A 57671-nucleotide genomic window follows, 5' to 3' on the forward strand; every position below is an offset into this window, starting at 1 on the left:
CAATGAGAAACTCCAATGGTTTCCAGGAGAATAAAAACCGGCCGACCGAAGCAATGGGGGACCTCGTTGAGTGGGACTACGGGCAGTTTTGGCATGGAATCCTCTTCTTCAGCGTCGAATTCCGATCCCTGAATGAATGGAAATTTTGCCTTCGCGAACCGGTTGTTTTCTTGGCCAGTGATTCGGTGAGGGGCGAATAGGGCAATACGCCATGAGTGTATCCTGATACCTGAAAATTACCAGGTATCTGGCAACCCCCGAACGCCCGATTCTTCGGTTCAACCGGTTCTGACATTCCCAAGAGGCATGGAAGAGGAGAGACGTTTTTCTAAGATTAGTGAAAATTAATGGCCCCTTAATCTCCCTTTTATCCCGGGGGGCTAGGATGTGCATGCAACATCATATTGAGGGGGTCTTCTTAACTATCAAGGAGGAATGTCCATGGTCACAAAAAATCACTTTCTATCTTTGACCCGTATGAACGCCAATAAGGCAGGTCTGGCTGGCATCGGGTTTCTGGCTGGCATTCTGATGTTCGGGTCTTGGAATATGCCGTTTTATTCCCACGCGGCAAATTCCCAGCCAGTAGCTTCAGCATCTATGGGATCTCCACCAAATATGGAGAAAGGAGGATTTGCTGACATTGCCCAGGCGGTGACACCCGCGGTGGTCAATATTACGGTTCGAAAAAAAGCACCGGTTCCTATGTCGGGAGTGCCGTCTGATCGGATGAGAGAATTTTTCGGTATACCAGGAATGCCGGAGATGCCAGGAATGCCGAAAAGGCGAGGCGGACCTCCTGTTCCGGAAGCGCAGGGAGCCGGTTCCGGTGTCATTATTTCCAGTGATGGGTATGTACTAACCAACGACCATGTGGTCGATGGTGCCAATGAAATTACGGTGACTCTTCCGGACAAACGAGAGTTTACCGGAAAAGTTGTGGGCCTTGACCCTCAGACAGATCTAGCTGTGGTGAAAGTTGATGCCACGGATCTTCCATTTGTTCCTTGGGGAAATTCCTCAAGTCTTCGTGTAGGTGAATATGTTCTGGCGGTCGGCAATCCCTTTGGATTGAACTCCACTGTCACCATGGGGATTATCAGTGCGTTGGGTCGAGGGGGAATGGGGATTACACAATATGAGGATTTTATCCAAACCGATGCCGCCATCAATCCGGGTAATTCCGGCGGAGCGTTGGTGAATACGCGAGGAGAACTTGTCGGAATAAATACGGCAATCTTTTCACAGTCCGGCGGCTATCAGGGCGTGGGATTTGCCGTTCCCACCAATCTTGCCAGGCCGGTTTACGAGAGTTTAATCAGCACCGGCACGGTTGTCAGGGGTTTTCTGGGAGTCGGGATTCAAGAAATAAATGCAGATCTTGCCCAATCCTTTCAATTGGATCAAACCAAAGGGGCTTTGGTTACGAATGTCGTCCCGGGGAGTCCAGCAGATGAAGCCGGTCTCCAGCGCGGAGATGTGGTTGTTGAATTTCAGGGTAAACCGGTATTGGATCCACGCAGCCTGCAGCATCATGTCATCCGGACCACAGTGGGGTCTGAGGTGAGCATGGTGGTGATGCGAAATGGTCAGAAGAAATCCGTGAAGACGGTGATTCGTGAACAAGATAATCCCACTCAGGTGGCACAGGCTAGCCCTGTGGAGAAAGAAGGCCCCTTGGCCGGGGTGGCTGTTCAAGATCTGGATAGTGGCATCGCACAACAATTGGGATTGGAAAAAAATGTCAATGGCGTGGTCGTCATGGATGTCGCTCAGGGAAGTTATGCTGCACGGGCCGGACTAGTGCAGGGAGATGTGATCAGTGAAATCAATCGTAAGCCAGTCCGTTCTGAAGAGGATTTCCTGAAGGCGGTGTCCCACTTGAATGAGAATTCATCCGCGTTGATCTTTATTCATCGCGGAAAAGGGGCGTTGTTTTTGAATATTAAAGTGTAACCGTGAATGTAGTGAAAAAAAGGATTGAAAGGGGGCTTCTTCTACTGAAGAAGCCCCCTTTGGTTTGTTGGAGTTTTTTAATCCATTTCGGCGAAAAAAACTTCACGATACACATACCTATCATGCAGGATTCTTCCCGCCAGTTTTTGGTATCACATCCTTGAAAAATTTTCCACAAAGTTTGTAGTGTGCTTCCTCTCTAAATGGTAGAGGATAGAAGAGGTCAGGAGTCGTTTTCCTTGTTAAAGTTATGAACTAGAAATCTGCGCCCCTGTCTTCCGTTTTTTAAGTAATGGAAAAGTGAAAATTGTCCGCATTGGGTTGAGCCTACTTTTGTTTGGGGGTCCTGATTGCTTTCCACTTCTGCGTCTTGGCGTGACTGAGGCCATACGGGGACGAACCTAATTTCTTTTTCACTTCCGGCAAGGGCAGGGTTTTCTGATTATCCTTCACATCTGCCTGGCCGGTGTTTGGTTTCATAATGAAACTTCTCCTGTCTTTGCGATGCGAGGCTGTTAAGGTGCGGCTAAGCTTTCGCCAACCACTTCTTTGCCTCAGCGGCGTCGGCGTGTTTGCAGTGCCGGACCGTCGCATTTGTGAATGGTTTGCAGAACGTCGCCATGCCATGCTGCCATTTCTTTTTACCGACCATCGCGATTCGCTCTATATTAGCATAGTGATGGATGCGAACTTGGTGTCCTCCCACAGCGCGCCGGCGTTCCAACCGTAAAAGCTGCTCATGTCGAACCGCACGCACAACTTTCCCTGATGCCGGACGAGACGCTCAAACGCTGAAGAAAATTGCTCGTAATCCGCCCTGACCAGATTCCCACTGACATGTACGGCGAGTAATCTCCCCCCGTTTTCTTTATTGAGTTGAATGGCCATTGTAAATTCCTTTAGTTCATTTCTGGATTGTTGTCTTTCCAAGTTCAATCCGGTGGTTTTATCGACGTGAGCTTGTTTTTCGTGTTCAGAAAACTCGAGTCTCTTTCTAGGTATTGGTCGGGATTGCCGCTGCCCTGATCCATCGCAGGGCTTCGTCATAGGCGGAATCCGGGAAGTGCTTGACCTCCAACATGGATAAGATGAGCGATGAACTGTTGACGGATGAATCGGGGGAATGAAATGATGAGATTCACGTGATTCTCATCGTGTAAGCTGGGGGTACCTGATCCTAAAAGTCTTTAAACTCTCCTCACGCCCGGCGGGCCTAGGAACGAACGTTTTGGGAGGTTAGCGCATTGTTCCGCAAAGAGATTTGTCCGACCGGCAGAGAGGTGAGGGGCTGAGGCATCTCTTTTGTGAAGGACTTATCGAGAACGCGCAGGTGTGTTTATCGTTGAACCCCAGGCATCGAGGGGAGGGTCCCGAGTCTTTGGGTGAGGAGTAAATTCTCCGAAGCATCCACCGGGCAGTCGATGATGGAAAGTGTATTGGAGCTCAATGCCTTACGCAGCACGGGTACCAATTCCTCCGCCGATGCGATGCGATAGCCCTTTGCGCCAAAGCTTTCCGCATATTTCACGATATCTATTTTGTTAAATTCCACGTATGACGACCTGCCGAATTGCTGCATTTGTTTCCAACGAATCAGGCCGAGGTCGCCATCGTTGAAAATGAGCACCACAAAGGGGGTACTCATGCGTATGGCGGTCTCCAATTCCTGCGAGTTCATCAGGAACCCACCGTCACCGGTCACCGCCACCACACGGCGATCCGGGTGCGCCAGTTTGGCAGCCACCGCGCCGGGCAGGGCAATGCCCATGGCGGCGAACCCGTTTGAAATGATGCAGGTGTTGGGAAGAAAGCACGGGAAGAGTCGCCCCAGCCAGACTTTGTGCGCGCCAACATCCGAGATCACGATATCATCGTGGGCTAGCGACGAACGCAGGTCGGCGAGGATTCTTTGCGGCTTGAGGGGAAAGGACGTGTCCTGACCGCCCTGTGCCAATTCACCGCGAAGCATTTGGCGGAATCGTGAGCTACTCGTCGCGGCATGCGCGTCACCCTGCTCCGTCAGCGCTTCGAGTGACGAGGTGATATTGCCCACTACCCCGACGTTGACGATGTACGATGCGTCAACCTCAGCGGGTGACATGTCCACGTGCACAATTTTCTTGTCGCGCTTGGGGTTCCAGGTATGGGGCGCATATTCCACGATGTCGTATCCAATCGCGATGACGACGTCGGCTTCCAGGAACTCGCAGTTCACATAGTCAATCGGTGCCAGTCCGATGGCGCCGAGCGAGAGGGGGTGGGTATCGGGAATGACGCCCTTGGCCATGAAGGTGGTGGCGACCGGAATGTTCAGCTTTTCGGCGAATCGCATCAACGCTTCTGAAGCATGTCCGCGAATGACGCCGTTGCCCGCGAGTACGATCGGGTGCCTGGCCTCGGCAATGATATGTCCGGCCTTGTCGAGTTGTTCGGGGGCGGCTCCGCCGGGGTGGACCCATTGCACGAGCAGCGGCTGTCCATCGGTTTCCATGCAGGCAATATCTTCGGGAATTTCGATGTGTGTGGCGCCGGGCTTTTCGGACTGAGCCAACTTGAATGCCTTGCGAAAGACTTCCGGTATGATGTCGGGTATGGGCAAGGTGGTGTTCCACTTGGTTACGGGGCGAAACAGGGAAACGATATCAAGATGCTGATGCGATTCCTTATGGAGCCGGTCCTGGTCGGCCTGGCCCGTCAGGGCGACGACTGGCGCACGGTCCATGTTGGCATCGGCCACCCCGCTAATAAGATTTGTGGCGCCAGGCCCCAGCGTAGAGAGACACACACCGGCTTTGCCGGTCAACCGGCCATACACGTCCGCCATGAAGGCCGCGCCTTGCTCATGCCGGGTCATGACGAAGCAGATGGAAGAGCCGATCAGGGCGTCGAGGAGATCCATGTTCTCCTCGCCCGGCACACCGAAGATGTATGCCACACCTTCGTTCTCCAGACATTGTACGATGAGTTTGGCAGCTTTCATGTTTGCCTTCCGGATTCAATGTTCTTAGAACAGGGAGTGTTGAATAATAATTTCCATGGGCAGATTGACCCACAGGCACGTTGCCTATCAGAGGCCTCGGGGCGGTTCAAAAAAGTTCGTCCAGCAAGGCCGCAGTCATTTTTGCGCGCAGAGCGTACTTCCAGTACGTGAGCACGGAAAAATGGCGAGAACGCCGCTGGCGGCTTTTTTCAACAGCCCCTTAGAACAATTTAATCAACGCTGCCAAAGGATGTGAGCCTCCTCCAGGGGAATCGCCATCCCGTCGCAGTGCGGAATCACCCGTGCCGTATAGTCCGTTGCCGGGCGGGCCGCCGACACGGCCGCGTGGTAGACATGCCCGCCGACCGATCCGGCCAGTTGCCGAATGTTATTCATCTCCTGCCGGTGCGGAATGTTACCGCCGACCCCGTCAGCATAGAGCTCGACTCGTACGGCCTCAGGATCGAGATCGTCGAGATAGACCTGAACTTCAAAAATATGTTCTGCCCCGTGGGTCTCCACCTTCACGTTGCCGAAGCGTAGCGCGGCCCAATGTTGATCCAGCGTGTGCCGCCAATTCAGTATCTGGGGGCCGCCGGCGCCTTTATCGGCGGCGCGTGTTCGATAGGCCGCTGCCGCCGGGAGGTACCGTTGCTCGGTGTATTCGCGCACGGTGCGATTGGCGGAGAAACGCGGAGTCAATTGCGCCATGCTTTCCCGCATCCGTTTGATCCATGCGGCGGGAATGCCATTCCTGTCCCTGGTGTAAAACTCCGGGATCACCTCCCGCTCGAGCAAATCATACAGTGCGTCGGCTTCAACCGCATCCCAAGCGGGATCGTCGCCGTGTTCCTGGCCATCGCCCAATGCCCATCCCACTTCAGGCGTGTAGGCTTCCGCCCACCACCCGTCCAACACCGAGAGATTGAGTCCGCCGTTGACGAGTACTTTCATGCCGCTGGTTCCGCTCGCCTCCCAGGGTCGTCGGGGCGTGTTAATCCACACGTCGACTCCCTGTACCAGCCGCTCCGTTAACAGCATGTCATAGTCGCTCAAAAAAATAATGTGGGGGCGGATCTCCGGCTGGCGGATGAACGTGATCCATTCATGGATCAAGGCCTGTCCAGCCCGGTCCTCAGGATGGGCCTTGCCGGCCATGATGAGCTGGACGGGGCGTTCCGGATTGGTCAGCAGGCCGCGCAATCGTTGCGGATTGTGCAGGAGCAGGTTCGGTCTCTTGTAGGTGGCGAACCGCCGCGCAAAACCCAATGTCAACGAGTTGGGGTCAAAAAGATACTTCGCCGCATCAATGGATTCAGGCGATGCGCCGGAAGCAGCCAGTTGCCTGGACAATCGCTCACGAGCATATGTGACAAACGCCTGGCTGGCGGCGATCCGAAATTGCCAAAGCGTGGCGTCAGAGATACGGCGCATGTCCTGCTCCAGCCTGTCCATCGTCCCCACCCACCGCTCCTTTCCACAGACTTTCGTCCACAGATCATCAGACGGGGCTGAGTCCCACGTCGGCATGTGAACTCCGTTCGTCACATATCCGACCGGTACTTCGTCTTCCGGCCAATGCGGAAAGAGCGGCGCAAAGAGATGCCGACTCACTTTTCCATGCAAACGACTGACGCCATTCACCCCGCCGCTGCCCCGAATAGCCAAATAGGCCATGTTGAACGATTCAGAAGAATCGTGCGGGTTCTGACGGCCCAAGGCCAGCAAATCATGAAGCGGAATTCCGAGCTTCTCCTTGGCATACCCACCGAGATATTGTCCAATGAGTATTGGACTGAATCGGTCGAAGCCCGCGGCCACCGCGGTATGGGTGGTGAACAGGTTTCCCGCCCGGGTCAAGGCCAGGGCAACGTCGAAGGGCTGTCCGGTTTCCTGCATAAAACTGCGGGCACGTTCCAAGACCGCAAACGCGGCATGCCCTTCATTCAGATGACAGACTTCGGGTTGAATGCCCAGCGCCACCAACAGGCGCCATCCGCCGATTCCGAGCAGCAATTCCTGCTGGAGGCGCAGCTCGGGACCGCCCCCATATAGCTCACTGGTAATTCCTCGATGAGCAGGAAAGTTGGCCGCATCGTTGCTGTCCAGCAGATAGAGTTTTACCCGGCCGACCTGGACCTGCCAGGCGCGCAGCCAGACCGAGTACGCCGGTAAGGCGATCTCCAACCGCAACCATTCTCCATTTGATTGCCGCAGGGGTCTGATCGGCAATTGTCCCGGATCGTTATAGGGGAAAAGGGCCAGTTGCGTTCCGCTCTTATCGATCACCTGACGAAAATAACCTTGCTGGTAGAGGAGTCCCACGCCGACCACCGGCACGCCTAGATCGCTGGCGGCTTTGAGTTGATCGCCGGCGACATTGCCGAGTCCGCCCGAATAGATGGGCAACGCTTCGCTCAACATGAATTCCATGCTGAAATAAGCGGCGCAGGTCAGGGACGTCTGCGAATGATTCTGCTGAAACCAGGCGGGGCGCTCTACTGCCTGTTGCCTGGTTTGCACCAGGCTATCAATGTGTGTGCGAAAACCGGGATCCGCCAGCACATGCTTGATCCGGTCGTGCGAGACCGTCTGCAGGACAACCCAGGGATTGTGTGTGATATCCCATAGTTCGGCATCAAGCTGCCGCCATACTTCGTCGGTCGCATGATTCCAGCATGAACGCATATCGAGGGCCAGCTCGGCCAGGGAATCGAACCCCTCGATTTCGCGCGAGAGAAGATTATAGAAAGGGTAGTTGGCCGGGGTCGGTTTGCTCATGACGTTTCCTTCAGTCTTGGCTCGGAAGGTTTTCATGCCAACGAATGAAATTTCGTCATTTTATTTATTGTAGGATTCATTTTATGCTTTCAGGTGAAAAGGTGAAAGATCAGTTGTCTCGCAAGACTCCGAGCGAGATCTTGCCGTTGTCCGGTTATCCACATGATGCTATCTAAATCCCGATCGATGGATCTTGCGCGGCTGGAACACTACGTCGCCATCTGCCAGGATCACCGTTTGGCCTCAAGGTCGTCGATGGGCGATGACCTCGATGGTGCCAGGATATAGGCGAACCGCAAACGGATAGTCCACCGGAAATGAAGTCATCAACAGCGATCGCGGGTCATTCATGGTTTCAACTCGGTAGCGTTGTAAGGCTCCCAGATAGTCCGCATAGCCGAGGTCATGGCGTAGCGCTTCAAAAATTCCCCAATAGCGATTCCGGCTCGCCTCGCCAAACTCCTGAACAAGATGATGGTCGAGGTCAATGCCAATGCGATTGTTATCGAGCAGGCAGAGTGTTTTCGACATCCAGCAGGAAGACGGAGTTGTCCGGCGCGGTCATGCTCATGTTTCCTCGGATAAGGGATTGTGCCAGCCTCCGTCTGTTGCGATGAGGGCATCCGCCTCTTTCGGCCCCCAGGTGCCGCGCTTGTAAGGCCGGACCGGGTGGTGTATCCTCAGAACCGGATCGACCACCCTCCAGGCGGCTTCCACCGCGTCCTCACGGGTAAAGAGCGCTCCGTCGCCGGCCATGGCATTTCCTATCAGTCGCTCGTAGGGTTTTTCCTTTCCGGATTGCTCTTCCAGCAGATAGAGTTCTTGCTGGTCGCCGATGAACTCCTTCCCTGGCCGCTTGACGCGGGCAGCGAGGGCGACGGCCGAACTGGGGGAGAGTCGAAAACGCAGATAATTGCCTCGTCCGGCTGCCGGCCTTGAATCGTCAAACAGTCGTTGCGGTGGAGGCTTGAGTTCCACGAGGACCTCGGCTGCCGTTGTTGTCAAACACTTTCCTGCACGCAGGTACCACGGCACTCCTTCCCAGCGCCACGAGTCGATGAAGAGTCGCAGGGCACAGAATGTTTCCACGTCGGAGGCTTTCGCGACGCCCGGTTCCTTTCGGTAACCGGTGTACTGGCCGCGCACCACGTCGTCCGGCTGCAGGGGACGCATGGCTTGAAACACCTTCGCTTTTTCGCTGTGGACGGCTCCATAGCCCTGATAGGCGGGCGGCTCCATTGCCAGCAGTGAGACGATCTGGAAGAGGTGGTTCTGTATGACATCGCGGAGGCATCCGGTACTTTCGTAAAATGCCCCGCGAGCCTTCACGCCAAAATCTTCGCAGAGGGTAATCTGCACGCTCTCTACGCAGTCACGGTTCCAGATCGGCTCCAGGAACGAATTAGCGAAGCGAAAATAGAGAATATTCATGATGGCTTCTTTCCCGAGGTAGTGGTCGATACGAAAGATCGAGTCCTCTGGAAACACCGACTGTGCCATTCGGTTAAGATTTTGTGCTGAGGCCAGGTCGCGTCCGAAGGGCTTTTCGACGATGAGGCGCGCATCTTTGGCCAAGTCTGAGCCGCCGAGTCCCTGGATGACCGCCGTGAAGAGGGAGGGAGGGATGGCCAGGTAATGCGCTGGACGCTTGGCATTGCCCAGAGTCTGCTTGAGTGCCTTGAACGTCCCGGGGTCGTTGTAATCTCCGCCTACATACTTGAAAAGGGAAAGCAGGTGGTCTAAAGCCTCCCGGTCATCGATCTTGCCGGCCTGTTTAATACTGTCCGTTACATGTTTGCGCAATTGCGCCAGGCTCCACTTTGGAGCGGCGATACCAACCACGGGAACGTTGAGAAGCCCGCGTTTGGTCATGGCATAGAGCGCCGGTATGATCATCTTGTGGGCGAGGTCGCCGGTGACCCCGAAGAGGACCAGGGCGTCGGACCGCTTTGGTCGGCTGTTCGTCCTGCCCATTTCAGATTTCTTCCTTTTTCTCATCATGTCCGCCAAACTGCTTCCGCATAGCGGAGAGGACCCGATTGGCGTAATCGGCCTCACCCCTGGATTCAAACCGCCCGAAGAGCGCTGCGTTGATCACGGGTGACGGCACGCCCTCGTCAATCGCAGCCAAGGCCGTCCAGCGTCCTTCGCCGGAATCCGACACGCGGCCGGAAAAACTTGTCAGATTTGAATCCTCGACCAGAGCCTCGGCGGTGAGATCAAGCAACCAGGATGCCACCACACTGCCCCGGCGCCATACCTCGGCGACCTGACCCACGTCGATCTGGTACTGATAGGCCTCCGGGTCACGCAGGGGGGTCGTCTCAGCGTCCTGGTCCCGGGAGCGCAGACCGACGTCGGCGTGCTTAAGGATGTTGAGGCCTTCGGCATAGGCCGCCATCAGGCCATACTCTATTCCGTTGTGGACCATTTTCACAAAGTGTCCGGCACCAGTCGGGCCGCAATGCAGGTAGCCCTGCTCGTCCTGACCGGGGTCACCTGTCCGGCCAGGGGTGCGGGGTGCTACCTTGATTCCCGGCGCGATGCTGCTGAATATCGGGTCCAGATGTTTGACGATTTGTTCCTCTCCGCCGATCATCAAGCAGTAGCCGCGTTCAAGTCCGAAAATTCCGCCGCTGGTGCCGCAGTCGACATAGTGAATGCCACGGACTTTGAGAGCCTTCGCCCGCTCAAGATCGTCGCGGTAGTAGGTGTTGCCGCCGTCGATGATGATATCGCCCGTCTCCATGCGCGCGGCCAGTTCCTTGACTGTCTCGCCGGCCACGCCGGCTGGCACCATCACCCAGGCCGCGCGCGGCTTGGACAGTTTCGCGATGAACTCGTCAAGCGAGGCGGCGCCCTGGACATCCCGGCCCGCGAGTTTCTCGACCTCAGCGCTGTTCCTATCGTAGACCACGCATGTGTGGCCGGCTTTTGTCAGGCGGCGTACCAGGTTCGCGCCCATTCGTCCAAGACCGATCATGCCAAGTTGCATTTTGTCTCTCCTTTTTTTTAATGGTTATCCGTGTGTTATCCCTTCATCGCGGGGTTTCCAGAAGAGCCAGAGCCCGGCTGCATACGTTGGTGACAGTGAAGCCATACTCTTGCATAACAATCTTCCCTGGGGCCGATGTGCCAAAACGATCTACGGCGAGCACATCACCATTGTTGCCGACATAGCGATACCAACCTTGTGATACTCCGGCTTCGACAGCGAGCCTCGCGCCGACCACAGGGGGAAGCACCGTGTTACGGTACTCCCCTGACTGGGCTTCGAATAGTTCCCAACTGGGCATTGAAACGATGCGCACCTGGAGTTTTTGTTCCAGCAGTTTCTCCCGTGCCTCCACAATCAATGCGACTTCAGAGCCGCTGGCAATCAGAATCAGATCGGGACGCCCATTCGGGGCCTCGGCCAGGATGTAGCCGCCGCGCTTCAGGCCATCGGCGGCGGAGAGCTGTGTACGGTCGAGCGTTGGCACAGCTTGTCGTGTCAGGATTAGTGCCACGGGCTGATCCCGCGTTTCGATTGCCACCCGCCAGGCCATGGCTGTCTCGTTGGCATCGGCAGGACGGATCACGATGAGGTTGGGAAGCGCTCGCAGACAGGCGATCTGCTCCACGGATTGATGGGTTGGGCCGTCCTCACCCAGTGCGAGGCTGTCATGGGTGAATACATACACCACTTGTATCCCCATCAGGGCAGCGAGCCGGATCGGCGGGCGCATGTAATCGGAGAAGGTCAAAAACGTTGCCCCGAATGGGATGATCCCTCCGTGCGTAGCGAGGCCGTTCAGGATCGCCCCCATTGCATGCTCCCGAACCCCGAACTGGAGATTCCGGCCGGCATAGCTCCAACCGCCGCCGGCGGAACCTTGCAGATCCCCGACCGCCATGTCGGAGGATTCAAAATTGCCTGCATCCTTCAATTCAGTAAACGTGGAGGTATTCAAGTCGGCCGAGCCGCCGATCAAGGCGGGGAGTGTCCGGTTCATCGCGTCCATAATTTTTCCCGACGCCTCGCGGGTGGCCAGGCCTTTGCTATCGGCGGGGAATTGCGGGATGTTTGCGTCCCAATCTGGCGGTAATTCCCCTTTGATGAGCAGGCGAAGTTCGCCGGCAAGCTCAGGGTATTGGGTCTCGTACGCCTTAAAGGTGGCATTCCATTCCGCCTCCGCTTGACGGCCACGGTCAACGGCCTGGCGACAATGCTGCTCGACTTCTTCCGGCACAAAAAATGGGGGGTCAACAGGCCAGCCCAGGTTCTCTTTCGTCAGCTTCACTTCTTCCTCGCCGAGGGGGGAACCATGGGCCGCAAATGTGCCTTGTTTGTGGGGAGAACCGTAGCCAATATGAGTCCGTATGAGGATCAGTGAGGGCCGCTCCGTCTCCTGACGCGCCGCATGGATAGCGCGATCAATGGCGTTTACGTCGTTACCGTCGTCGATCGATTGGGTATGCCAGCCATAAGCGGCAAATCGTTGGGCCCGGTCCTCGGTAAATGTAAGCTGCGTGGATGCGGCGAGCGTGATCCGATTATCGTCGTACAAATAGATTAGTTTGCCGAGTTTCAAGTGCCCGGCGAGCGAGGCCGTTTCGGCCGCCACGCCTTCCATCAAATCGCCGTCACTGACCAGGGCATAAGTGAAATGACGAACAATCTCAAATCCTGGCCGATTATACCGGGTGGCCAGATAGGCTTCGGCGATGGCCATGCCCGCTGCATTGCCGAAACCCTGGCCGAGGGGGCCAGTGGTGGTTTCCACGCCGGGGGTTATTCCTCTTTCGGGATGTCCGGGCGTGCGGCTGCCCCATTGGCGAAACTGTTTGAGTTGATCGAGCGGCAGATCATAACCCGTGAGATATAGCAAGCTGTAGAGTAGCATCGATCCGTGGCCCGCCGACAGAACAAATCTGTCCCGATTGAACCAGTCCGGATTGGAGGGGCTATGTTGAAGAAATCGTGTCCACAGGACATAGGCCATCGGGGCGGCACCTAGCGGGAGGCCTGGGTGGCCGCTCTTGGCTTTTTGCACCGCATCTACCGACAAAAAACGGATCGTATTGATCGACAATTGATCCAACTGCTCGGAACTGGAAACGGATGTGTGTGCTTTATTCATGGTAGGTATTCCTTATTTCGTTGAGTGAATACAACATGGCCTTTCCTCTATATTTCCCCCGGCCGCACGGTTTATCTGGTGCCAGTAAGCTCGAATGCAATTGGAGGAAAGGCCTTTCCGAAGTCTCGTTAGCGGTTTTACTTAATTTTTCGTGCTGAAATTCTTTGTTCTCCTCCTTGCTGAATTATCAGATGCGTCAGGACCTGCACCTTGAGGTTGGCCCCAAGGCCGGTCTTGTCTTTTTCATTTTCAATGATGCATAGAGGTTCGTTTTTCGTGGCATGCTGTCTCTCTTCGACGCAGAAGTCTGCCATGATTCTTGACGATGACGTCACGACCACCTCAGGCTTCCCATGTCCATACACCATGATCTCCGCGTGTACGCCTTTTGGTCATAAACCTCTTTGTTGTTTCTCTGTCCGTATGTTTTCTCATATGACAGCGATCTTGTCATAATAACGAAATCTGGATATCCTCCCAACCCTATTCCGATCTTGTCAAAGCTGTCCACCATTTCAATTACGCAATCATACCTCACCATCCGGTAGCCGGCTTTGATTTCCATGTGAAGAGGAAGGGGCGCTACATTGGAGAGTGGCAGAGAATTCCGGTTTGTCTCATAGCCGAGCATGGTTGGCGAACCGACATTCCTTCCTGGGTCAAGACTTCGCTATAGGGGTCTGGCGCATACTCCGCCTGAGGATATGCGTTGAAGACGACATATCGGGTCTGTGGCAGCGGACGACATTTGTTCAGGATCGCGGTCATGGGAACGCCTCTTAGTTCCCCCTGGAGGGTCGGGTAAAGGAAAAATTTATATGCTGCTGCGCATCAGGAAGAACATGCAGAACAGATTCATGACAGGGTTGATTCAAAGCCGGAGTAGAAATCATCAGGTGTCCTGATCCATTCCTCTCCCTATCCCATCTGGCTTTCACGGGTTTCTTGCGATTTCATTTCCTTGTCAAAAGAGAGTTGGATCGACAGGGATCCGGTTTCGTCGTTTTCTAATAAATGATGGGGGGGCGCTTTTCATTGATGACTAATTTCAATCGGCTTAATTGAAGGGGGCGCTCGGGATCGCGCGTATAGTGCGAGAAATCCTCTGACAACTCAACCTTGCTGAGGGGGATGGAAAGGTGTTGTTTCATATGTGATACTTGAGTTTCAATCGAGAGATCAACCAATTGCTCGGTGCAGCCCGTGACTTCGGTGTTCAGATCCTGAGCATCCAAGAACTGGACTGTCACTCGCTCTTCCGGATTAAGCCACCGACTGATCTCGTTCTTTTTTTCATCGTTCGTCATGTTGATCCTTTTCACGTGTTAACGGTTGTAATAGGACTATTCCTCATCAATCCCTAAATCCACTCCAAGATACCCTCGTAGAAGGTCGTGCCGGGTATAGGTTTTCGTGACCACTCCATTTTCTTCGACACAGAGATTCAGGAGTTTCTTCTCCTTCATGTTCCTGATTGCCTCTTTAATGGTCGTATCATTGTGGATGAGATAGGGCTCTGTTGACATCACCTGTTGAACGATGACGGTCCTGAGATCCTGCGAATGATCCAGGGCTTTCAATAGATCAAATTCACTGACAAAACCCAGATAGGCTCCGGTCTCATCTAAGACCGGCCCACCAGACAGTTGGGACGACAACAGGGCAATGGCCACTTCCATACATGTCGTTGTCGCGCCAAACCGTAAGGGATTTGTATGGATGAGCTGACCAACAGTCGTGAAATGGGGTTGTGACTGATCCATGGTTCCTCCTTAAGCCCGTTAGAAATAAACACGAAAATTCTGGTGGTAGCCTAATGACCTGTGACCCCAGCCCCAAAGACCAAGATGAAATGGGGCATTCGTCTCTCGTAGGAAAAGCCAAAACCTTATGGATATCCTACGACTTCCCGTAGAGGAATCACAATAAACCAGTCAACACAATCGACCTGGGAATTTTCTAATCCTCCTCCTGATTATCAAGCATTCGGTGCCGTTTCGTGGATCATTGGGCCAGGGTCCTGTAGCAACATCTCTTCATTTTCGAACGTGGCATCAATCAGCATATTGTCCATATTGAAATGAAAAACGGCGGGCATTCTCACTGGAATATTCATGACGGTATGTCGCGTATTTTCATCCACCTCGTAGGTTTGGTTAATCCCACTCTCTGTTTGAATCACGACCCACTTACAATTACCCATGAGGGGTTGCAGTAAATGGCCCTTAAGTGCCCTGCTTCCCTCTGGATAATCAGCTTTATGGAAATCAACATATTGGTTCTTGTCACTGATCACGATTGTGAGTTTGTCGCCTCGTTGCATCGACTGAAATCCTTTCTCCGCCTCAGCTCTTAAAGAGAGAAACAATGGCTCCGGGTGTCCAATAGTGACTTGGATGACATTCGACATGGCCTGTTGGACGGTACCCAGGATGATCTGCTCACGCGGTACCAACAGCTCCCGACCTATCTGTGCCTGTTGGCCAGTTTCGCCCAATGCCAGCGATGGTGGCATTATGCTCAAAGCTAAGGCCAAAAATGCCATCAAGCTTAAGGCTAATGCTAAAAATGCAATGGGAAGAAATATACCAAGGGAAGTCCAGTCGATTTCACCCATGTTCATTCCTTTCCTAACGTTTATCCCTACGAACACGATCGGGGAAGAATACCTGTTTTTTGAATGTGGTCCCCCCTACCAGGACATAAGGAAATTTTCATAAGCTTTGCTCTTGAGTGAGAGCTGATGGCATACCCTCGTGGCATCTCTTCTGGTGATTGGCATCTGCCATTCTTTTCTGCATAGGCACAAACCCTTCACTCAACGCAGACCACTCTGATTTTCTTTAAGAAACTCAGCCTGGTCCGCCTGAGAGGAGCCCTCCCCACATGAATGGCATTGATAACCTTTTTGACTCCGGACACAGATTCAGCCGCTTTGCCCGCCGCAACTCTTTGCGGCTCCTTTTCAACTATTCCGGATAGGGTTACCATTCCATCCTTCGCCCGGACGTGCAATAAATCTTTCTGGAGCATGGCCACATCCCGCAAGCTGTTCCACAGTGCTTTCCGAAGGTTGCGATCCTTCGTAAGAGAAGCCATGCCGATCATCCGATTGCTGCTCGGCGTGCCCCTAGAGTCCGTGTCGTCATTGTCAGTTGTTAACCCGTTAGGCTTTACGGTCTTGTCCTCGCCGTAGAGTGGCTTTTTCTCTGGAGTCACCTTCTCATTGATCAACCCCCATTCCATTCGTCCATCCGTCTGAATCCGTTCCTCGATACCCATTATAACGTTCCTGTCTTCCCAGTCGGCTCCCATCGCTTCCTGGCTCTGTCCCTCATGATGCTGGGTGGTGTTCCGCCATCATGACTAGTGAGTTCCAGCGATGAACATGTGTTTACCAGGACAATTCCTGGAGAACCTGTTGGACATCAGTCTTTACTTTTGCGTACCGAATCATGTTGGATTGTTGGTCATTCATGGGTTCTTTCTGGATGAGGTCGCTCTGTTGTTGAATGGCTTGAATATCCCCCTTTAACCAGCCATCGGCCAACTTCTCCGATGCCATCAGATGCACCTGTACCTTTTCAATGGCCGCCTGAGCTTTCTGGTCTTCATGGGTAATGAATTCGAAAATTTCCGTATAGGTCAAATGAAATGTTGCATCCGTAAGGTCCAGCTTGAGTTTCATCATACTTTGGGGGGACAGGTTGGTCGTGTTGTGTTTCCGTAAGATTTGCCATTCCACCACCGCTTGGGCAGCTTGACCTGCTGTTGGTGCCGTGGTCTTTAGCCAGAGGCTTGGCAAGGCGGGTAGACCTGCCAATCCTTTCTTCCCGGATTCTTGAAGCAAGGTACCGATCTTTCCTGTCATCAGCGTTGCCTCGGATGTGACTTCCCCCTCCGGTTTGAGCCTGTGGCGCGTTAACCAGACCCCCGCTTGCTTAAGGTCGGCTTTCTCGGCTGCAATCTTTCCGGTCGAAAACGTTTCCATGTGACGCCAACGGCTTTTCCGGGCTTGGTCCATTGGAACGACATCCACGCGTAAGGATTTAAACTCAATCCCCGCCTCAGCCTTTTCAAGGACGGCATCCGCTTGCCTGATTTTGTTGTGCCGTAACAACTCCTGGGCTCGGGCTATATGATGATCTGTGACCGTCAACGGTAGAACCTCTTCCGTATACACCAGAGCCTTGTATAGATCCTCAAGATGTGTTTTAGCCGACACCTTGTCTTTGTTGCGGAGACTTCCTTGCGCGGCGATAAGGTGGGCCTTCGCTTCTACCATTGGAACAAAATATTCGAGGTTCGTGAGGGCCAGATCAAGGGGAATGAGGTCCAGGGTGCTTTGACTACTGGATTCATAGGCCAAATTTTTCTTTACCTCCCAAAGTTGTTTCTTGACCTGGGTCGTGAGTCCCGCGTATTTGGTGAAGGCAATCAGGGTTCTGGCATGATGGAGGTCGTTGGTGGTATGGGCGAAGGTTTTATCGTGGAGTGATCCGCGAGCCTGTGCAATCGCGCACAGCACCTTCGCTGCGATCGAAGGCGGCATCCTGGCAGGTTGGAGACAAAGAATTTTGTCTTCCGAGTTATGCAGGTCCTGGATGTGTCCATCCCATCCCCAAGTCGGACTAAAGGACATCGTGAACAATATACCAGTGAGGGTAACTTGAGAGAGTAGCTTTTTCATATTCTGCCTCCTTCGTAAATGCAGGATTCTTTTAAACCCTCGGACGGAACTTTCTTGTTCCCCTAATCTCAGGTATCTCTTTTTGCCATTGTGATTCATCATGATTTGTCTTAATGTAAAACGTAATTTCAACAATGAATTTCCCTGAACAATCAGAGGACTTGTCGGTCCATCGTTTAAGGTTTTCACACCCTGGCGGTTCTTCCTTCTTCCTAAATCAGGCTTCAATGACGCCATTTTGTCTGGATGGGCGATTGTCTGAGCAATCTTGCCGAATTTGGTTCGCACGCACACATTCTCTACCTCGCGCTCAGTGTTCATGACGGAATTTCATTAGAAAAAAGACCTCTTTATGTATGAAGACATGCGATGATATGAACCAATTTCCGGCGGTTTTCGTCCCCACCTTTATCCTGTTTTACAAAGATATGATTCCGGTTTGTTTGGGCATTTTTTTCTTTGTTTCAACCGGCCCGTTCAACGCGATCCCGAGGATATTGTTGAGCGGTTTTTCGCCACATTCAGATGATTCCGGAGCATCGTCGTACCCTTCTGTTATAGAAATAGTATGCTAAGGAATAGGAAAGTTTTCTTCTTTGTTAACCTTCATGCTTAATTGAATACCGCATAAGGCATGCCAAAAAGATACATTCTCAATCATCTCGCAGTGCTCCTCTGAAAAGATGAATGGTTTCAGGATCTACACAGACAGGAGGTCATTGTGCATCCTTCATGGTGTAACCTTCATGGAAAATAAAAGATAATCTTTTCAATATAAAACAGATTGGTTGGTTCATCCTTTGTGAAGCGAGAAGTAATGAATGGGTTACACGACGTACGCTTATTTGAGTTTGAAAAATCATCGAAGGCATTCTCTTTAGCCAGCATGGGATGCGCGAAAATGCACTTTAACCACGGAGCGAAATAGCTCAATTTCAGGAATTGTAATCTTGTTTGATTTGGAATTAGATTTGAATGTGACCGGCCACTTGAGGCCTGGTCATCGCAGATGAAAAACGCTAAGAATGGTGAAGGGGAGGCTGGTTTCTATATTTATGGGTTTTTCCGGATTGCAGAACTTGGAGGAAATGGCTGAAAGCGTGGGTTGTGTGAGGAGTTTTTTCGAGGCGTCTCTTCCTAACCTATCGCCACTTTGGCTTGAGGAAAACGATAAAGCATGCGGATAGGTGGTGTGAGGGAAACGAGCCCGACCAGGAGGGGTCCGAATCTTCCAAGGAGCATGCTACATAGAATAATGACTTTTCCGAAATCCGTTAAGTTTGCCGAGAGACTGAGCACGCCTCCGTTTCCGACGGAAAACCCAACCGTTCCCAATGCGGAGGCCACTTCAAACATCAGAGCCAAAAAAGGTTTATTTTCAATAAAGGCGAGAAAAAACGTTAATGTGGTGACGGCTCCAATGGCCAGGAACATGATAGCCAGAGCTTGTAGGACGAGATGGGAAGGCATCCGCCGGTAATGAAACTCCACATCCAGTCGTTTTCGGAATACGGCCCAGACCGATAAACACACAATGCCGAATGTGGTGGTTTTAATTCCTCCAGCGGTTCCTCCTGGTGATCCCCCGATGATCATCAGCAAAATCAACATATACAATGTGCTGGGGCGGAGGAGGCTCAGATCCAGCGTATTGAATCCTGCAGTCCGGGCCGCTCCCGAGTGAAAGGCGGCAACCATGGCTCCGGCTGAGGGAGTTTGTGAGCCAAGCGTCGCAGGACTATTCATTTCCAATAGGAAAAATCCTATCGTACCAATCACCCATAAACCTATCGAAATGAGTAAGGCCAGTCTTGTATGGGTTTGAATCCGAAACCGCTTTTTCTGGTAAAATTCCAAGAGGTCGCGGAAGACAATAAACCCGATGCCGCCTAGTACCAGAAGGAGGGTGATGGAGGCATTCACGATGAAATCGCCACCATAGGGGATCAGGTTTCGAGAAAATGTCGAAAACCCTGCATTGTTAAAGGCAGAAATGGCGTGAAAAATACCATGCCCCAATGCGTCTAATACGGGCATGTCCTGGGAAAACCGTGCGGCGAGTATCAAGGCCCCCACCCCCTCAAGAGTAAAGGTAATGATCAGAATTGTTTTCACAAAACGAATCAATCCAGCCAAATCCAATGAACTGAACGCCTCGGCCACCATCATGCGGTTTCGTAATCCAATGCGTTGGCCCACGGCGATGAGAAGGAGCGTCGCGAGCATTGCATACCCTAACCCGCCTAATTGGATGAGTGTCAGAATGACGATCTTTCCGAATAAGGTGAAATCTTTTTCCGTGTCCGCCACAATTAGGCCCGTCACGGTGACGGCTGAGGTTGCGGTAAAGAGGGCGTTGAGAAAACTTAATGGCTTGCCGGGAGTCGTGGCCAATGGGGTTTTCAACAAGAAGGTTCCTGCGACGATGAGTCCCATGGCGCCCAGCGTGACGAGTTGGCCGGCTGAGAGGTGGTGGTGGGGAAAAAACCGCCGAATTATGGTGCTCGGAATCCAAGAGCTTCGAGGAGTTGGAAGTGGCAATGGAGGCATTATGGAAGCCAGGGAAGTGGATTTAATTCACTGGAGGCGGGGGTAAAAAACCGTGGGAAAACTCAGGCCGCGAATCTAGAGTGAAATTGTGCGAATGGGCTCCTCCGCAGGTTGTCTTCATGGGCGACATGATTTCCAGGGGGAAACAAGGGGAGAAGAGCATATTGCAAGAAAACCAGTGGGCAATCTTGTCCGAGGTGTAGTTTTTCTGTCAAGAGGGGCAAGCATCAGGCGGCCTGAGGAAAAATTCCTTGCTCAAGAAGTTGGAGGAGGTCACTGTGATGATAGGGCTTGGGCAGGACCGCGAACGCTCCTTCACTCAGGACCTGATGTCGGAACTCATCGGACCAGGTTGCGGTAATCAGAATGAACGGAATGGCCCGGTTCATAAAATTTAGTCGAAGTTCTTGAAGAAGTTGCAGCCCATTCATTCCTGGCATCAGGTCGTCAGACAAAATCGGGCCGATGGAGGGGTGTTGCTGAATCAAGGAGAGGGCCTCCATCCCATTCCCTGCTTCCAGACATGTGTACCCATTGATTTCAAGCCTGAGTTTCAGCAGCCATCTGGGGTCTGGTTGATTCTCAACGAGGATAATCGTCCGATGTTTAGAAAAAGAAGGCAATGAGTCTTATACAAGGATATCCATATCCTGGGAGAACTCCATGTGTAGGACAACATATCTGCAAGGGATATTCCAGAATGCTCTTCAGAGCCTATTGTCATATGGGCTAGAGGGCATCCCTTTATCAATCGGTTTTTACAGATATATTTAGAATTGCCGGAAAAAGATTCGGGGAAGAACATGTGAGGGCCTCAGAAAAGGAGAAATATTGTCTCTATCGGAGACAATCTGTTTTTTTCTGGTGGACAGGTCTCGCTGGAGGTTCCTACGCGAAAGGAATTACATCCTGAATGGTTAGCGAACAGATGGAAATTGAGGCCCCTGCCGATGTCTGGCAGGGGCCGATTCCCCGAACGGGGAAAAATCGTGGACAGGTTCACCTTACATGAAGTAGTCGAATTCGCTTTCACGACGGGTCCGGCGGCGGAGCGCGAAAATAGCGGCTGGTTCGTCGTGAGGATCCAATCGAATGGTGTAGTCACCCCCCACGACTTGATGGCGGTAATCTTGGATGAGTTCATGCAGTTGATACGTGTCCTGTTCACCAATGCCGCATTCGTCAATCGGAATATGCAGACGAGCCTCGTGTACCGTATAGGGATCCATATTGACCGCAAACAACAGGATGTCTGTCTTGTCCGCATTCATTTTCCCATAAAACAAAATATGGTCGTTGTCGGATTGGTAAAATTCCAAGTTGGTAAAGGTGTGCAGGGCAGGGTGATCCCGTCGGATCTGGTTAATGCGGGTGATATAGTCACGGATGTTTCCGGGACGATCCCAATCCCAATGCCGGATTTCATATTTTTCCGAATCCTGATATTCCTCGGTTCCGGGAATTGCTTTATTCTCACACAGTTCATAACTATTGTAGATCCCGTAGGTGGGGGAAAGCGTGGCGGCCAGCACGAGCCGGAATTTAAAGGCCGGTCGACCTCCCTGTTGGAGAATTTCCGGAAGGATGTCCGGTGTATTGGCGAAAAAGTTCGGTCGGAAATACTCCTGCATTTGAGTTCGGGTTAATTCGGTCAGGTATTCGGTCATTTCTCCTTTTGAATTTCGCCAGGTAAAATACGTGTATGACTGGGTGTAACCGGCTTTCGCCAGGACCCGCATCATTTTAGGCCGGGTGAAGGCTTCCGCCAGAAACAACACATCAGGATGTTCCAACTGGATTTCCCGAATGAGCCATTCCCAAAAGATGACGGGTTTGGTGTGGGGATTATCCACTCGAAAAATCTTGACTCCATGCTCAATCCAAAAAAGGAGAATCCGCTTCATTTCCTGCCAGATGCCCTGCCAAGCTTCGGTATAGAAATCAAACCCGTAAATGTCTTCATATTTTTTGGGAGGGTTCTCCGAAAATTTAATGGTCCCGTCCGGTCGTTGCTTGAACCATTCCGGATGTTGTGTGACGTAGGGATGATCCGGGGTGGCATTGATGGCGAAATCTATGGCGACTTCCATCCCGTGGCTCCTGACGGCTTGCTGGAAATGGTCAAAATCTTTCATTGTCCCGAGAGCCGGCTCGACGGCATCATGCCCGCCATGTCGACTCCCGATGGCCCAGGGACTACCCGGTTCGCCAGGTTTGGCCTTCAAGCTATTGTTGCGGCCCTTCCGATTAGTTTCTCCGATGGGATGAATCGGCGTGAGATAGAGCACATCGAATCCCATATCCCGGATAGCCGGTAGGCGTTGTTCGCAATCCTTGAAGGTTCCCCCTTTCCCGGCCTCGGTTCCTTCTGACCGGGGAAAGATTTCATACCAGGCGCCATATCGGGCGCGCTCACGGTCGACGATCACTTCTAATTCCCTCTCATAGGTGGACCAGGCAGCCCGCTGTTCGTGCCGGTCGACGAGTGTGGCTACAATGGGATCCAGGGCGATTGCAATCCGGGTTTCCTGGTCCGGAGCAGACTTCCATTTTTCCAACCAAACTTTCAGCGCGGATTTATCGGGACCTTTGGCTCTAGTCATGGCCTCTTTGACTTGCGCCTCTCCTTCCAATAATTCACTGGACAGGTCCGGAAGCACCCCGTGTTTCTTGGTCAGTTCAATCCGCCAGGTCTCAAAACTTTTGACATAGGCTCCCACGGAATAGAGATATCGGGTATTTTCTGAGAGGAGAAATGATCCAGCCCACCGGTCATTATCGACATGATGCATAGGGCTTTCCGACCATTCCTTCTGCCCCAGCAATTTGTAACGAAGGACGGCTCCGATGGTGTCGTGTCCTTCCTTGAAAACGTCAGCCGTGACTTCCAGGATCTCCCCGACGATCCGTTTGACCGGATAGCGTCCCGCATCCAGTTCCGGCTCGACATGTTCAATGATCAGGGTTTGTAACGATTTAGGCATGTTGGACATGAGCACTCCTTGGTGATTGGCTTTTTGACTACTCGTGAAGAGGAAGGTGTGAGTTTGTCCTCCGCCAGGAAAATCTGATGTATTTAAACCCTTGCCGGGTGTCAGCCGGACGTCCGGTTTAAGCCACCGTTTCCGGAATATCAGTCAACTTCTAAAATTTGGAGAATGCCGTCAAGGGGGATACGCACCCAATCGGGCCGGTTATTGAGTTCATAGCCGAGTTCATAGATCGCTTTTTGGAGTAAATAACCATTCAGCAAAATTTGAATATCGTCGGAGGACGGGGGCAGAATGTCACGGACTTCCTTGATTGACAAATACGCTTTGAGATAGCTGACGCTGACCCATCGTTGCCAGTAGCGGGCCCAAGGTTCGAGTAAGGAAAAGTCTTCCGGTCGAACACCCTCGACCAATCCGATTGAAGAGGCAAGCGCCGCATAATGAAAGGATCGCAACATGCCCGCGACGTCGCGCAGCGGAGATTCCTTGAGTCGTCTGACATTCAATGGTCTGGCCGGTTCGCCCTCAAAATCAATAATGATGAAATCTTTTCCGGTATAGAGCACCTGACCGAGATGGTAGTCGCCATGGCATCGGATGCGGGTGCAGGTGAGTTTCCGGTCCCGTATGTTTAAGAGACGTTTGCGTAAGCGGCCTTCTCCTTCCAGCACGTGTTTTGCCAGGGTTTGCACGGGTTCCTGGAGCCCTTTGACCTGGGTGCGAAGAAGGGGAAAGTTCATGTTCACCGTGCCCAACATGCTCTGATACAAGCCCCGCCGGTAAAAATCTGTAAATGGTTCCGGTTTAAATTCGGAATCATCAGAGTCGGAGGCGAGCGCAGCATGCAGTTCTCCTGTTCGAAGGCCCAACAACCGTGCTTCTTCCAGATAGGGACCAATCCATTCGCGGGCGCCCGTCGGAATCTCCTCGTCCACCAGGGCCATAAGAGATTTCTGAGGAATTGACGAGTCGGTGATGGCTGTGGAGTGGGTGAGCGCTTCTTCCAAGTATCGACTCAGTTCATCCAACGTGAATTTCCAGGCGTCTCCTTCATTTTGCATGAATTTTTGTAAGATGCCAAACGTCAGGAGATCGCCATTGTCCCGTTGATATTCGATGGCTCCAGCCAGGGGCGCGATGTGCGGAAATCCTTTGTTCGTTAAAAACCGTCCGATTTCAAAGTCAGGATTCACGCCGACTTCGGCCCGTCGGTAGAGCTTGAGGATGAAGTCATGTCCAAACAAAACCGAGGAGTTGCTTTGTTCACCTTTGAGCAAGGTGGGTTCCAGTGTCGGGACCTCTTTCTGAAGTTGCCGCCGGAAAATTTTCGTGGCTTGGGTGACCAAATCGCCCACTGGACCGGTAAATCGGCGATTTCGGGAAATACTGTCCAATAGCATTTTTTGAAACTCCCGATCCCACATGGCATCGATGAGTAGGCCTTCCTGGTCACCGTCTTTCATTTTGACTCGCACCCGTGCAATAGCGGCCGGAGAATCCACCAGTGGGGCCATATGTTCGGCCGGGAGATACTTCAAGGGTAGAAGGTATGTCTCGGGTTCTCCTTCGGTGTATTCCACGCGGATGAGGGCGAGGACGGCCAAGGGATCCTCTTGCGGAAGGGGGATCGCTTCCGTGATTTCCACGAATTGCATGGTGCGGGCTTTGCCTCCAAACCACCGGCGGCCTTGCAGGTACTGAGGTAACACATTTTCGAGTTTGACTTTTTCCCGTTTATGGATGAGGTTATCCCAATCTTTTGGGATGGTAATGGTTGGTAAGCCCTGTTCGGTCTTCCCCTGAGAATCGAGTTGTTTGGATTCAACCGGTTCCAAGGCAAACCAGTAAAATGCGTGCCCGCTCAGGGTGAGCAGATAAGGCAAATCGCCGATGGCCGGAAATTTACTCCGTCCGAACAAGGTCATGGGGCGCCGTCCTTTGAATTCCGCGAGATCGAGTTCGACCCATTGGGCGTGGCGGGATAAGTTCACGGCAACCAGAATGGTTTCGTCCTGATAACGCCGGAGGAAAACCAGGACTTTCCGATTGGAGGGATGGAGAAACTCAATGGATCCACGTCCGAAGACCTTATAGCGTTTCCGCAAGGAGACGATGCGCTTCATCCACCAGAGAGGGGATTGCGCGTTATTTTGTTGCAGTTCGACATTGACGGCTTCGTAATGATATTCAGGGTCAATAATAATTGGCAGGTAGAGTTTTTGTGGATTGCCATAGGAAAATCCGGCATTGCGGTCGGCACTCCATTGCATGGGAGTGCGGACCCCGTTCCGGTCGCCTAAATAAAAATTGTCGCCCATCCCGATCTCTTCCCCGTAATAAATGCATGGAGTCCCTGGCATCGAAAATAACAGGCTGTACATCAGTTCAATTTTTTTACGGTCATTCCCGAGGAGCGGGGTCAAGCGTCGACGGATCCCCAAATTGATCCTGGCCTGCTTGTCATGGGCAAAGACCCGGTACATGTAATCACGTTCTTCATCCGTCACCATCTCCAGGGTGAGTTCGTCGTGATTGCGCAAAAAGAGCCCCCATTGGCAGGATTCCGGAATGGCAGGAGTCTGGTCCAAAATATCGATGATGGGAAAGCGATCTTCCATTTGCATCGACATGAACAGGCGGGGCATCAAGGGAAAATGGAAGTTCATGTGGCATTCATCGCCCTGCCCGAAATAGGCTGCGGCGTCTTCCGGCCATTGATTGGCTTCCGCGAGAAAAAACCGGTTTTTGAATTTTTTATCGACGTGCGTCCTCAGCGTTTTGAGAAACGCATGAGTTTCCGGGAGGTTTTCGCAATTGGTCCCTTCCCGCTCAAAGAGATAAGGCACGGCATCCAATCGCAAGCCGTCCACACCCAATTCCAGCCAGAAATCCAGGACCCCAAAGATTGCCTTTCGCACCTCGGGGTTGTCGTAATTCAGGTCCGGCTGATGAGAAAAAAAACGATGCCAGAAATACGCTTTGGCCACGGGATCCCAGGACCAGTTTGAATGTTCGGTATCTTTGAAAATAATGCGGGTATCGGAATACAGTTCAGGGGTCTCACTCCAGACGTACCAATTTCGCCATTTACTGCCGGGGGGAGCTTTCCGTGCGCGCTGAAACCAGGGGTGTTGGTCTGAGGTGTGATTGACCACTAATTCTGTAATCACCCGTAATCCACGGCGGTGGGCCTCCCGGACAAACGCCTGGAAGTCACGCCTGGTTCCATACTGTGAATGAATATTTGTGTAGTCGGAAATGTCATAGCCATCGTCCCGGAGGGGAGATGAGCAAAAGGGGAGAAGCCAGATCGCGGTCACACCCAGATCCTGGAGATAATCGAGTTTCTGGGTAAGCCCTTTGAAATCACCGATGCCATCGGCGTTACTATCGCAAAACGCCCGAACATGGAGTTCATAAATAATGGCATCTTTGTACCACAGCGAATCATTCTCGAGTGTGTCGACAATCATGGATAGGCCTTTCCTCAATCCTGTCTATACTAATTGTTTCCCGGCCGTACACAGGAAGTGCGGTCTCGATATGGGTTGTGATGTCGCAATATTTGGCTGGACGTCTGTTCAGCGAGAATGCTGAAAAAGATAAACGAGTAACACTGATTTACCATATAAATGGATGGAAATGCCAATCCATTGTTAATGGGTGGAATGCGTTTCTTGTGTGATGAGACGGGGGGCAAAGGAGAATTCAGCAAGGAATTTTCGAAGGATGGCTTGTTCCAGGCGTGAAGGATATTGAGTGGGGCAGGGGACGCGGAGTAATAAATTGATGCGGCCGGGCTCAGGCAACTGAATGGTGACCCGTGGTTCAACGGAGGGGGCGTCTAACCACAGCTTGCCTTCGAGTTTTTTGAGATAGGTCCTTGCCTCATTGATAAACGGGGCGGCTTCTTCTTCTCCGGCTTGCAGCAGCAAGCGTTCGGCGGTTTTCCAATCATCATCGGTACTCAAGGGAACCGTCACAATATGGAGACGGTATTTCTTTGAATAGGTTTCATTTGTTAGGGGGTGATCGAAAATAAAGCTGTTGGGAATGACCATGGCCCGCCCTGTATATTGATGAGAGGTTTGGCCTGGTCCGATTTCCAGAACCGTGGTCGTCAGGGCGTTGTGGTCAACCACGTTTCCTCGAATACCTCCAATTTCGATGCGATCACCCAACGAATAGGTTTTGGTCAGCACTCGAAGGGCCGATCCGCTCAAGCAATCAATGATTTCCTTGGTGGCCAGGACGAAGGCCACGGCGACAGCAAATACGGAGACGGCAAAGGTTTGGAGTTGCGGTGCCCAAATAAAAATCATCCCGAGAATAAACAGAAAGAGCAGGCCATTTCTGAGATTGACCGCCCACCGTCTCTGTGTTTCCACGGAAAGCTCGGTTGTCCGGAAAAGACTGTGATGGATCCCCATCCTGACGATGACAATGATTAAGAAGAGGAAGAACGTACTCAGGCCGTAACGGATGACCATATTGCCGGTCGGATCTACGATGTCTTCCACGGGTGGCTCCTCAAGACTGATGTATGAACTGGACGGGTTGAGATCAACAGAAACTTCATGAGAGTCTCAGGCATAATTCCAACCTGATCGATTGGGAAAAGGCGAAAGTCCAAGAGCTGGCAGATGAACGAAATACAGGTGAATCACAATCCAACGGGTCAAGCTGAAGGCGAATATTCAAGAGCAGTCAGGGGGCAGATCATGTTCAAAAATAACAACCACCCTGCTCAGATCATACTGTATTTGTTCTCCTAAACAAAGGGGTTTGATTGAGTTAGGGAACTGAAGGCCCACCCCTTCTCCTGTGGTTCCGGAAGGGGTCGTCTCCGTTGGTGAGACGGAATTCTTCAAGGTCGCTGTGGTGCGAAAGAAAAGGTGGAGGGTCTTGGTCTGACATTGAAGTTTTCTGTTTTTCCTCTTGTGCCAGAGAGAGAGCTTCACGGGCATCGATTTGTGCCAACATCATTAACCGGGTGGCCATGGAATAATCCCGAGCCCAGAATACCTTTCTGGATTGTTCATGAAATTCTTCTTCCGCAATCGTCAGCTCACTATCCGCTAAACTGTAGAGATCAGGCGCGAAGACCAAGGCTCCCTCTCTCCTGGCATTTTCCACTGCCTGACGGGCTACCTGCAATTCGTGGATGGGTGGATCCTGACAGCCGGTTATTAAAAGACTCAAGCCGAACAAGACCACATACAGTTCCCCACGGGAGAGTCTGCAAGCCCTCGTAACACATTTCCTTATCACGGGGTTCTCTTTTAACAAAATGGACCTTGTTTTTGAAAAATTTTCGGGAAGGCCGGAAAGGCTTCTCATCGCAATCAAAGTTTGATCTAGCAAATCCTACGCCAATGGTGAATGAAGAAAGCTGTTGGTAGATGCCTGATTTTACAGTTGTTTTTTAGGAAATGGTTCATGGATTTTGGACACCTTGGCTCCTGTTTGGAACCTTTGTCCAGATCTGATTTTGGAAGGAGAAGGAGTCACAGAATGTGGTGTGGTGATTCTTCACCAGGGAATTTCCGGTTGCCATGGGGAGAAGGAGGGGTTTTCCTGAGGTGCCAGGGAAATCTGTGGTTCTGCTTGTACCTTGGCATTTTCAGAGTGGAATGGCCGCAAATGACCAGGGGGGTGTGGGTAGAACGGTTGGTCAAAAGGTTGGCCCTATCGTCCCAGGAAAGACTCCTGAGCCCTCGCTTCAGACTTCAAGATATGTCTTGCTCAAATTGTATTTAGGGAATAATATTTTGATTGACCAGGTTTTTGCTCGAATCTCCCTCTTCCTTATAAAAATTCTACTTCAGGCTCTCAAAGGAGGCAGCCTATGGAAGGCAAGTCGGAATCTCCCTTTAATCTCCAGTTATTCCTGACGCAAAGCGGTTACGGGAAAACAATTTTGACAGTCCGTCCAAAGCAGACGCTCTTTTCACAAGGGGATGTCGCGGATGCTGTGTTCTATATTCAGTCCGGCCAGATCAAACTTTCGGTGGTCTCGAAGCAGGGGAAAGAAGCCGTGGTCGGGATCGTGGAGTCTGCGGGGTTTGTAGGGGAAGGTTGCCTCGCCGGGCAGCGGGTGTGCATGGCCACGGCGACAACCCTGGAGGACTGCACTCTGGTTAGAATATCCAAGGAGGCGATGATCCGGGCGCTCCATGACGAACCCACCTTCTCCACGTTCTTCATGGAACATCTTCTTGCTCGCAACGTCCGTATCCAGGAGGACTTGGTGGATCAGCTGTTTAATTCGGCTGAGAAGCGGCTGGCGCGTGTGCTGTTGTTAATGGCCCATTTTGGCAAAGAGGGCAAGCCGGAACCGGTCCTTGCAAAGGTCAGTCAGGAAATGCTTGCCGAGATGATCGGCACGACGCGCTCCCGCGTCAGTTTCTTCATGAATAGATTCAGAAAATTGGGCTTCATCGAGTACAACGGCGGTTTGCATGTGCACAGCTCCCTCCTCAATGTCGTCCTCCACGACTAGGTTTCCATTCCGTTTCCCATCCCTTGGATCAGTGACGCGGGACTGAGACAGTCGGCGTTCCAGCAGTGCCACCGTTTCAATTCTTTATGACTGAGCAAAATTGACCAGACGACACATGAGGCAGGTGTTAACGTGAAGGAGTTTGGTCAGAAAAATTATCCACCAGGCAGGACATGGTTCTGCTTGCGCATCAGGTTTGTGACGCACTGATGTGTGTAATTTAAAGGAGGTTGGTGATGAACGTATGTAAAGTACTCGGTGGAGTCGCATGTGTGAGCCTGTTGCTGGGAACGGGAGCCTTGGCTGAGATGGTGGGGGGGGAAACTGGAACTTCCAAAAACCCCGAAGACAATGTACCGGCGAAGATTCAACGAAGCACTGCAGGAGGTCAAGAAGAAAGTTTCGCGGACGGCAGTGGGCCGGGGACACGCAGTGACGAACTCGTGGGAACGAAAAAGGTGGTCCCCGATCCGGTCACCAAAGAGGAGCTGGAACAAAACGTTGAAAAGACTCATGAGGGTGGAGCCGCTGTGGCAGCAGAAGAACTCTTGGAGAACAGCGAAGAATCTCTCAAAGATATTTCTGCTCAAAACGCTCATAAGGACATGAAGAAAAAGTAACCAAAGAAGGATCTGCAACATGCCGATCCTCCCGTAAAGAAGTAAGCGGGCTACAAGTCAGAAGGAATGCCAATGCCAACCTGCCTGTCAACCGGGCAGGTTGGGCACCTCCGGAAATCACTTGTCTATCCTCAGTCAGCACCAGCATAAGTCAACCGGGCCATTCCGGATGAGTCAACCATTGGCCGGATCGCCTCTCAGAATGTAGTCCGACCGCGCTCGGTTCGTGATCTCCGTGGTCTGTTTTCACAAGTTCGTTGGTACCCGTCCTTTCCCCCTACCTCCGACTTGATAAAGTGCGCGGACGGTCGTATTCCATTGCCTGTCTTGTGCACTCATTGTGCAATCGATTCCCCAATTTCTACCGTCAATCCAAGGCTTTTCTCTGAATGCCTGCCATCCTTTGCGTTAGAACACCGATGGACGCAGGATCGTGAGTCCTTACTGTGAGCCATAAGGAACAGACGAGAAGGGATGGGGCTGATAGGGTTGAGTATGGCCGCTCGTGGCATGCACATATGCGGTGAACAATCATGGAAAACGGAGGTGGAGATGAACCCTACTCCTCGTTATCCTAATAATTTTCCAACCTGAGCAATTTTGACCAGACAGCGTCCGGTCTTCTCGCCATAATGGTCAATCACGGGAAGTTAAGGGCTGATAAGGGCCGATTCGAAGCGAAAATAAAACGATCACCATCTCACACTAAAAAAAAGGCCTCACATGTCAAGCATCGAAGGGTGAACACAATGAGCCAGGAACGTTTGTTGATCCTTAATCAGGGGGGAGCGCATGATGAATAGTAATCAATCAAACGAAGCCAATACTCTTTCCTCGTCTCACTCAGTTATCTCACTTTCCCTCGATTCGGCATTCACATGTCCCAGGTGCCAGGGCCTGTTTGTTCGTGTTTTGCACGGACATATACGACGGCACTGGTGAGAATGGATTTTGGGCTCTACGGTGTCTCCAGTGTGGAGAGCTTCTTGACCCCCTGATTCTCGAACATCGAAACACGACATCCCAGGTAGTCCAAGGGGGGCGAACCCGTCAGCAATTCCCCATGGCCATGGCTTAATCAATACCATTCATCCCTCCAAAAACCGCACGCCGGCGGGACACAATTATGGTCGAATGAGGACCGATAGGCAGAAGATCGCGCCATTCTGTTGGAATAGTCCGGCCCAAATCCAATTCCAATCGCGCAAGCGCCCACCAGCACCTAATGCTGTTAGGGGATCAATTCTTCCCACCTGAGCAATTTTGACCAGACTGTTGCCGATCGTCCCGCCATAATGATCAAGCCAGGGGAATTGGAGATGACAGAGCCCGATTGATATGACACCCGTCATCGTCTTCCTATCCATTGAATGAGTCTTCAGGAACATGGGCAGATAGGCGGGGTTTATTTCGATCATCCTCATGAATGGGTGGGAATACCTGCATCTCCTTGACTATAAGCCTTGGAGTAGGGCGTCCTCCATTGAGAAGTTTTTCTCCAATATGATTGGGCAGTCAGTGGAGGAACGGTTGCAGCTATGTGGGAGGATGCAAAAAGGCCTTGGGCGACATGTGAGCGTTAGAAGAGAACCGCCGGCTCCCCGCCAAAGGAGAAATCATGAAAAAGAATGGAATCGTGAAAGAAACTATCGGGCTGGCTGAGGTGAAGATGCGTTGGGCACGGGAACGAAAAGGGCTTGGGAATGGCCCCATGACCGCTGGGTTCAATATCCCGGCGAACAGGGTGGTCAAGTTGCTCAATAGAGCACTCGCCACAGAAATCGTCTGCGTCCTTCGCTATAAGCGCCACAACTTCATGGCCGCGGGGATTAGCTCCTTCAGTTCGAAGGCTGAGTTTCTCCACCACGCGGTGCAGGAACAAGCCCATGCTGATCAATTGGCCGAACGCATTGTCCAACTTGGGGGAAAGCCGAATCTGTCTCCCGACGGGTTCCTGAACCGGAGTTACCCGGAATATGTTGAAGGGGAGTCATTGAGGGAGATGATTGCGAAAGACCTGATAGCCAAGCGCATTGCGATTAACAGCTATCGGGAACTGGTCGCCTCCGTCGGGGCGCATGATCCCACGACCTCTCACATCTTGGAAGGGATCCTTGCGCAGGAAAAAGAACATGCAGGGGACAGAGCAAGCCTCCTGAAGATATTGGGCCCTGAACCGATGCCTCATCGACCGATCCGCTAAGTAGGCAGGACGGCAGGGTTCATAAGCGGGAAATGGTTTATTTTCGTGTTGCGCGGATGGTCGTGAAACTGGAGTGCGAGGGACGCAAATTTTGGATCAACCAGCCAGCATGGTCACGAGGCCCAAGTAAGGTCGGGCCCCAACACAACACATCATTCATGGGCTCTGTGTGCTTTGGCTTCCGAAAGAGAAAGATGCCTTGGTCTCCAAAGCGAGAACCAGTCGTGTTTGTCATCAGACTTGTTATCGAGGATCAACCATGGAGCTAAGGCACCTGACACAGGCCTTCGCGGTCCCAGGTGGCAGTTAAACACGAAGACCTTTTTGGGTAGATCCCTATCCCGGAATAATACCTATGGTCTGACCGCATCGGACCGTAGTGGGTTTGGTTTCTGAAACGGAGTTTGACGGTGATCGCCACTTACACGGCTGGTCCTGGCACGTGGATCTCGTCGATGAGGCCGTGGAAGACGTGAATTTCGATGCGATTTCGTCAAGCTATGGATTCTGACCTGTTACCACTCTACGCGCCTCTGAGATTGGGAGGGAATTCAGAAAACGGGGTAAACGTGGTGGTGGGGGCCGTCTATTCGACCTATTGTCCCGACCAAGCCCTGCAATTTGGTGATGCTGTGGTGTGTGGCGGCGATACGCTCGGTGCCCTTAGCTATGCATTTTTCTCTGTTCATCATTAGGCAATTTTGATCGGATGCCAATCTGACCGGTCGGGATCACGGGTCGGCTACTCCGATTTTGGTGTCAACCGAAAGCGAAGGGAGGAAGTTCGAAATCTGCTGGAGGGCCGGCTCAATCCACGTGTGGGCTCATATAAACAATCCGCAACCTCTGAAGGAGGTCGGGAAATCACCTCTTCTCGCCACATCAGCGTCCCGGCTTGCCATAACGCGCAGGGAGAACAAAGTGCGCATTGCTTATCAAGAGTGGAATTTCCTCAGGGTTGGGATAAGGTGCCACTCGGCTGCACTGTGGCGTTTCGCATCAGTGAGCAATTTTGACCAGATCTCATGCTATCTCTTTGCTATGCTTTGAATGGACTAACAAACGCAACCCCTCTCGCATCCTTGGCTATAGGAGGAGACGTTATGACCTGCCGATCTGCCCGATTGTTTTTAAACCCTGCCCCACTGAATCTGGTCTACTGCCGTATGTGTGGCTCGACCGATTTGCAACTGTCCTGTTCATCAAAAACCTTTGGACCACACATGTGTTTGATTTGTGTCCAGTCCCTGATTGAGTTGGGAACGGCAAAGCAATCTGGCCCTGTGCCATTGCGTGAACTTGTACGTACCTGAGCTATGTGCCGCACGGGGGCCTGGCCGGACCCACTGGGCGCTTGATGGAACCCCTTGTGGCGGCGGGGCCGCTTCTCCGGTCCGAAACAACCGCGGTCACGTACTCATTTAAATTCACGCAATTTGTGCAATATTGAACAGACGGGGCCAGGCCTTCCCGCCATACTGGCCAATCATCTGAAGGTGAGGAATGCCAAAATGTTCAAAAGCCGGAACAGGTATCACCGAACCAAGTCTCATTCCAAAAATGTCCAACATCATGTATCCACGTTTGCGTTGAATGAGCGCCTCTGTGATCTCCAAACAGGACGGTAAAGGTGAAGGGGCTCCGAACACCGTGGATATATATGGTCTTATTCGGTTGAAAGGAGCACGCCGTGAAAACGCTTACTTCTTCAGTCAAGGGGCTGGTGACGAATCAAGAAGAATTTCAGGAAAGTATTTCGGCCGATTTTCCGTTTTTCCTGGAACGGTCATCGGGCATTATCAAACGAAATTTACAGGACATGGGGCAATGGGTCGACGACACCTCACATGAAAAATCACTTCGCAGGCTGTCCTTTGACCTGGTTGTCTGGTTTATTGAGTATTGCCCATCTCAATTGCCGGGTCATCCTACGGTGTTGTTGGACGGCTTTATTTCGGATTTCCTTGAAAGATTCCAGGAATCAAACATTTCGCTGACTTCAAATTCCATTTTGTACCGATTCATTGAAGGACTGCTCCGTCGTGCTGCGGTAAGCCGTGATGCCCTCATCTGTCTTTTCTATCATTTTTATGGCATGAAACCCGCCGAGGTGGGTCTTCTTCTAGGATTGGAAAAAGGAAAAACGCTGGAGATTTATAAGGGTTTCGAACGGTGGAGGCAAAAAGGATGGCACCAGGCGGTTGAAGAAATCGGATTGACCGACCAGGACCTGTTCTCATTAGCTGAGACGCAACGGAGTCAACCTGAAGTCTTCCATGAAAACGTCCAAAAAATTCTGAAACCGTTATCGCCATTCTGTCGTAAAAGTGAACCTCAGTATAACCGGTGTGTGGAAGAGGAAAAATGGTATGAGATGTTCAGGGAAGGGTATGGGTGTGAATACCGGATGTGGCATTTACCGTTATGCCAGTCCTGTATGCACACCATTACCAAGTTTAGAGACGTATTTTGGCTCAATGCCACCCTCCCGTCACAACTCCATCTGCATATCTCCCCTCATGTATTGAAAAAAGAAACGAGACGCTGGCTTTCCGTGCCGGGGAACATTTCTCCTTCGGGGAGCAGTCACTCCCAGTGCCCCGGAGACATGTAAGAAGCATAGGCAAAGGGTATGGGCAGTTGATAAATGATGGAAGAGAAAGGCGATTCTTACGAATGCCAGGAACACATTGTACGGATAAGGAAGTACGTCCATTGGCAAATGACCGCCTATCGGCCCCGAGTCCGGGACTTTACACTCCTTGTGGGTGAATGACCTCACCATTCAACTCCAGGCCGTGTCTACAGTAGCAACTCGCGTCCGTCACCCCTGCGATTGGCAGGGTTCCAGTCGGAGGCAGGACAGTCTGTGTCTGAGCAGGACGTTTTTTTTGAATGCTCCCTCCAAATCCTTCCTTAAGGTAAATTTTCCAGCGTGAGCAATATTGACCAGACATCGTCCGGTCCGCCCTCCATAATGAACCATAATCAGAATAGGGATAGCAGGGGTGAGTGAGGCGGTTTCCCGGCGATTTTGATTCTTTGACGGGGGAGAGAAACGCATGAACGCAGATCAATTCAAAGGAAAATGGATGCAGTTCAAAGGTGAATTCAAGCAGCAGTATGGCAAGTTCACCAATGATGCCTTACGGCAGATCAAAGGAATTGACGACACCATTATCGGCAAGGTGCAGGAACGGTACGGCGACAAAAAAGATGCACTCATGAAGTGGGAGAAACAAGGCCAGAACTCGTCTACGGCCGAGACGGCACACCCAAATATACCCTGACGAGAAATTTCCAAGAAGAGTGCAATGCGGAAGCATCCAATTCAGAAAAGAACAAATTATGAAAATACCCTATCTCATCATCGTGTGCACTGTTTTACTTGTCAGCGGGGCCATCAGCGTCGGATCAACGGACATCATAGGCAAGGCGGGTGAGAAGACATCGATTACTGACCCGAGGGAGGGTATCGGGTGGCAGATTGATGACGAGACTACTCCTAGACAGGTACGGCTCAACCGCAAGGTCAATTACGTTGGGGTTAACCACCAGGCGCCGGAGAAGAGTCACCCATCGGTGGAGTTCGACGAAAGGGGGTGGTCCGTTCATCCCAGTCGGCTTCATGCCAGCCGTGTACAATTGTCAATTTTCTCCTTGTGTCTTCTTTCGATGAAGCCATTAGGGCCTGCGTAACGGAGCGGATGGCCATGAATGCTCATATGAATCCCCAGACCAAAGCATAAGGGACATCATGCACGAGCGAGGTCCAGATTATTCTGATCCGTTGCTCAAGGTAGTGTGGACAGCCTTTCGATTTCAGGAGGTAGTGTTCACGGAAAAGTATCTTAGAAAAACGAGAATGACTCACGTATCGGGAAGCACATGATCTATTTCGAACTAAAAGGGGCGATACCTCGCAATCGCATGCCAATCCATTTCTAATAGGAAAGGTCCTCTTGAAATGATCAAGCAACACATTCTCGTGGTCGACGACAACGCTGCCATTCGTAATCTGCTAAAAATCCGCTTGGAATATTCCGGGCACACGGTAGATCTTGCTGAAAATGGTGGTGAAGGATTGATGATGCTCGCACAGGCGGAATATGACCTCGTCCTCCTCGATTATATGATGCCTGGAATCACGGGTTTGACGGTCTTAGAGCACATCAAGGAGCGGTATCCTTCCCTAGCGGTCGTCATGCTCACCGGGCATTCTGACGGCCACATGGAGGGCCAGGCGATTGCGGCAGGGGCGCGGGCCTGTCTGTATAAACCATTTAATTGGGTGGAGTTGGAAGACATCCTTCGTTGCTCGGTCGGCACGGCTTCATAAGAGAGATGGTATCCGAGCGTCTGGTATCCAGAGTGAAGCACCTTTCCTAAATCAAAAGGAAGTATGGCACCTAAACGAACACCCTCGTTCAATCCGAAAACCTTCCTGAGACAAGTCGGGAACGGCAAAACCATTATATCGTGTGAAAAAAACCGTGTTCTTTTTTCGCAAGGAGATGCGGCAGATGCCGTCTATTACATTCTGGAAGGAAAAGTCACGCTCACGGTCGTGTCCAAGCGCGGCAAAGAGGCCGTTGTGGCCATTCTGGAACCAGCGACCTTTTTTGGGGAAGCCTGTCTCACCGGGCAGGTATTGCGTTTGGAGGCCGCGACGACGGCCGGTGTCGCAAAGATTGTACGCATTGGGAAAGCGGCCATGATCCAGGTGCTTCACGAAGAACCCACCTTCTCCGAACTCTTCCTCGCCCATCTCCTGGTTCGAAGCCTCCGCATCCAAGAGGATCTGGTCGATCAGCTCTTCAATTCCAGCGAGAAACGACTGGCGCGCCTGCTGCTCCTCATGGCCCATTTCGGCAAAGAAAGCGAACCGGAGACCGTCATTGCGAAATTAAGTCAGGAAACGCTTGCGGATATGATCGGCACCACGCGCTCTCGCGTGAGTTTCTTTATGAATAAGTTTCGAAAACTGGGCTTCATTGAATACGACAGCGGATTGGACAAGGAGTTGCACGTGCACAGGTCTCTTCTGAATGTCGTCCTCCACGACTAGGTTTCCTCCTTTGGTTCAATGAAGGTGAGCCGCAACACCTCTAGCGGAGCCTCCGTTTCCGTTCTCACCCCTGAGCAATATTGACCAGACAGGCCTTGCCCGGGGGCCTATAATTTTATGGAGGTGATGATATCGGGTCGGCCGATCATAGGCCGAGTTTGTACAGAAGAGGCCTGCGGAGAGGGCCATCTTATGGGAATGATCAAAGATAACCAGGAGGTTATGATGAATTGTGTACGTTGCGGAGGATTTCAAATGTTGGATCAGTTCTACGGCATGGAAAACAATGGATCTGTTTGGATGTATGATGCCGTGCGGTGCCTCAATTGTGGATCCATAGAAGAGCCCATGAGGGAAAAAGCGGAGGCGATCGCATCGCTCAGAGCGGAACGCCTCAATCAATATGCCTTGAGCGTGCGGGTAGTAGACCACCAATAGGAAAAATCGGGCTCGTTCCTCGTCGTCATTCCTTGCCATCTATCTGGATCGGGGAGACCGTGGCCGTTTGAACTCCATGCCATCTGGTCTATTCAAATTTCCGGATTTCTCGCAATAAGCTCGCACCGGGAGAATGTCAGTAAGGAGCCGTGAAAGTCCCGACCGACTACCTGAACCTGGGTGGGGGTGTTGAGTCCCGCCCGGTCCATCCCGCATAAAGACCTGCTACAGAAAAAATTAATGGGTGAGTCAAGAATACAAAAATCCATCCTTTCAGCATGAATTTGGGGAACGAACGGGAGCAGGGTGGTTGGATATAATTTCTATTCATTCATCATTCATTCCATTTCCTACTCAAGGGGGAACCGCGCATGATTACCTATTTTCGCCACCTCTATCGTTTCACCATAGGGTTTTGGATTCCACAGACATCCCCTCTCTGTTTTGTGCCCGTTACCGTTGCAGGAGAGGAGTTCTGTGATAGCCCAAAGCAGCCGTTTTCCTGCCATGCCATACAAAGTTTGTGTGTCGCCATGCTTATAGGCGGATTTCTCACGGGGTGTATTACCGATGCCACCACTGACCTGACCAAAGCTCCTTTTGATGCTTCCACCGAGCTCACGGACGCTTCGACAGATTCATTTACCAGACTGACAGATGGGACCAGTCAAGCGACGAGCGATCTCACCGAGCCCACCAGAGAATTCCTCTCCAGCACGACACCGGGGGCCTGGTTCAATGCAGATGGCATGCTCAATGCTGACCATAAAAAGATTGCGTTTGTGGTCGTCAACTTTGATAATTTGGAAGAGGATATCGCCAGGGGATCCGGAGAATATCTGGTTTCGCTTTCGATGTTGATGGGTGTCCCCCCGGATTCCCGATACCGGTTTTTACAATCCGCACAACGGCAACATGGCTATATTTTTGATGAGAGCCAATCCAGGCCTGAATCATTTAGACGTCTGATCAAGACCTTACATGTGACGTCACCCTACTCGTAAAGAACGGTCTGATTAGCGGATTTTTGGCCTGGGGTATGCCTCCTGCATGCTGTTGATCAAGGCGATATCGATTTCGTTTCTTCTGCTTCTCGTTTTCATTCCGTGCAAACAGGAGGGGGCGTACTATACTTTTCGATGTTCATTATCGGATTAAAAAAAATGAATAGATTCCCTCTATCTATCCCCCTTTCAGGTTAGCCGAATGACCTGACGTGCCAATCAATGGGCCGATCTTCCCTTACCCCTGCGAGTTATAACGGCCACCGGTGAACTCCTTCGTCCCGATTCCATATGGCCGACCTGATTCATCAAATGGTGCGAAATTGAGGGGCGAACGCTATCGGCCTACCCAAAAACCCATGTGAGGATATGCCCAAAACAATGATCGACAAGCCAACGATTCTCTCTAAGGGTGGTCTGGCTGTCCAGTTCCACGGACGGTTGCTTTTAGCCTAGGCTATGCGAGAATTAGATCGGACGATCTGTGAAACCACATGTGGCCGCTTGGTCGTCGCGAGGTCACCGCGATTGAGACCTCTTTCCGGCACACAGGGCAAGTGGGAATGGGCAAGGATGATACCCTGCCATTGATACCTTCACCAGAAGGTCTTTGTGGACGACAATATTCTTGGATTTTCCTTTGCCAGTTAGGCCGAATTTTCAGGGCTTTCCCTTCCTCAGCGGTTATCCATCGTGACTCTACGCATCGGTGTTTTATGCCCCGGAAAGGGTGGCATTTTTAGGTAGGTTTGGGTAAGGTATGCCCACCGAGCAAAGGGAAACGACGGTCACGTTCATCAATCTGATCGGAGGCGGCTCATCTCCCTTGATTGCGACTACACTAACCTTATGGCGGAGACAGGATGAAGCATGTAAAAGGTTGTCTGATGGTTCTGGCCTGTGTTGGTCTGGCAGGGCTAGGGGATGTCACCTTCGTTTCCGGTCATACACTCCCGGGCTCCGTCGTTGTCGCCTTAGACTCGGTCGAAAATTCTGAACAAAACCTTCGGGACGATGATAACAATACATTAACTCCCTTCGATCAATCCAAAGGCAGTGAGGAGGATGTGGAAATGACCCGGCGTATCCGGCAGGAACTTATGGCCGATACCACCTTATCCATGAATGCCCATAATATTAAAATTGTCACGTTGAATGGAAAAGCCACCCTACGCGGACCGGTGGATACTCAGGATGAGCGAAGGCGGATTTTGAAAATCGCCACGTTAATTGTTGGCCTGAACAATGTCATAAATCTGCTTGAAGTGGAAAACGATTAAATAACCTCTTTATCCCCCGGAAAAGGAGTGCGCGATGGCTAAAGCCGTATTTTGTATTGCGACAACTTTTTTGCAAGCCGAGGAAATTGTCGACAAACTCAAAAATGCAGGATTTGCGAGTACGGATATCTCTGTGCTTTTTCCGGACACCCATGGGGCCAAGGATTTAGCACACGAAAAGCACACGAAGGCTCCGGAGGGGGCTGTCACGGGAGCCGGAGCCGGCGGGGTGTTGGGCGGGGCTCTTGGTTGGTTGGTGGGGATCGGGGCACTGGCGCTGCCGGGCATAGGTCCGTTTGTGGCTGCCGGTCCAATTATGGCTGCGTTGGGAGGAGTGGCAGTGGGAGCTACCGTAGGAGGCCTGACCGGCGGGCTTGTCGGCATGGGTATCCCTGAGTATGAAGCCAAGCTCTATGAAGGGAAGATTAAAGAAGGCAAAATTCTGATCTCGGTGCATTCAGAAAATCCAGATACTACGGATTGTGCCAAAACGATCTTTAAAAATGAGAATGCAGAGGATATTGCCATTTCGGACGAAGCCGCAGTCAAATCATAAAAACGGGTAAGGACAGAAACGGGTAGTTAGGCGGAAGATGTGCCGGAAACCTTTTGACCCTCTTGTCCTCGGAGCGCATTTTTCCCATGGAAATGGCGGGACAGGTTCCTGCAGTCCGCCCAAAGGAAGTCCAGATTGTTATTCTCGACCTTCCTTATCGGGTAGCAGAAAAAATAAATAAATTCCTCTCTCCACCACCTTCAGGTCGGTCACCCATGCTGCCGTGATCAACAGTGGGGGGGCGTTGTTTGAGCCTGGCGAGTCGGGCTGCCTCACCTGGGATCTACGGGAGCTCGATTCCATCAGCCCGATCGAGGTGAATATGGTTTTGGGTCCTTTGTCCGAAACTTCCTCTCCATCTATCCGAATCGACCTGAGCATCCCGAGCACGAAACGTTTCTGCGCGAAATGGGCAAGTCTTCGTGACCCTCGGCGTCTGGGCTCTGGTCATTATGTATTGAAGAACATTGGTGAAATTGACGGTTGGTCAGGGTGGGATTGCGCAACGACTTGTCCTGGAGGAGTATGACGTATCGGCGATCCCCCCATTCAAAACCCTTCTCAATTTTTTAATTAGCACGCACATCTATGTGGCGACTGCCGCCATTGCGGCCATCCTATTGCACCTCGCGATGGTCGGCCTGCCTGCATGCAGACATTTTATTTGTCCCAGCCGTCCTGGCCCTGGTGTTGTGGCAAGGTGTGTTTGGGTTTTCCTCCCATGGCGATTTTCTCCTCAGGAGTTGAAAAAGGTTTCCTATGTCGTGCATGCCCAATTTGTGACCGGAATCATGATCGGCATCTTTTCGGGGGTGGGGCATCCGCTGCTTGACGATTAGTCGTTCAGGGGGAAGAGCACGATTTGTCAGGTGAGATCCCTTTGGCCTCGAATGGGTAGGGTTCATGTCACTCACAGGCAAACGGGGGCAGCAAAAAGAGAAGGGGGAGGGTGTTGATGGCTTGGACAGTGTATATGTTGGAATGCGCCGATACCAGTTTGTACACGGGGATCACCGTGGATCTGGCGCGTCGTCTTAAGGAGCATTCGAAAGGTAAGGGGGCCAAATATACCAGACACCGTGGGCCGTTCACGGTGGTGTTCACCGAAATTCAGGAGACGAGAGGCCAGGCGCTCAAAAGAGAAGCGGTAATCAAAGCCATGACCAGAGAAGGAAAATTGGGCTTACTCGGAACTGGATGAAAGGATCGCTTGGACGAGGACCCTTCCTCTTCTACTCTTCATTCCGCATTCCTAATCTTTCTCGCCTCAGTCATTTCCGCCAGTAGTAAGCGTGAATCCATCTACACTTCTCGGTCGGACCCCTCAGAGGTGTAATACTTCAAATTTATGTGACCATCTTTGCCTGTATGGGATAGATAATTGTTTAAAGCAGATCTGACTGTGAGGGAAATGGTACGTTGAGAAGTCCTGTCTCGAAAATTCCTGATGTGTTGCATGATATAACCTGTATAAACTGACTTGACCTGTATTTCGGACAGTACGTGGGTATTCAAGATTGGCGACCGACCTACGGGCTTGCGAGCCAAAGCTGGCTTCATCGGCGAGCGTGCAGGCAGGGAACCCCGTTGGCGGCTTTTTTCAGTAAACGCACGATCCATGACGAACATCCTCTTTGACTTCACGATCACTCAGCTACTCCTCGTGGGAGTCCTGTTTATCTGGACAGGGTTTGTGCGCAGCGGGCTTGGGTTTGGTGGTGCTGCGCTTGGACTCCCACTCATGCTGTTTCTCTATGACCAACCACTATTTTGGTTGCCGGTCATCGGAACGCATCTCCTGTTTTTTTCGGCTCTGACCTTACATACCGGTATTCACGATGTCGATTGGCCCTATTTGCGGCACGCCACGCTGTTTGTCATCCCCACGACCTTGATTGGTGTGTTCGGCCTGATTACGTTGCCGACTGAGTGGCTGCTCATCTTTATTTATGCCATCTCACTCGCATATGGATTGATGTGGCTCTTGAACCTTTCCATCAATAGCAAGAAAAGTTGGAGCGACAGGCTGTTGCTTGCGCTTGGTGGGTATGTGGCGGGAACGTCACTGACCGGTGGACCACTGATGGTTGCGGTCACCATGAAAAATGTCGCGACCAATCAACTACGTAACACGTTGTACGTTCTCTGGTTTACCATCGTGACGATAAAAATGAGTACCTTCGTGATACTCGGAGTCGAGCTGCATCTGCTCACCGCCCTTGTACTCCTCCCCATCGCAGCCATCGGTCATGTGATCGGACTCAAATTTCATGATGCGATTTTGAAAAACGATCAGTGGTTCAAGCAGGTCATAGGAGGCATGCTCGTCCTTATCAGCGGATTGGGATTAATGAACAATCTGGCCTAAGACAGCCTGCTCATGGGTGACCCCAGGACCATTATCTAGGGGTTCAACGTGGGGCGACCAAACTCGCGATGCCTGGCCTGAGGCATGCCGAAGGGCTCAAACTTTTTCCCCAGAAGAACCCGCAGAGAAAAGTTAACTATTCTAAATTTTGCGGAAGGTTGGAAGGGGGTTGGGAGTAGGTGTGAATGCAAGGCCGGAACTCAAGCATGAACGTTTCGTCTGTAGTCCGACGCCTGTCGGCTGGCCCCAAGGAGGGACGCTCTTATCCGTTGCGGACCTTGTTTGAGCCCGGCGAGTTGGGCCGCTCTTCAAAAAGTTCGCGTCCCTCCTCTTCAATAAAGCCAGACGAGGCGTCAATGGTTTTGGCCACTTTTGCTGAAACAAAAGGCCTCTCCTGAGCGAGGTCGAAGGAGGCTCGTCGTCCGGGGCCGAAACCCCGGCAACTACAAAAATCTTAAATAAATTCCTTACGACATGGTTCAGTGCTCAGCCATCTTTTTTGATGATCGAGAAATTTGTTATTCAGCGCCACTCCGCTGCGCCTCCTCAAACAACGCATTACACTCCTGCTCCAGAATCCCCCCAATCACTCTCGTGTTCCGAAAGGGTGTCCGCCTCGACACCTCCTCGGCCCGAATATCGATCTGCCGCAAACCGAGTTGTTGGAGAAAGGGAATCGAGGTCCCAAAGTACACGGTAGCAATGCCCGCCCACTCGATCGCACTCTGACACATGGGGCAGGGTTCAGCGGTTGTATACAAATCGAGTGCGGTCCAATCAACCGGTGTATGCTTGGCCGCACAGCGATTGATGACATCGATTTCGCCGTGGAGGGTAGGGTTGCGAGAAGAACGGTTGTACCCCTTCGCGAGAATCTCTCCAGTTGTCCGGCGAACGATGACGGCCCCGAAGGGATATCGGGGGACCTTCTGCGCCATGGTAATGGCCAGGCGCATATACTCTTCAGGGCGCAATTTCTGTTGATGTTTCTTAGCAATTTTCTTCAAATCTTTTGGCCCCGTGCCGACACTCGGTCAAGCTCTTCCCCCGGTCTTACAAAACTGGCGGATGCAGCAACCGTCGCAGCGGGGATGTGAAGGGAGGCAGCACTTCCTTCCGTGGGATACAAAGTTGACATGCAAACTGAAGCGCAGGTTCGGCGGCACTCCTTTTTGGACACGGTTCATGTCGCGGGGAGAGCATGATTTGTCAGGTCGAGTGGGCCGCACCCAGCCGAGTCGGCGGCAGATGCGCCAACAGTTAGAATCCACCGGGAACACTTCGCGGCCGAGCGAATACATCATGACGCATCTCGCGGTTTTTCTTCCAACGCCTGGCAGTGACTCCAGGTAATTTTCGCACTCAGCATCGGTCATGGCCCGCAGCGGCGAGAGGGTCGGAGTGCCGAAATCGGACTCTAATCTAGAGAGAATGGCGCAGATCGTGCGGGCCTTCTGGCGTGAAAGGCCGCCATGAGCTATTGCTGCGGCAATGTCGTCCTCCGAGGCATCGGCAAGCTGACCGAATCTCGGAAAGACTGACATTAGCTTTGTGTACGTTGATCGGTAAAGCGTTTCATTTGTCTGGACGCTGCAAATGATGAAGATCAGCTCTCGCAGAGGATTCACCTTGTTTCCATGTGCATGATCTGAGTAGCACTCCGAAAGCGCCCGGGCAACGGCTTCTACATTCAGTAAGTAGCTCCGGCAGCGAGGCTCTGACTGGCTCATTGCACCGCCTTTTTGAGAAAGCACTTCACCGCACCTGCTAGATGAAATGCCATGACGCATGGCACGCCGTTGCAGGTCATCTTGAATTTGGCCGAAAGCGACATCTCCTCCGGCAGAACATATTCATCTGGGACTGACTGGATCCGCAGTGCTTCGCGCACAGATAGACGCCGTGTTTTCCACGGGTGCAAATGGACTTCTTGGTTGCCGTACCATGCGGTCGGACTGAAACGGTACCGGTGAAGCCTCTTGAATGACTTGCCTGAAACATCGCCTTCTTTAACTTCCTTGAACTTGCTGGAGTACGGGTTGAAGACATCTTCCCCGTTTGCAATCTTCTCCGGGTCGCCGTTACCAATCAGTGCAGGATACACCGTCAGTTCGATAGGGATTTCATTTGGCTTCGCGGGCTGTTTACCAAACGTAATCACCTTGGGCCAAGCAAGCGACTTCGCCCCATTATAGGGCTCGATTTCCGGCCACAGAAACCAGCCGCCCTCGTCCGCCATGAGCCTCTGGCCGATCGCACGCTCGGCCAGCGATTTCTTGAAGCCGACGACAAATAACCGCTCACGATCTTGCGGGACACCCAATTCGAGTGCGTTAAGGATCCTGTAATCGACAACGTATCCGTGGTCCTGCAATTGGGCGATCTTGCGAAAGAGAAACTCCCGATGCTTATGAAAACGGTAAAGGCCTGGCACGTTCTCAACGACAAAAAAAGACGGCTTAATACTACAAATTATGTCTGTGAACACACTGGTCAGTTTCCCATTCTGCCCGTTGCCGCCAGCATGGGTTCCGCCCTTACTAAAGTCGGGGCATGGTGGACCACCGATTACCCCAAAGATTTCGGGGCGGGGTCCGGAAAACGCTTCACTAAGCACCTTTTTTGCGGGCAGATCGCAAACACTGCTCGTATTAGAAATCTCTGCTGTTACGTCCCGTTTCTTGCCGAGTGAAGAGAGCCAGGAAGACATGCCATGCTCATATCCCGCTACAAACACGGGATTGTTTTCGTTTGTCCAGCAGATCGTGAACCCTGCCTGATTGAAGCCAAGGTCGAAGAAACCTCCCCCCGTAAAGAATGACAGCACTGGAAATACCATTTAGCCCTCCGTGGCTCGATTGAAGAATCCGATAGTGGGATTGCGGAATGGGCCGATAACAAGGCCCCGGTCGAGAAGCCGGTTGAACTCCTCGCACGCCGTCTCCGGCACCAGGCAGCAACCGTGGCAAGCCGCGAGGTTCAAGGAATCCGGCCCTTGGCCTCCGCTCTGGCCCATCTCCATGCAAACTGGGTCGGCGGAACACCACTGCGCCCCCGTGAGCGCGCGTTCCAGCAGCGGCTCCAGCCGCCCTAGCCTGCCCATGCGTACCAGCCCGCCGAGCGTCCCCTCGGCATCGCCAGCGGCCGTGTAAATCAGGACGCCCGCCATCGGGGCAGCAGGATTTTCCGATACGTACAACCGCTCCCTGAGCGCTGCCGAACTGTAGCCGCACTCGTAGGTGAGGCGATTGATGAGCAAGTGCGCGAGCGTATGCAGGAGGACGTAGCGCGGGCCAATTTGGCGGTCGCGGAGATGGCGAGCCTGCCGCAGCGCTAAGTACCTCCCAAGCAGCGGTGCTACGCGGGCCTGAATGTCCGGCAAGGCTTCCCACTGCCGCAGTAGCTGCTCGTTGAGCGAGAGGAATATCCCTTCGCCGAACACCGTGTAGGCGGGCAACCACATCTCGGTTGGGGGATTGAGTCGAAGCATTGCCTGCTGGCTGGCAAGGTCGCGGTCTGTGTCGGCATAGACCCGTGTGAAACCGGTAAGTGCCCGCGTCTCGCGCAACTTGTGGACGAGGGTGACATGCGAGAAGAAACGTGAGAAGTCGGGCGCGTAATCCCGGAGATTGGCGGGCCTCAGTACGAGTTGGTCGAAGTCGGCGGCGGTAACGAGCGTGTCGTACTCTTGCCGCCGGAATCCCGTTTCGGCATCGTCACCCGCAGTTGGCTGTCGCTGCTGTTGCCCTCCACTGCCGCATACCGTGGCCATGGCTTCTTCAAGCTGCCGATCGGTGTAGCCGTGCACTAGTTCGTGGAACTGTGCCCGCAAGTTCGCTGGCGTGGGAACAACCCCAGCACTTCGCAGGATGCCGACGAAGGTGCTGATTGGTGGTTGCTCCAGTAACGAAATGACTTCCGCTACCGTTGTGTCTTCACTGCGAGGGAGGTAAATCGAACTATAGATTTGGGCGAAATAGACGTTGGCGGCGCTGCGGAGCGTGCCTCTAAGGGGCCTGCCACACCCTTCACCCTCCTCAGTCCCGAGCCACGGGCGATGGCCGTGGCACAAGTATGGTGCCCCACTGCTGTCTAGCAGGCGGCTCAAGTCTGTATCGTTGCCGTCAGGGCTGGCATTGGTGATGCCGGCAAGCGTCCGCTCGGGCCCCCCATCTACCTTTACCTTCTGCCCCGCCAGCGTCATACCGCCGGTCGAGACAAGACGCATTGCGGGCCCGTTCTGCAGCGGGGTTGCAGTCCTGTAAACCCACTCGACCCAAGGGAAGTCTTGGATGTGCCCCGCATCACACATGGCGACGAAGGGAACTTGTACAATGTACCTTGTCCACCCGCGCGCATCACATTCAGCACATTTGATCCTGCCTCGTCTAACCAGAGGAACTCTGCTCATTACCCCGCACCGAGTACAGTAATGCCATTGCGGGAATCTGAGAAATGGCACCGTGAGACGGCGGTTTATCGGAGAATCGTGGCGGCCTCCTCGCCGATGGTCGGGTGGAAGATAGAAATGAGCAACATTGAGCCGAGATGCAAGCCGCCATTCATCGATCCGGTATTCTTGAGGGTCAATGTTATCAGTAGTATCGTCTTCATGCTTGAACCAGTGGTCAAGCCCACCACCGATAACGGAAACACCATCAGACAGAATCATCATTGCGCCGGGGCCAAACGGCGAAATGAGTTGGCCTCGTCGCACGGGTCCCCTAGGCATCACTAATTTCCTCTTCGCCGAGAATGTAGAGTTGTGTGATTTCGGCCTGACATTCGGCATCAACGTTGCGCAAGGACTGCGGCGTAGCCCATGAGACCCTAGATTTTTCTGGTGTCACATATGCACCTGATGGCCTCAATAAAGGCATGTTCTCAGTATTAAGTCCGCGATCCCATTCTGTTCTCTGCCACCTCTGCCACTCATCAACCCGCCGCTGGAGGATCCGGCGGAGCGCCATGAGTTCGTCTGGATCAACGGAGGCTGCTCGCTGGTCGAGGATGCTCGATACGGCGGCGACCAGCGCTTGGGGAAAGGGGTACGGGCTTTTGGCCTGGTCGGAATCGCCGAGTTGCCGCACATAGCTTGCGATGACGGCGTGGGCCGCGCGGTCAAGTGCTGGTCGCGAGAATGGCGTGACGCTCGTCGGTTCCACCTGCGCGTACAGCCGCTCGTGGTAGCTTCGGAACTTCTCAAAATGAGAGCGATCGCGGGGTTTCGACGCGGTATAGATCGTCACCACGAGGCCGGGCCGATCTGACTTGCGGCCAACACGCCCTGTAACCTGGATGTACTGGGAAGTTGTTTTTGGCTGTCCGACAACGGCCATCAGTGAAAGGCGGTCAATATCAACGCCGACCTCGATGATGTTGGATGCCAGGCAAACATCTACAGCCTGCCCCTGCTGCGAGACCGTGGGGACTTCAAGGGCGGAAATAGCCTTTGGCACCTCGTCTCCCGGCAGGCGGCCGGTTAGTTCGAGTATCTTCCTGAGTTGCCGGACATCTTGGAAATTCATACCGAGGCGCTGCCTGAGGGCACCCCTGAGCAAATCCGGGATGTCGGACTGGAAGAGCGTGAGCGTCGTTCCAAGTTCGCGCAAGCTGTTGAAGAATAGCAGTAGCGTCCACCAAGGGTCACGGTCGGCAGCCGCCATTGGCTGCGGAGCCTGGAGCAAGGCTGAAAACGTGCGTACCTGTACCGTCTGGAGCGAGCCGAGGCCTGGCGCATGGACGCCGGCGTAAATGCGCCCGCGCTCAAGGGTACCATCGGATCGCCGGGCAACTCTTGCGAAGAACGAGTCGTCGGCGTCCAGGCCGGGCGGTGGGAACAGGCTTGTGCGATCTCGCGCGTAGAGGCCCTGCACCTGCTCAGCGTAGCTGCGGATCGTCGCGGTGGAACTCACAATTTTCGGTTTGGCTACCTGCTGCTCCCGTCTGTCGGTACACAATTCCTCAATGATCGGTTCGTAGAGTCCGACCATCGACCCCAGCGGACCGGAAATGAGGTGCAGTTCATCCTGGATAATGAGACCGGGCGGTGAATAGGCTCGTGTCCCATCCTCGGCAATGCCAAACAGCGAGCGCGCCTGCGGCTTCCACGCAAGCATGGCAAACTTGTCCACGGTGCCGATGACAAGGGCCGGACGCGTTTCGTAAATGTCCTCATCGATGACATATAGTGGGAGCAACCCGTGGAATTCGCAGCGCCGATCGGGGCAGGCGTAGACGACCGTGTTGTTGCGGCGCACATAACCAATGACGCGGGGAACGCCACCCCTTCGGCCCCGCCCGCTGCGGGTGGTGAGGTTCACCGGCCCCATTTCTGCCCCGCACCACGGGCACCGATCCAAGACAAACTTGTTCTGTTCACTCCCGTCGCAATTTTGCAGGCTACGAAGGACAGAGCGGGCTTCTTCCCGCGTGTTCGGCGTTGTGGCACTGCCAAGCCAGATGCCGGTGGAGATTTCGGCCTTGCCCAATTCTCCGGCACATTGGCGCCGGACATATTCCATCGCGCAAATCAACCGGGAGGCACGCTGGAACTGCTGCGCGGTGAGCAGGCGGAGCGTGTACCTCATCAGTGTCTGTATGCCGGTGTCGGCAGGGTTCCGCAATCTGCGAAGGAAGATGCTGAACGCGGCCAGTCCAAGATACGCTTCAGTCTTACCCCCGCCTGTAGGAAACCAGATAAGCTCTACCCGTTCGCGGTCAGCGTCACCTGCATCCGCCGTTGACCGCAGAGTGGCGAGGATGAATGCGATCTGAAAAGCTCTCCATTGGCTCCCCCGCGCGCGTTCAGAGTTCAGGTCGAGCGATTCGTAAGGCTCGGTAAACTGGAGCGTCGAAGTTTCATGATCGAATGAGGCGGTGCGGGCTTCCCGCCTCGACCTCACTTGCTGCGTGACCATTGCGAGATTTGCGAGCCGGAAAGCGCGGCGGACTTGCTGGTCGCTTGCAAGCAATGAAAGGCCATCGCGCATCCGCCTGGCTGCTTCGGAGCATTGCTCCATGTGGGCTTCGGCGGTTTCGCGCAATTGCGCGCTCAGGCCGGGGATACGGTCCCGCTGCACCGCGATCCACGCCTCGTACTCGCAGACAATGGCCTCAAGCTGTTCGGTGCCGTCGGAACTCGGGTCGATCCCGGACAGCAATCGCATGGAAGCGACAAGCGGCTGGCCGTTGCTTGAAGGAATGTCCGGCGTGGTGCTCGGCGTTTCAAAGACTGGCAGGCATTCGGCTGAGACGCTATCGGCGGCGGTTACGGCGGTGCGGGTCCAGTCAGCCGCGCACCCGTGGCCTACCGCGAAGGTAAGCTTGTCACGGTACAGCAACTCTTGCGAGCGCTCTTCGCTGTCTAGCGGTTCCCCCGTCGGGTATGGCAGGATTGTTCCGGGAGAACCGGGGTTCAAGCGGACCTCGATCCGGGATTGGAAAAGGGATTGAGAATCTATGCGGCCACCGGCCGACTGGCGGTTAACCAGGCACACCGTGATGAGGTATTCGTCTGGCCGGGATTGGTACGGCCTGGCGAAGACTTCGATCCGCACGTCGAGATTCTCGACATTCTCCCGCAACGGATCACGGGCTTTGACGTAGCCGGTAGAGTCGGGGAAATCCTCGTGGTGGAAGTGGCTTTCAAGCCTAACCGGTGAGCGGAGCCACCATTCTCTCTCGCGTCCAAGAAGCGTCACTGGCAAGATCGTATACCGCCCCCCTGTCGCCAACACATGTAGCGCAGTCCGTTGTGGGAGATGCACTAGCAGGCTTACAGCCATGCTGCTAGCCTTGTATGTATTGGCAGACGAGAGGTCGAAATCGTCCGAATCGGCTTCCGGGAGCCGGTACTCGGCGCGCGCGGCGATCTCTTCGCAGTTACGCACGGCAGAAGGAGCCAGCGTTTCCCTGGCATTTTCCGGTAGCTGAAGTGCAGCCTCTTCATCCGGTGGGGGAAGCTGGGCATCAAGTTCGTCGGCCGCAACCAGGGCCTCCATCGGGTAAAGGACACCGACGCCGTAGCGCTTCGTTGGAGAGTCCCGCTGGAGAATCTCTTCGCCAGAACCGAGTTGGCGGTACGGCCTGTAGGCCGTCTCGGCATCCTCCAGGTGGATGGCCTGCACGCAGTCGATTTCCTGCCCGAGCGGGGACGGCCCGACGAGTTCCTCGCGGAGCGCCCGCAGCACTCCATCACGATTCGCAATATGTGGCACCGGTTGCTCCCCTTTCAATTTTTTTTTGAGACTCCGAGCAGTGACTGGATAATGCCAGCCTTGGCCGTCTCATGCACAATGATATAGAGCCGCTCCAGCGCCCGTGTTGTCGCAACGTAGAAGAGTGATGAGAACATGTCACCATCGACATGTTCGATGTCAGTGACGACGATGGCGGGGGAGTCAAGCCCCTTAAAGCTCTGAATGGTGGTATAGCGGATCTGGCCGGTTGAAGCAGTCTCGAAGGCTACTAGCTGGTTGGACCAGGGCTTGTCAGTAATACTGGCCGCTGCGCATCGCGTCCCGGCCTTCGGCGAAAGGACAACGATGTCATCGCCGCTGTAGGATTCCTTGAAAAGGCGTTCGAGTGTTTTGCCGAGTTCTTTGCGCTGCTGGGATGGCGTGGCGTAGTAACTGATAATCGGCTCAATGTGGTCATCGGGCCGGAGGATGCGCGAGTAGTTAGGCGTGAGGCGGCCTAGGAGGTGCGACAGCGCCGCAACGCGGGGCGTGTTCCGGCAATTCACGCGGAGTGCCCCCCTTGCAAAAGTACCACACCGTTTGCGGATCAAATCCTCGACCTGGTCGCGGTCTTGCCCGTAGAGCATCTGCCGCTCGAAGTCGCCGAACATGCGCCACGAACCGCCCAATATCCCACCTTTGAGGACCAGTTCCAGCACGTCGAGATAGGGAGGGTGAAGCAAGTCCTGCATTTCGTCGGCAATCACCATGTCGAACCGTCCGGTGTCCCGATGCCCGTCCAGCAGCTTTGCCATTGCCGCCTCCGGCAACCCGGCCTTCCAGAACGAGGCATCCGATCCTTCCGGCACCTTGATGCCGACGATTCCCGCCATGTACTGGTGCAGCGTTCCGGCTGTGATCTGGCCGCTACGCGTGACAGGGTGGTTGGACAACCACCTCCCGAGCAAGCGGTTGAAGCACACGAGTAACACGCTCATCCCGGTAGTTGCGGCCCTGCGAGCAACTTCCAATGCGAGGACGGTCTTGCCTGTCCCTGCCGGCCCAGTGAAAAGTACGCGGAGGTTTTCCTCCATCATGTCGATCGCTGTGAATTGTTCCTCGGTGTAGTAGATGATTTCCGCCTGCTTGCGCAGGCGGCGGTCCTGGGCTTTCTCTGCAAACTCAAAATTTGGCCGCAGGATTCTCGCAATCGCAGCAGACTGCTGGATGTCCGGCAGGTGGTCGCTATCACAGAACCACTTGGCCGATGACTGCGATTTCAGATGCGATCTCGCACTTCGCAAGATACCGCTGACCAGCGGCGCAATTTGCTTCCGTATGAATCGGGCCGAATCAACCACCTGCCACGGATGCCATTCGCCGGAGGCGGCTTTCAACTCGATGAATGGGAATGCAACGGCGGAGCAGAAGGGAACGCGGGAAAGCGAAGTGTCGTTTTGGATGACTTGCTGCCGGAGGCTGTGCATCGCCTCAGCGGCTTGCTTAAAAGGGCCGCGCGGGTCGCCCTTAGGATCATGGCCGTAGAACCAGAGTCCATCCCTTCGCTCAAGTGAATGGCACGCCTTCACTTCGAGGCAGAGTACGCCGAGCGAAGGCACGATGATGACAAAATCAGCCTCGCCGGACACCTGCCGCAAATGCTGCGCGATGTCGAGCGAATGGAGGACGATCCAGTCCCGTGTAGCCTCTTCTTGCTTGAGTTTGGCGAATATCTCCTGCTCGCCAGGGCTGGGGCAGGAAACAGGAATGGTTGGCGGGATCATCCGAGCCACGGCTATTCATCCGAATCCAGCAGGACACCGATGCGGTCTGCAGGAATCTCGTACTCCTCTTCCGATATGCCCGTGATCTGGAATGCCGAGAGCGTCCCGCCATCCTGCTCATCAAGGTCGAAGACCATTTCGCCGTCCCGTTCCAGCGGCTCCAGCGATGAGGTTGCAATCTTCTGCAAGAGCATCTGCCGTATTGCTTGGCCTGCCCTCCTGTGTGCCCGGTCGATTTCTCCCATCGCTTCCCAGAGGTCCTGCGTTCTGTCTGACATGCCCGCGAATGCCAGTATGGTGGTGAAGTCCTCTTCCTTTCGCGGGTGAATGCACTTCGCGGACATCCAATAATGGACATTCGCAGGGCGGGCCTCGGACAGATTCTGCGAGCGCAGGTTGCCAGCGACGCGGGCAGCAAGTTCGTGGCGACTCAACGGGCCGAATCGCTCTTGCGCCGCGGCGACTAGGCGGTCTTTCCATCCGGCTTGCTGCGCGCGGCGTTCTGCTGCCAGGGGGCCGAGAATGCGGTCGGCAAGCGGGGCGATGAAGTCGCCTCCCCCAGATGTTCGCAGCAGAAGGTACAGTTCCAGCTCCAACTCATCAGCGGGCACGCGCCTGACAACGGAATCGCCTGTTTCCGTCAAATCAATGACGAGCGAAGAAGAACCTTCATCGGCAGAAACAAAGACAGCGCGACCACCGCTCAAGTGGCAGAGCCGGGCCGGTAGCGTCTCGTCGCCGGCACTGGGTTGCCATCCAGGGATGTGCGAACCGGCTTGGCCCAAAGGGGGCAGGGGCGGGAGCAAGTCCACCGGTTGGAGATCGGGCAAGGTCTGGGTGGGTGGGACGGCCTGGCCTCGAAGCTGCGGTAACGCGCCGACATAGTGCTTCCGGCTCTTGTCAGCTGAGGAACCTGTGCCGTTGAGGAACACCGGCCCCGGCTTCCACGGGTCGCGTATCCAGCGGAATGACACTACATGGATTTGCGCCGCGCGCGGCGCTGAGAAAACATAGTCGGGAAACCACCCGCACGGACCAATGGCAACAAGCACGTCGCACAGATGCGCTTCTCGCAACTGCCGCGCGCTGACAACTGTGGCATTCCGCAACGCGGCGCTGTCAGCAAAGTACGCGGCCACAGCCTGGTTCATGCCGGGATTCCGGAGAACAACCGATAGGCCGCCGCTTTTCCCGTGCAACAATTCCAGCGGCACAGTAAAGGGCGAACCTGTTTCCGCACTTAGGCTTTGCAGTTTCTGCACAAGGCTGGCGAGCGCGGCGTGCGAATCGGGGTACAGTTGCTGGCAAAGCCGCACCTGGCGGTGTAGTTTGTCCCAATCAATGCAAGCGGCTACGGCCGCACGATCAAACGGTAGCGGTGTAGAGCAAAGAGCGAACGCGAGGCGGCTGACTGGGCCGAGCACCGACTGCCAGAACTCTTCTTCCGCTTCGGAATCCAGCGACTGGACCAGTGAACGGCGCGAACGCGAAACATCGGCCAGTCCCGCGTGATCTACCCAGTGGCGAGTGATCTCGCATTTGGAAGCGGTCTCGTAAACGCTGGTTGCGTTGCCGATTGAAACGGGCTTCATGGAATCTTCTCCCGGAAAGCGAGGACTTCCCCTCCTGGGGGGGGGACGCCACTTCCTGGCGAGGAAGTCAAAACATCGGCGCGATTCTGCGAAAACCTGGAATTGACGGCGCTGACCGCATCATCGAAATAGAGTTCTGTGCGGTCGAGGATGACAATCTGGTGCCGGTCCGGCCACATCGCTCCCCACTTGAGGAAGCCCGCCGCCCCATCGAACACGACCCCCATCTCAACCTTGCTGATAACGTCGCCGCTTGGTGGGCTGGAACCGACAGTCACGAGCGCGGAGCGGTAGGATTGCTCGCCCGCGGTGAAGCGATCTACGCGCAGCACATCCTGTAACTGGCCGTCCGCCTGCCAGTCGCCGTTGGCATGCAAGGCAAGAGGAGTGTGCCGGATTTCATGGTCGAGCGCGTTCTTCTTGCCCACGATGGCGAAGACGAGCTTTGACCGCAATCCGAGCTGAACCGGATCGGCGTCGCCCAAGAGGCTGTCAACAAAGCTGTTAGCGAACCGTTTATTCTCCGCGCCCTGCTTCTTAGGCAACTTACCGGAATGTTTGGCTGGCTGCACCTGGAGCGCTCGCGTCTCGTCTATCAGGTACGTTAGCCCGCCGCCAGTTCTGGCGTCCCTGGATTGCACCTGCACGCGCACATACAGCTTGCCCTTGTATTCTTCCGGTTCCTGCAACACGCCTTTCAGAACCTTACGCGCGGATTGGCGGAGGATGACGGGGGTGTCGGCGGGAAGGTCGAAGAGTTTTCCAAAGTGGGCCGCTGCGGAAGAGTGGTCGCGTGCGGCTGCATCGCTGATGACCATCCCCAGGCTTACAAATGCCGCGCAGTAGGCCCGCGTCGGTACGACAATGGCAATCACAATTCGGCTCTTGGAGTTGTCCGCGAATGCGAGATGCTTCCCAACGCTAATGAAATACTCGGCCCACTCCGGGAGGCTATACCACTCACCGGAGTCCTCGAAATACAGGTTTACTGGTGCAGGGACGCTCATGTTAGATAGTCTCAGTTGCTCTTCTCATCGTAAATTCCAGCCGTTCGCTTGTTCGGGCCCCAACGCGGCTCGTGCTGGTGCTTTTTGGACGAGCATGTAACACCGAACGATTCCATTTCTCGCAACACGGATTTAGCCCCTTTTCTCTCGCAGAGCGGCCACGATTTGGAAAAGCAAAAACCCCGACCTACATTTCAAATCGTAGGCGGTAGTAGAGGACTTGGCATGCTGCGACAAGGTGCCAATGACCTTGGCTATGATGCGGCTGACTTCAGACGGGGTGTAGAGCTGGCCCTTGCTCTTTCCGCTCTGGCTGGCGAAGTGCCGCATCAGGTATTCGTAGGCGTCGCCCAGGATGTCGCGTTTGGCACGATTCTTCGAGAAATCGAGCGCGGGATTCTCAAAGATGGTAATTAGGTTTCCGATCCGCTCCACTTGGGTTAACACGTCGCCGAGCTTGTTCGAGTCGTGTAAATCGGTACGGGAATGGTATTCGAGCGTTGGCATAAACCTGGTATGGGGGGTGTTCAGGTAATATCCAAAGGGTTTGGCATGCTGGAGCAAGATAGATAACCGGAAATGTACCTCAGGCATAAAAATAAGTACAGAAAAAACTTTTGGATTGAAGGCTTTATATTTTTTTCACAAAAATGGGGGAAATCCTTTTCGGATTCAATTCGGCGATAAATTTTCTCACAAGATTCTTCGGAGAATCGAAAATGAAATTTAAAAAAACTTGTTGGTGCGAAGCCTTCGGGTTTCAACCGCGAAATTTCGAGGGGGAATTTTCTAGATTCTGATAACTAGAATTGGGGGAAATTCTTTTGAAGTTATGATGATTTTATGATGGCTCTAGTTTGGACTCACGAGGTGGGCTTGAGATTTCAATGGTAGGGTGCCGGGGTTTAGTCCCCGTACGACGAGCCACTTTTGTTTCGGCAAAAGTAGCCAAAACCATGGACGCCCCGTCTGGGCACATGGAAGAGGAGGGACGCCCAACTTGAGAAGAGCGGACCAACTCGCTCTGCTCAAACAAGGTCCGCGAACTGCGAAGAGCGTCCCTCCTTGGGGCCAGCCGGCAGGCGTCGGGCCAAGATTAATGCGTATCGAGGTAAAACCATTGAGCGCGAGCCCACTCCTAGCGCTCAGGATGACCACGAGGGGAGAGGGATGGGCGAGGACGGATGGTGAGGATGACGGAGGAATTAGGATGAAGAGTCTGTGGCCATGGTGGAGGAGTCCTATGATTTTGCTAGATCCTTCGTTGGCCCTTGTCCTGAGCGTAGTCGAATGGATCAGGATGACAATTTGGGAGGGGGATGGGCGAGGGCTGATGGAGATTATGGGGAGGGCGGATTGAGGTTAGCGGAGGCCGTATTCTTTGAGTTTGCGCTGGAGGGTTTTCCGGTGGATGCCCAGGAGTTCCGATGTCCGGTTTTCGTCGCCTTGCTGCGCATCGAGGACTTTGAGTATGTGTTCCCGTTCGAGCTGTCCGAGTGTTTTCCAGTCCGGGTGGGATGGCGATTGATCGGGGAGGGCGGGAGGCGCGACGAGCGCTAACGGGAGGTCGTGAGACATGATGAGGGAATGCGGGGTCATGACCACGGCTCGTTCAATGGTATGTTCGAGTTCGCGCACATTTCCCGGCCACGAATAGTTGGTGAGCAGGGCTAACGCCTGCGGGTGCACTCCGGTGATGACCTTGTTGTTGAGCTGGGTATATTTGGTGAGGAAGTAGTCGATGAGTGTGGGGATGTCTTCGACTCGTTCTCTCAGCGAGGGCAGATGCAGCGTGACGACGTTGAGCCGATAATACAGGTCTTCCCGGAACTTGCCCGATTCCACCAGTTTTTTGAGGTGTTTGTTGGTCGCGGCAATGATGCGGACATCGACTTTGATTGATTCCATGCCGCCCACACGGCGGATTTCATGCTCTTGTAGGACCCGGAGAAGTTTGCTCTGCAGGTTCGGGGAGATATCGCCGATTTCATCCAGG

45 protein-coding genes and 3 pseudogenes (1 of these 48 only partly in view) are annotated in these 57671 nt (G+C 53.3%); 18 read left to right on the top strand and 30 right to left on the bottom strand.

The window, feature by feature from the left end; genetic code table 11:
- Window positions 1-441 precede the first annotated feature (441 nt).
- Window positions 442-1956, top strand: a complete 1515-nt coding sequence (locus PJI16_18805) for a DegQ family serine endoprotease (protein MDT3779617.1) — start codon at window positions 442-444, stop codon at window positions 1954-1956.
- Window positions 1957-2283: 327 nt separating this feature from the next.
- On the opposite strand, the gene PJI16_18810 is transcribed toward PJI16_18805, so the two are convergent.
- The 19 genes and pseudogenes from PJI16_18810 to PJI16_18900 form a co-directional block, all read right to left on the bottom strand.
- On the bottom strand, window positions 2284-2436 hold the full coding sequence (locus tag PJI16_18810) for a hypothetical protein (protein MDT3779618.1): 153 nt from the start codon (window positions 2434-2436) through the stop codon (window positions 2284-2286).
- A gap of 46 nt (window positions 2437-2482) precedes the next feature.
- The gene (locus PJI16_18815; protein ID MDT3779619.1) at window positions 2483-2713 is read right to left on the bottom strand and encodes an STAS/SEC14 domain-containing protein; all 231 of its coding nucleotides are present in this window, start codon (window positions 2711-2713) and stop codon (window positions 2483-2485) included.
- 579 nt (window positions 2714-3292) lie between these two features.
- Entirely contained in the window at window positions 3293-4936 is a 1644-nt protein-coding gene (locus tag PJI16_18820) for an acetolactate synthase large subunit (GenBank protein ID MDT3779620.1), read from the bottom strand.
- Between the two features lie 234 nt (window positions 4937-5170).
- On the bottom strand, window positions 5171-7717 hold the full coding sequence (glgP, locus tag PJI16_18825; GenBank protein MDT3779621.1) for an alpha-glucan family phosphorylase: 2547 nt from the start codon (window positions 7715-7717) through the stop codon (window positions 5171-5173).
- A gap of 177 nt (window positions 7718-7894) precedes the next feature.
- Window positions 7895-8282: pseudogene (locus PJI16_18830) on the bottom strand (HAD family hydrolase).
- Window positions 8283-8284: 2 nt separating this feature from the next.
- A complete protein-coding gene (gene zwf, locus PJI16_18835; protein ID MDT3779622.1) occupies window positions 8285-9691 on the bottom strand; it encodes a glucose-6-phosphate dehydrogenase in 1407 nt (468 codons plus the stop codon).
- A 1-nt stretch (window position 9692) separates the two neighbouring features.
- A complete protein-coding gene (gene gnd / locus PJI16_18840; GenBank protein ID MDT3779623.1) occupies window positions 9693-10712 on the bottom strand; it encodes a decarboxylating 6-phosphogluconate dehydrogenase in 1020 nt (339 codons plus the stop codon).
- A gap of 43 nt (window positions 10713-10755) precedes the next feature.
- Window positions 10756-12840 (bottom strand): transketolase, encoded by a 2085-nt coding sequence (gene tkt, locus PJI16_18845; GenBank protein ID MDT3779624.1) that lies wholly within the window; start codon window positions 12838-12840, stop codon window positions 10756-10758.
- A 1007-nt stretch (window positions 12841-13847) separates the two neighbouring features.
- Complete coding sequence (locus tag PJI16_18850) at window positions 13848-14147, bottom strand: hypothetical protein (GenBank protein ID MDT3779625.1); 300 nt, start codon at window positions 14145-14147, stop codon at window positions 13848-13850.
- 36 nt (window positions 14148-14183) lie between these two features.
- Entirely contained in the window at window positions 14184-14603 is a 420-nt protein-coding gene (locus PJI16_18855) for a CBS domain-containing protein (protein ID MDT3779626.1), read from the bottom strand.
- 215 nt (window positions 14604-14818) lie between these two features.
- On the bottom strand, window positions 14819-15457 hold the full coding sequence (locus PJI16_18860) for a hypothetical protein (protein ID MDT3779627.1): 639 nt from the start codon (window positions 15455-15457) through the stop codon (window positions 14819-14821).
- A gap of 197 nt (window positions 15458-15654) precedes the next feature.
- Entirely contained in the window at window positions 15655-16122 is a 468-nt protein-coding gene (locus PJI16_18865) for a BON domain-containing protein (GenBank protein ID MDT3779628.1), read from the bottom strand.
- A gap of 112 nt (window positions 16123-16234) precedes the next feature.
- The gene (locus PJI16_18870) at window positions 16235-17530 is read right to left on the bottom strand and encodes a YfdX family protein (protein ID MDT3779629.1); all 1296 of its coding nucleotides are present in this window, start codon (window positions 17528-17530) and stop codon (window positions 16235-16237) included.
- Window positions 17531-18667: 1137 nt separating this feature from the next.
- Window positions 18668-20080, bottom strand: a complete 1413-nt coding sequence (locus PJI16_18875; protein ID MDT3779630.1) for a TrkH family potassium uptake protein — start codon at window positions 20078-20080, stop codon at window positions 18668-18670.
- A gap of 227 nt (window positions 20081-20307) precedes the next feature.
- On the bottom strand, window positions 20308-20703 hold the full coding sequence (locus tag PJI16_18880; GenBank protein MDT3779631.1) for a response regulator: 396 nt from the start codon (window positions 20701-20703) through the stop codon (window positions 20308-20310).
- 381 nt (window positions 20704-21084) lie between these two features.
- Window positions 21085-23064 carry an alpha-1,4-glucan--maltose-1-phosphate maltosyltransferase gene (locus tag PJI16_18885; GenBank protein MDT3779632.1) on the bottom strand — a complete coding sequence of 660 codons (1980 nt, stop codon included), beginning with the start codon at window positions 23062-23064 and terminating at the stop codon, window positions 21085-21087.
- A gap of 149 nt (window positions 23065-23213) precedes the next feature.
- On the bottom strand, window positions 23214-26546 hold the full coding sequence (treS, locus tag PJI16_18890) for a maltose alpha-D-glucosyltransferase (protein ID MDT3779633.1): 3333 nt from the start codon (window positions 26544-26546) through the stop codon (window positions 23214-23216).
- Window positions 26547-26729: 183 nt separating this feature from the next.
- The gene (locus PJI16_18895; protein ID MDT3779634.1) at window positions 26730-27593 is read right to left on the bottom strand and encodes a mechanosensitive ion channel family protein; all 864 of its coding nucleotides are present in this window, start codon (window positions 27591-27593) and stop codon (window positions 26730-26732) included.
- 274 nt (window positions 27594-27867) lie between these two features.
- Window positions 27868-28344: a DUF4398 domain-containing protein gene (locus tag PJI16_18900; GenBank protein ID MDT3779635.1), complete on the bottom strand. Its 477-nt coding sequence runs from the start codon at window positions 28342-28344 to the stop codon at window positions 27868-27870.
- 577 nt (window positions 28345-28921) lie between these two features.
- On the opposite strand from PJI16_18900, the gene PJI16_18905 reads away from it, so the two are divergent.
- Both PJI16_18905 and PJI16_18910 read left to right on the top strand, forming a co-directional pair.
- Complete coding sequence (locus PJI16_18905; protein MDT3779636.1) at window positions 28922-29575, top strand: Crp/Fnr family transcriptional regulator; 654 nt, start codon at window positions 28922-28924, stop codon at window positions 29573-29575.
- Window positions 29576-29811: 236 nt separating this feature from the next.
- Complete coding sequence (locus PJI16_18910) at window positions 29812-30195, top strand: hypothetical protein (protein MDT3779637.1); 384 nt, start codon at window positions 29812-29814, stop codon at window positions 30193-30195.
- A gap of 1124 nt (window positions 30196-31319) precedes the next feature.
- Here the strand turns inward: PJI16_18910 and PJI16_18915 are convergent.
- On the bottom strand, window positions 31320-31547 hold the full coding sequence (locus PJI16_18915; GenBank protein MDT3779638.1) for a hypothetical protein: 228 nt from the start codon (window positions 31545-31547) through the stop codon (window positions 31320-31322).
- A 266-nt stretch (window positions 31548-31813) separates the two neighbouring features.
- Here PJI16_18915 and PJI16_18920 point away from each other — a divergent pair, with 266 nt between their 5' ends.
- From PJI16_18920 to PJI16_18945, 6 genes and pseudogenes are all read left to right on the top strand, one after another.
- A complete protein-coding gene (locus PJI16_18920) occupies window positions 31814-32398 on the top strand; it encodes a ferritin-like domain-containing protein (protein ID MDT3779639.1) in 585 nt (194 codons plus the stop codon).
- A 482-nt stretch (window positions 32399-32880) separates the two neighbouring features.
- The gene (locus tag PJI16_18925; GenBank protein ID MDT3779640.1) at window positions 32881-33093 is read left to right on the top strand and encodes a hypothetical protein; all 213 of its coding nucleotides are present in this window, start codon (window positions 32881-32883) and stop codon (window positions 33091-33093) included.
- Between the two features lie 27 nt (window positions 33094-33120).
- Window positions 33121-33195 (top strand): annotated as a pseudogene (locus PJI16_18930) (DUF1499 domain-containing protein).
- A 306-nt stretch (window positions 33196-33501) separates the two neighbouring features.
- Window positions 33502-33711: a hypothetical protein gene (locus tag PJI16_18935; protein MDT3779641.1), complete on the top strand. Its 210-nt coding sequence runs from the start codon at window positions 33502-33504 to the stop codon at window positions 33709-33711.
- 377 nt (window positions 33712-34088) lie between these two features.
- Window positions 34089-35012, top strand: a complete 924-nt coding sequence (locus PJI16_18940; GenBank protein MDT3779642.1) for a hypothetical protein — start codon at window positions 34089-34091, stop codon at window positions 35010-35012.
- A gap of 448 nt (window positions 35013-35460) precedes the next feature.
- Window positions 35461-35688: a CsbD family protein gene (locus tag PJI16_18945; protein MDT3779643.1), complete on the top strand. Its 228-nt coding sequence runs from the start codon at window positions 35461-35463 to the stop codon at window positions 35686-35688.
- A gap of 124 nt (window positions 35689-35812) precedes the next feature.
- Here PJI16_18945 and PJI16_18950 read toward each other — a convergent pair whose 3' ends face one another.
- A complete protein-coding gene (locus PJI16_18950; GenBank protein MDT3779644.1) occupies window positions 35813-36013 on the bottom strand; it encodes a hypothetical protein in 201 nt (66 codons plus the stop codon).
- 352 nt (window positions 36014-36365) lie between these two features.
- Between PJI16_18950 and PJI16_18955 the strand changes: the two genes are divergently transcribed.
- The 9 genes from PJI16_18955 to PJI16_18995 all read left to right on the top strand — a co-directional run bounded on the left by PJI16_18955 (window position 36366) and on the right by PJI16_18995 (window position 43112).
- Window positions 36366-36737 carry a response regulator gene (locus PJI16_18955; protein ID MDT3779645.1) on the top strand — a complete coding sequence of 124 codons (372 nt, stop codon included), beginning with the start codon at window positions 36366-36368 and terminating at the stop codon, window positions 36735-36737.
- 63 nt (window positions 36738-36800) lie between these two features.
- Window positions 36801-37466, top strand: a complete 666-nt coding sequence (locus PJI16_18960) for a Crp/Fnr family transcriptional regulator (GenBank protein MDT3779646.1) — start codon at window positions 36801-36803, stop codon at window positions 37464-37466.
- 222 nt (window positions 37467-37688) lie between these two features.
- Window positions 37689-37904, top strand: a complete 216-nt coding sequence (locus PJI16_18965) for a hypothetical protein (GenBank protein MDT3779647.1) — start codon at window positions 37689-37691, stop codon at window positions 37902-37904.
- Between the two features lie 371 nt (window positions 37905-38275).
- On the top strand, window positions 38276-38908 hold the full coding sequence (locus PJI16_18970) for a DUF3015 family protein (GenBank protein MDT3779648.1): 633 nt from the start codon (window positions 38276-38278) through the stop codon (window positions 38906-38908).
- A gap of 863 nt (window positions 38909-39771) precedes the next feature.
- Window positions 39772-40188 (top strand): BON domain-containing protein, encoded by a 417-nt coding sequence (locus tag PJI16_18975; GenBank protein MDT3779649.1) that lies wholly within the window; start codon window positions 39772-39774, stop codon window positions 40186-40188.
- Window positions 40189-40222: 34 nt separating this feature from the next.
- Window positions 40223-40744, top strand: coding sequence for a hypothetical protein (locus PJI16_18980; GenBank protein ID MDT3779650.1), 522 nt, complete (start codon window positions 40223-40225; stop codon window positions 40742-40744).
- Window positions 40745-41214: 470 nt separating this feature from the next.
- On the top strand, window positions 41215-41583 hold the full coding sequence (locus PJI16_18985; protein MDT3779651.1) for a hypothetical protein: 369 nt from the start codon (window positions 41215-41217) through the stop codon (window positions 41581-41583).
- Between the two features lie 116 nt (window positions 41584-41699).
- Complete coding sequence (locus tag PJI16_18990; GenBank protein ID MDT3779652.1) at window positions 41700-41945, top strand: GIY-YIG nuclease family protein; 246 nt, start codon at window positions 41700-41702, stop codon at window positions 41943-41945.
- Between the two features lie 426 nt (window positions 41946-42371).
- Window positions 42372-43112, top strand: coding sequence for a TSUP family transporter (locus tag PJI16_18995; GenBank protein MDT3779653.1), 741 nt, complete (start codon window positions 42372-42374; stop codon window positions 43110-43112).
- A gap of 518 nt (window positions 43113-43630) precedes the next feature.
- Here the strand turns inward: PJI16_18995 and PJI16_19000 are convergent.
- The 9 genes and pseudogenes from PJI16_19000 to PJI16_19040 all read right to left on the bottom strand — a co-directional run.
- Window positions 43631-44119, bottom strand: a complete 489-nt coding sequence (locus PJI16_19000) for a nucleoside deaminase (protein MDT3779654.1) — start codon at window positions 44117-44119, stop codon at window positions 43631-43633.
- Between the two features lie 719 nt (window positions 44120-44838).
- The gene (locus PJI16_19005) at window positions 44839-45951 is read right to left on the bottom strand and encodes a DNA cytosine methyltransferase (protein ID MDT3779655.1); all 1113 of its coding nucleotides are present in this window, start codon (window positions 45949-45951) and stop codon (window positions 44839-44841) included.
- Complete coding sequence (locus PJI16_19010) at window positions 45952-47784, bottom strand: DUF1998 domain-containing protein (GenBank protein ID MDT3779656.1); 1833 nt, start codon at window positions 47782-47784, stop codon at window positions 45952-45954.
- Between the two features lie 52 nt (window positions 47785-47836).
- Window positions 47837-51331, bottom strand: coding sequence for a helicase-related protein (locus PJI16_19015; GenBank protein ID MDT3779657.1), 3495 nt, complete (start codon window positions 51329-51331; stop codon window positions 47837-47839).
- 14 nt (window positions 51332-51345) lie between these two features.
- The gene (locus PJI16_19020) at window positions 51346-53076 is read right to left on the bottom strand and encodes an NERD domain-containing protein (protein MDT3779658.1); all 1731 of its coding nucleotides are present in this window, start codon (window positions 53074-53076) and stop codon (window positions 51346-51348) included.
- An 11-nt stretch (window positions 53077-53087) separates the two neighbouring features.
- On the bottom strand, window positions 53088-54668 hold the full coding sequence (locus PJI16_19025; protein MDT3779659.1) for a hypothetical protein: 1581 nt from the start codon (window positions 54666-54668) through the stop codon (window positions 53088-53090).
- On the bottom strand, window positions 54665-55675 hold the full coding sequence (locus PJI16_19030) for a hypothetical protein (GenBank protein ID MDT3779660.1): 1011 nt from the start codon (window positions 55673-55675) through the stop codon (window positions 54665-54667). The genes PJI16_19025 and PJI16_19030 overlap by 4 nt, the downstream gene beginning before the upstream one ends.
- Before the next feature lie 156 nt (window positions 55676-55831).
- A pseudogene (locus PJI16_19035) lies at window positions 55832-56152 on the bottom strand (N-6 DNA methylase).
- An 885-nt stretch (window positions 56153-57037) separates the two neighbouring features.
- On the bottom strand, window positions 57038-57671 hold the end of the coding sequence (locus PJI16_19040; protein MDT3779661.1) for a sigma-54 dependent transcriptional regulator. 725 nt of this gene lie beyond the right edge of the window; the window shows 634 of its 1359 coding nt (coding positions 726-1359); its start codon lies beyond the right edge, outside the window; its stop codon occupies window positions 57038-57040.

This window comes from Nitrospira sp. MA-1 (assembly GCA_032139905.1).
Lineage (GTDB): Bacteria > Nitrospirota > Nitrospiria > Nitrospirales > UBA8639 > Nitrospira_E.

Bases quoted from the DNA above. Each gene is read 5' to 3' on its own strand.
- zwf (MDT3779622.1), bottom strand. From the start codon at position 9,691: ATGGGCAGGACGAACAGCCGACCAAAGCGGTCCGACGCCCTGGTCCTC.
- PJI16_18935 (MDT3779641.1), top strand. From the start codon at position 33,502: ATGACCTGCCGATCTGCCCGATTGTTTTTAAACCCTGCCCCACTGAAT.
- PJI16_19005 (MDT3779655.1), bottom strand. From the start codon at position 45,951: ATGGTATTTCCAGTGCTGTCATTCTTTACGGGGGGAGGTTTCTTCGAC.
- PJI16_18965 (MDT3779647.1), top strand. From the start codon at position 37,689: ATGATGAATTGTGTACGTTGCGGAGGATTTCAAATGTTGGATCAGTTC.
- PJI16_18805 (MDT3779617.1), top strand. From the start codon at position 442: ATGGTCACAAAAAATCACTTTCTATCTTTGACCCGTATGAACGCCAAT.
- PJI16_18925 (MDT3779640.1), top strand. From the start codon at position 32,881: ATGCGATTTCGTCAAGCTATGGATTCTGACCTGTTACCACTCTACGCG.
- PJI16_18915 (MDT3779638.1), bottom strand. From the start codon at position 31,547: ATGACGGGTGTCATATCAATCGGGCTCTGTCATCTCCAATTCCCCTGG.
- PJI16_18990 (MDT3779652.1), top strand. From the start codon at position 41,700: ATGGCTTGGACAGTGTATATGTTGGAATGCGCCGATACCAGTTTGTAC.
- PJI16_18920 (MDT3779639.1), top strand. From the start codon at position 31,814: ATGAAAAAGAATGGAATCGTGAAAGAAACTATCGGGCTGGCTGAGGTG.
- PJI16_18870 (MDT3779629.1), bottom strand. From the start codon at position 17,530: ATGAAAAAGCTACTCTCTCAAGTTACCCTCACTGGTATATTGTTCACG.
- PJI16_18980 (MDT3779650.1), top strand. From the start codon at position 40,223: ATGGCTAAAGCCGTATTTTGTATTGCGACAACTTTTTTGCAAGCCGAG.
- PJI16_18910 (MDT3779637.1), top strand. From the start codon at position 29,812: ATGAACGTATGTAAAGTACTCGGTGGAGTCGCATGTGTGAGCCTGTTG.
- PJI16_18960 (MDT3779646.1), top strand. From the start codon at position 36,801: ATGGCACCTAAACGAACACCCTCGTTCAATCCGAAAACCTTCCTGAGA.
- PJI16_18945 (MDT3779643.1), top strand. From the start codon at position 35,461: ATGAACGCAGATCAATTCAAAGGAAAATGGATGCAGTTCAAAGGTGAA.
- PJI16_19030 (MDT3779660.1), bottom strand. From the start codon at position 55,675: ATGAGCGTCCCTGCACCAGTAAACCTGTATTTCGAGGACTCCGGTGAG.
- PJI16_18975 (MDT3779649.1), top strand. From the start codon at position 39,772: ATGAAGCATGTAAAAGGTTGTCTGATGGTTCTGGCCTGTGTTGGTCTG.
- PJI16_19025 (MDT3779659.1), bottom strand. From the start codon at position 54,668: ATGAAGCCCGTTTCAATCGGCAACGCAACCAGCGTTTACGAGACCGCT.
- PJI16_19010 (MDT3779656.1), bottom strand. From the start codon at position 47,784: ATGATTCTGTCTGATGGTGTTTCCGTTATCGGTGGTGGGCTTGACCAC.
- PJI16_19020 (MDT3779658.1), bottom strand. From the start codon at position 53,076: ATGATCCCGCCAACCATTCCTGTTTCCTGCCCCAGCCCTGGCGAGCAG.
- PJI16_18970 (MDT3779648.1), top strand. From the start codon at position 38,276: ATGATTACCTATTTTCGCCACCTCTATCGTTTCACCATAGGGTTTTGG.
- PJI16_18955 (MDT3779645.1), top strand. From the start codon at position 36,366: ATGATCAAGCAACACATTCTCGTGGTCGACGACAACGCTGCCATTCGT.
- PJI16_18855 (MDT3779626.1), bottom strand. From the start codon at position 14,603: ATGGATCAGTCACAACCCCATTTCACGACTGTTGGTCAGCTCATCCAT.
- glgP (MDT3779621.1), bottom strand. From the start codon at position 7,717: ATGAGCAAACCGACCCCGGCCAACTACCCTTTCTATAATCTTCTCTCG.
- PJI16_18810 (MDT3779618.1), bottom strand. From the start codon at position 2,436: ATGAAACCAAACACCGGCCAGGCAGATGTGAAGGATAATCAGAAAACC.
- treS (MDT3779633.1), bottom strand. From the start codon at position 26,546: ATGATTGTCGACACACTCGAGAATGATTCGCTGTGGTACAAAGATGCC.
- PJI16_18885 (MDT3779632.1), bottom strand. From the start codon at position 23,064: ATGCCTAAATCGTTACAAACCCTGATCATTGAACATGTCGAGCCGGAA.
- PJI16_18860 (MDT3779627.1), bottom strand. From the start codon at position 15,457: ATGGGTGAAATCGACTGGACTTCCCTTGGTATATTTCTTCCCATTGCA.
- PJI16_18905 (MDT3779636.1), top strand. From the start codon at position 28,922: ATGGAAGGCAAGTCGGAATCTCCCTTTAATCTCCAGTTATTCCTGACG.
- PJI16_18850 (MDT3779625.1), bottom strand. From the start codon at position 14,147: ATGACGAACGATGAAAAAAAGAACGAGATCAGTCGGTGGCTTAATCCG.
- PJI16_18950 (MDT3779644.1), bottom strand. From the start codon at position 36,013: ATGAACGGACCACCCCCTTTCGTCGAACTCCACCGATGGGTGACTCTT.
- PJI16_18875 (MDT3779630.1), bottom strand. From the start codon at position 20,080: ATGCCTCCATTGCCACTTCCAACTCCTCGAAGCTCTTGGATTCCGAGC.
- tkt (MDT3779624.1), bottom strand. From the start codon at position 12,840: ATGAATAAAGCACACACATCCGTTTCCAGTTCCGAGCAGTTGGATCAA.
- PJI16_18865 (MDT3779628.1), bottom strand. From the start codon at position 16,122: ATGGGTATCGAGGAACGGATTCAGACGGATGGACGAATGGAATGGGGG.
- PJI16_18820 (MDT3779620.1), bottom strand. From the start codon at position 4,936: ATGAAAGCTGCCAAACTCATCGTACAATGTCTGGAGAACGAAGGTGTG.
- gnd (MDT3779623.1), bottom strand. From the start codon at position 10,712: ATGCAACTTGGCATGATCGGTCTTGGACGAATGGGCGCGAACCTGGTA.